Below are 57,203 nucleotides of genomic sequence, written 5' to 3'. Positions count from 1 at the left end.
CCATGAACGAAGCGCCCTTACCCTTTGATCCATTGCACCGGTTGATATTGGCCTATGCAAAACGGTCTGATCGTTCCCGTTACGCGCTGGTTATCGCGCTGGATAACAGGTTCGCAGAAGTTATCCGGTCAACTTCGGAAACATTGATTGGACAAATGCGGTTAACCTGGTGGCGGGATATTTTAACCAAGCCTGTCGCACAGCGCCCGACGGGGGAGCCGTTGGTGGCGCGCATCAATGACGTGCAGCAGCAGGGGGTTGATCTGGCACCTTTGTTCAATCTTTTGGATGGGTGGGAATATCTGCTCGACGATTTTCCATGGGATGATCGCCAGTTTGACCAATATGCTGTGAAACGCGGGGAGGGGGTCTTTGCATTTGCCCGTGCCGGTAAAGATGAGCCCCTGACAGAAAACCAAAAGATAGGGGCGCAAGCATGGGCGCTGTGGGATTTTGCGCGCCATTGTTCCGACGAGAATATGCGGGAGCAGGCTTTTGAGAAATGCTGCCAGCTTTTTCAGCCTGTTTCACCGGTCACTTTTGACAGAAGCGGACGAGTGCTCTCAATTTTATGTAAACTCGTGCAAAGCGATGTAACAAAGAGGTCGTTAACAGCCGACCTTTACCGGCCAGAGGTCGCGAGTAACATTATATGGCATGGCATAACCGGCTGTTAACACCACTAAAAACAGTGTGGGGGAAATAAGCGGCACATGAAACGATATATCGCCGGTGCCGGTAGTATGATGTTTCTGATGATCGCCGGTCTCTTCATATGGTTTGGCGCCAAGGGGCAGGAAGTCGTCATCCCCAACGCGCCGCCACCGCCGGAGCCTTTGATAGCAGAGGGATTGCCAGAGGCGGATGGTAACGCCCCGTCACTTGGACCAGCGCCGCCAACTCCTCCGAAAGCGCATAAGACATCCCGCGAAGAACGGCGTTTCAATCGATATGACCGTAACCGCGATGAAATCATCACCCGGCTTGAAATGATGAGCAGCCGGACGAAAGCGTTTAAGAAGCTCGATAAAGACGGCAACAACCTGCTGACATTTGAAGAATGGGCGGTGTCAACAAGCGACCGCTTTGCCAATGCGGATAGTGATGGCGATGGCAAATTGACCCGCGCCGAGTTCCGGACAACCCGCCCGAAACGCAGCCCGCAGCCGCGCTGTAAGTGCTAAGCTGCCTGGCTATTGTCCTCCGATAACTGCTGCCACTCGGCAAAATCCTTACGCGCGCGGGCGGTGTAAGCCTCTTTGCGTTCTTTCTTCTTCACCCGTTTTTCAAAGGGCGGGAACAGTCCGAAATTAACGTTCATTGGCTGATAATCTCGCGCGTCCGCGCCGCCGGTAATATGGGACAGTAACGCGCCGAAAGCCGTGGTTTCCGGTGGATAGGCAAAAGCCTCTCCCTTGATCTCAGCCGCCACCATTCGTCCCACCATCAGGCCGACCGCAGCACTTTCGACATAGCCTTCGCAGCCGGTAATCTGCCCGGCAAAGCGGATATGCGGCGCTTTTTTCAGGCGCATTTCCTTGTCGAGCAGCTTGGGCGAATTGATGAACGTGTTGCGGTGCAATCCGCCAAGACGAGCGAATTCGGCATTTTCCAGACCGGGGATCGAACGTAGCAAGTCCGTCTGGGCACCATATTTCAGTTTCGTCTGGAACCCGACCATATTCCATAACGTGCCCAGCGCATTGTCCTGACGAAGCTGCACCACGGCATAAGCGCTCTCGCCCGTATGGGCGTTGGTCAGGCCGACCGGCTTCATGGGGCCGAAACGCAGCGTTTCCGGGCCGCGCGATGCCATGACTTCGATTGGCATGCATCCTTCGAAATAGGGTGTGTCCTTTTCCCATTCCTTGAAATCGGTCTTTTCGCCGTCCAGCAAGCCTTGAATGAAGGCTTCATATTGCTCGCGGTCCATCGGGCAGTTGATATAGTCTTTGCCATCACCTTCGGGACCGACCTTGTCCCAGCGCGACTGCATCCACGCGATATCCATGTTGATGCTGTCTTTATAGACGATCGGCGCAATGGCGTCGAAAAAGGCCAGAGAATCCTCGCCCGTCGCCGCGCCGATGCTTTGCGCCAGTGTCATGGCAGTAAGCGGTCCGGTGGCGACTATGGTGAGGCCGCTTTCGGGAAGCTGGTCTATCCGTTCGCGGACAATCTCGATATTGGGATGCTCACTTAAGGCCTTGGTCACGGCAGCGGAAAAATGGTCGCGGTCCACGGCGAGCGCGGAGCCGGCGGGAAGGCGGTTCTTGTCCCCTTCACCAATGATTATGGAATCCAGATCGCGCATTTCGGCGTGGAGTAATCCCACAGCATTTTTCTCTGCATCGTCGGAGCGGAAACTGTTGGAACACACCAGCTCCGCCAGCCCGTCGGTCTGGTGCGCTGGCGTCATGTCACCGCTTCCGCGCATTTCGGAAAGGCGCACTTTGATGCCTGCCTGGGCCAGTTGCCATGCCGCTTCTGATCCGGCGAGTCCGCCGCCAATAATATGTACCTGTGTCTGTTTTTGTGTCATGTTTTGTGTCATGGGCGTCTGTGTGTTGCCGTAAGTGGTAAATGTCAATCTGGCAGAGGGGCAGCTTGCGTGATAGGCCGATGATATGAAACGTGCGTTTATCGATTCCCGGCCTTATTTGCTGCTTAGCCTGTTGTTCGGGATCAGCTATTTTTTCTTTTTCGTGCTTCGCGAACCGGAAGTTCCCGATCCTTTGAAAATGCTGTGGAAGGGCGCTGGCGTAGGATTCCTCGCGGTTTATGCGCTGCACCGGATACGCGGATTTGATGGCAGGTTGATTGCCACGGTGATGGCATTCGGGGCGCTTGGCGATATTCTTATCGAGCTGGACCTGATTTTAGGGGCATTCTCCTTCCTGATTGGTCATTGTTTTGCGATCTTGCTCTATCTGCGACACAGGCGACCCAAACCGGCATTGAGCCAAATGATGTTCGCCATCCTGCTTGTTCCTGTCTCGGTCTTCGTGGCCTGGTCGCTGCCCTTCGATCGCAGTGCTGCTTCCGGTTTTGCGATTTATACGACCTTTCTGGCCGTCATGGCGGCGACGGCATGGCTGAGCGACTTTCCCCGCTATCGCGTCGGGGTGGGGGCGTTGTTATTCATCATATCAGACCTCTTCATCTTTTCCAGTGTCGGCTTTTTGCAGGATTCTGCGATACCATATTGGACCATCTGGCCATTTTATTATTTCGGCCAGTTCCTGATTGCCACCGGGGTTGTGCGTGCTCTGCGGGACAGAATGGCCGCCGTGAACCCTTAAACGGCTGCAATAGTGGTGCGGTGGAGCAAGCGGTCATAGCCTTCATAGCCGCCGGTGGCACAGTGGAGGACAGAGCGGTTATCCCACATGACCAGCATATCCGGTTCCCACTTGTGCCGGTAAACAAACTCGTCGCGGCTTTGCCAGATATATAATTCCTGAAGCAAGGGCAGGGCGTCCTCCTGCGCCATGCCTTCAAACCCGATAATATAGCCCATGCAACTGAACAGACCCGGACGCCCGGTTTCCGGATGCTCGCGGACCAGGGGATGAAGCTGCGTTTCGCGCGCTGTCTCATCGGGGCGGATCGCCATGCTGCGTCCCTTGTCCTTGTCCCCATAAGCACCGTCGGGCGCATAAGCGAGCTTGGCACTGTGAATGGCTGTCAGCCCTTCATAACGGGCGCGCATCTCTGGCGGCATGGCGTCAAGTGCGGCATGTTGGTTGGCGAATAAGGTATCACCGCCGACCGGCGGAATGGTGATGCCAAGCAAGCATGTGCCAGCGGGAGGATGTTCCTGAAAGCTCCAGTCGCTGTGCCAGTTTTCGGCAAATAAAGGTGATGTTTCGTCGGCATCGCGGCGGATAGCGGCAATATGTTCGCGGCCCTCGATTGGCGCGAAAAAGGGATCATGCCCGAAGCCGCCAAAATATAACGTGAAGCGCTCCAGATCATCGTCCGACATATCCTGCCCGGGAAAGGACAGGACGTGATGCTTTAACCAGGCGGCACGGATTTCGGCCACCTGTTCATCGCCAAGCGGTCTGGACAGGTCAATGCCCGTAACAGCGGCTCCGCAGGACTGGCCGGATGGCGTGACGATCATTGGCATCATCTCCTCTATCTGTTTCGCGGGTGCTATTTTTTAGCATTCCCTATTTTCTAACTTCACAAACTTCACACCAAGGAAGCTTTATTTTCCGCCGATTCCTGTTTTCCAGGGGGATTTTCCAACATGATGTTCTGTCACCTGTTGGAAAGGAAAAAAATTCGCTCCCGCCCTGATTTCAAAGATAGGGCGAGGTAATTCGTGTCTCACTGAGAAAGGGCCGCACTTTGTGTATCATTAGTGCCGCTATGTAGGAAAGCGTTTTGTAATAGAGGGCGACCTATCACTGTCTCCACACACAGCTCGTCATTCCCGCGCAGGCGGGAATCCAGCTAATATTTGAACCTTGCAGAAGAAAGCTGGATTCCCGCCTATGCGGGAATGACGGTGTGGGTTACTCTTCGCTATCGTCTTCCGGTTCCGGACCCGTTTCCTGGTGCAGTTCTGCGGCCAGTTCTTCGGCGACCAGCTCTTCCGCTTCGTTTTCCGGTTCGTCCTCTTCGTCAATCTTGGCAGCGCCAACGACCGTTTCACCGGGGGACACATCGAACAGTTTAACACCGGAACTATTACGTCCAATCACCCGCATATCGGCAACTTTCATCCGGATCAGCTTGGCTTGGTCGGTGACCAGCATGATCTGTTCCTCGTTCGTCGCTTCAAAGCTGGCGACAACGGTGCCGTTGCGTTTGATATTGTCGATATTGAGAATGCCCTGACCACCACGGCCCGACTGGCGATATTCATAGGCGCTGGAACGCTTGCCATAGCCATTGGCGCAGACGGTGAGGATGAAATCCTCTGCCTCGGCAAATTCGGCCAGCCGTTCCGGTGACAATTCCGAAGTATTTTCATTGCCCTTCCAGGGTGCGGCCTTCAGATAAGTGTCGCGTTCTTCGGTGGAGGCTTCAAACCCGCGAAGGACCGAAAGCGAGATCACCTCGTCATTGCCTTTCAGCGTTATGCCGCGAACACCTGTTGATGTCCGGCTCTGGAACACGCGCACAGCATCGCCAGCGAAGCGGATGGCTTTGCCGTTTTTGGTGGCCAGCAACACGTCGTCATTGTCGCTGAGCAATTCCACACCGATCAGGCGGTCATCGCTGTCTTCCTCAAAACGCATGGCAAATTTGCCGTTGGAAGGCACGTTGGTGAAACTGTCCATGCTGTTACGCCGCACGCTGCCTTTTGCGGTGGCAAACATGACGTGTAGCTTGCCCCATTCGGCTTCATCTTCCGGCAGCGGCAAGACAGTCGAAATAGTTTCTCCCTCTGCCAAGGGCAACAGGTTGACCATAGGCCGTCCCTTGGTTTGCGGACCACCTTCCGGCAATTTCCACACTTTCAGGCGATATACTTTGCCATGGGTGGAGAAGAACAGGACCGGCGTATGGGTTGACGTGACGAACAGGGCGGTGATCGCATCCTCTTCCTTGGTCGCCATACCGGCCCGGCCTTTGCCGCCGCGCCTTTGTGCGCGGAAGGTATCGAGCGGAGTCCGTTTGATGTAGCCGCCATGTGTCACGGTCACGACCATTTCAGACCGCTCCATCAGGTCTTCGTCTTCCAGTCCGTCCCATGCAGCGGTGATTTCGCTGACCCGCGGCGTGGCGAATTCATCGCGCACAGCTTCCAGCTCTTCGCGCATCACGGCATAGAGTTTCACGCGGTCGGCGAGGATCGCCAGATATTCCTCGATAGCGGTGGCAAGCTCTTTCAACTCGTCGCCAATTTCCTCGCGGCCAAGGGCGGTCAGTTTCTGCAAACGCAGGTCCAATATCGCCTTCACCTGAATGGCGGAAAGCTTGTAAACGTCGCCTTCAACCTCGGTTTCGATGGCTTCGACAAGCCGGATATAGCCTGCGATTTCGGCAATCGGCCATTCACGGGCAAGAAGAGATTCGCGTGCTTGCGCCGGTGTCGACGACCCGCGGATGATACGCACCACTTCATCCATATTGGTGACAGCGACAACCAGGCCGAGCAAGATATGCGCCCGTTCCCGCGCCTTGTTCAGTTCAAATTTCGTGCGCCGGGTGATGACTTCTTCACGGAATTTGACAAAGGACTCGATAATATCGCGCAGATTCAGCACTTCGGGGCGACCGCCGCGAATAGCGAGCATATTGGCAGGGAAGCTCGATTGGGCAGGGGTGAAGCGCCAGATCTGGTTCAACACCACATCAGCGGTCGCGTCGCGTTTCAGGTCGATGACGACCCGGACACCGGCGCGGCTTGATTCGTCACGAATGTCGGAAACGCCTTCAATCCGTTTGTCCTTCGCCGCTTCGGCAATTTTCTCGACCAGCCCGGATTTGCCGACCTGGAAAGGAATGGAGGTCAAAACGATGGAGCGTTTATCCCCGCGTCCTTCCTCAATTTCGTGCCGGGCGCGCATCATGATGGAGCCGCGACCCTCTTTATAGGCGGATTTTGCGCCGGATTGTCCCAATATCAAGGGGGCGGTAGGGAAGTCGGGACCGGGAATAATCTCTATCAGCTCATCCACGGTAATCGCCGGATTTTCCATATAAGCGAGACAGGCATTGATAACTTCGCCAAGGTTATGGGGCGGAATATTGGTCGCCATGCCCACGGCAATGCCGCCAGCGCCATTGACCAGCAGGTTCGGAAAGCGCGCAGGCAGAACCGATGGTTCCGAGCGACTGCCATCATAGTTATCGACAAAATCGACCGTGTTCTTGTCGAGATCGTTGAGCAGGGCGTTCGCAACCTTGTTGAGCCGCGCTTCGGTATACCGCATGGATGCAGGCATATCGGGGTCCATGGACCCGAAGTTCCCTTGACCGTCGATCAACGGCACCCGCATCGACCAATCCTGCGTCATACGGGCCAGGGCCATATAGATCGCGCTGTCGCCATGGGGGTGATAATTGCCCATCACATCGCCGACGATCTTGGCACATTTGCGATAGGGCCGCCCGGCAACAAATCCGCCTTCCTGGGAAGCGAACAATATCCGCCGGTGAACAGGTTTCAAGCCATCGCGAACATCGGGTAATGCGCGGCTGACAATGACCGACATGGCATAATCCATGTAGCTCGATTTCATTTCATCGACGATATCAATCGGTTCAATACCAGACGGTTCGGGTGCAGTGGTTTGTTCGTTCACAAACTGGCCTTTTTCATGGGGTTTTTGATTGCGGTCCTTCTAGGACAGGCAGTAGGAAAAAGCCAGCTTTTCGGACCTGTTTTGCATTAATAATCCGGACCGGATTTCAACGTCCGGCTTTTATTTACGAGCGTATGAAGCGCAAGCTGTTATCCGTGCTGGATTGCGGGTCAAATTGATAGCCGTCACTGTCAAAACCTTTCAGCGATTCCACATCGTTCAGATGGTTTTCACATATATATCTCGCCATCATGCCGCGTGCGCGTTTGGCTTCAAAGCTGATGAACTTCGGTCCGTCCGGCCCGTCTTTGCGAAAATCGACCTCAATGATGCGGGCGTTCAACTTGTCGGCATGGGGCTTTACCGCTGCCCAATATTCGTTGCTGGCCAGATTGACCAAGATACGCTCGTCCTTGTCATCCAGATTTTCGTCCAGATCGCTGGCAAGTTCACTGGCGATTTTATCTTTCCAGAAATCGGTCAGTTTCTTGTATCGCGGCGCCCATTTCGTTCCCATTTCAAGGCGGTGGGGCCTGATCGGGTCAAAGGGCCTCAGCAATCCGTATAGACCGGACAGGATACGCAAATGACGCTGGGCAAAATCCAGCCCCTCTTGCGACAGGCTATGTGCCTCGAACCCGGTGTAAACATCGCCATTATATGCAAAGATCGCGGCGCGTTCCGGTTGATCGAAAAATTCGCTATACCGCCCGTGGTTAAGCTCAATCAGATTGTCTGACACAGGCATTATCGCCTTCAGCTTCTTTTTGGATAAATTAGAAATAGCCCCGGCCAATCGCGCGGTTTCTTCGGGAAACCGGTTGTCGGTCAATCCATGAGCGGGAAGGGCGCTTTCAAAATCAAGCGACTTTGCGGGGGAGATAACAACAATCACGAAAAACGAACCTCATATCCTTTAATATTAACAGTTTTGCTCAAATTTTCCATGCGGGGTTGAAACTTACGGGAAACTTCGTTCAAGGTCTATTCAGCGGATTACCGCTATAAAAGCGTATCAAACTTGGTATTAGGGCCAAGACGCTTTATGGTGCAACCATAATCGGGCCAGTGGAGTTAGTAACAATATTGAGCCTGTAATAGCATGACTAACCGGAGGATTTATATGCGTTTTTTATCTCATTTTTCTATGGCTATCGCACTTGCCGCAGCTGGAACATTAGCTGTTACAGTCGCACCGCAAGATGCACATGCCCAGAAAAAGGCCAAAGCCCCCAAGCTTGATATCAGTAAAGAGGTCGTACCCAAAGTTGCTGAAATTCAAAAAGCCATGGGCGGCGATACTCCGGCTTCGGCAAAGCCACTTATAGAAGCACTTCTTGCAGAGCCGTTGACAGGTGATGACCAGTTTGTCGCGGGCCAGTTGGCAATTCAACTTGGTTCAACCCTGAAAGACACCGGTCTTCAGGAAAAAGGAATTAATGCGTCTCTGGCCAGTGGCAAAACGCCTGAGGATCAGAAGCCCGCGTTTTTGTTCTATTCCGGTAACTTTGCTTATGGTGCTGGACGCTATGAGGAAGCCGCACAGAAACTACAGCAGGCATTTGATGCAGGCTATAGCGAAAATGGTGTTGGTGCCTTGGTTGCCGAAGCCAATTTCAAACTGAACAAGTTCCCCGAAGGGCTGGCTGCTCTGGAACGTGCTATTGAGCATGAAGAATCCAAGGGCACGAAAGCCGCTGAAAACTGGTATCGCCGCGGTGCAGGTGTTGCGATGCAACATAATGCCAATGGTGCGGCTGCAAAATGGACCTATAAACTGGTCGAGGCTTATCCATCCGGTGAAAACTGGCGCGCTGCCTTGTCGGTTTACCGTGATGCGGCGAATCCCAAGCTTTCCAATCAGGAAAATCTTGAGCTGATGCGCTTGATGCGCAAAGCCGATGCGATGGAGAGCGAGCGGGATTATTTCGAATATGCCGATGCTGCCGACCCTCGCAGATTGCCCGGTGAAGTCGTGTCTCTTTTGGAAGAAGGTCTTGCCAAGGGCGATGTGCAGTCATCCAGCACATATGTGAATGAAGCGCTGGCCGCTGCCCGTAGTGCGGTTCCCGCGGATAAAGCCAGCTTGCCTGGTTCCGAACGTGATGCCAAAAGCTCGGCCAATGGTAAAATCGCTCTTGCAACCGCTGATGCGCTGCTGAGCTATGGAGAAAATAGCAAGGCTGCGGATTTATACCAGACCGCGATCAGCAAGGGCAGCGTGGATGTGCCGCGGGCGCAAATGGGCCTTGGTATAGCCAATGCCGGGCTGTCAAACTGGGACGAGGCTAAGAAAGCCTTTGCCAGCGTAACCGGTAGCCGCAAGACAATTGCAGACTTCTGGACGTTGTGGATTAACCAGCAGGCTGCAGGCTCTACGGCTGCACAGGCCACAGAAGCTCCGGCGGAAACCACGCCCAGCAACTAATGATTGGCTATGAAATTATGGAAAAGGGCGCTTCCGGCGCCCTTTTTTTGTCCTGAGAATATAAAGCGTTGAGGGCAGGCGTTAAAGGATCGGCACACCTGGCAGCTTTTTGGCTGACCGTATCGTCAGCGATGTTTTAATACTGCCGACATTGGGGGCGGAGGTTAATTTCCGGGTCAAGAAGCTCTGAAATTCCTGAAGATCCTTCGATACGATTTTCAGCATGAAGTCAATTTCACCGTTCAGCATATAGCATTCGCGCACTTCGGAGAGTTGATCGACATATTCTTCAAATGCCTGCAAGTCTGTTTCGGCCTGGCTTTTCAGGCTAACCATCGCAAAGACCGTAATCGTATAGCCCATTTTAGCGGGGTCGATTTCGGCATGATAAGCGGTGATGACCCCGCTATCCTCCAGCGCGCGCATGCGCCGCAAACAGGGCGGAGCTGTCAGTCCGACGCTATTCGCCAGCTCTACATTGGTAACGCGGCCCTCATTCTGGAGCCGGTCCAGAATCTGTAGATCAATTTTATCCAAATTTATGTCAGCCATTACCTGCAATATCCGTTCGAGAATCAATGAACTGTTATAATATAATTAGCGTAGCAAGCAATAGCCGCATACTTGTCCCACATTGTGACGCAGAATAATCAGCGCTTACGATATCCGGTTTTCAGGGTTATCAACTTCTTAACAACCATTCCCAACCTTTTACACCGGTAATAGATTTTGCGCTACGATGACCGCCTGAAAACAGCACTTAACGGCCCCCTTCCAGAAGGAGGGGCAGCTGCATCGCAATGGCGCCAGGTGGTGGATCTTTTGGCGCAAGAGCCGGAATATATTACCGCAGGTGATGTGGAGGCAGGACTTGCGAGACTAAGCGACCTCCATGACAGGGTTCAAGAAGCGGATAGAGTGGCTGCGGTAGAGGCGTTGAATGGCCGATTGCGGTCCACGCGGCTCCTCGCTTATCTTTGCGCTGACAGTGACCCGATCTGCGATGCCGCGATCGACGCTGCCGACCTGACAGATGGGCAGTGGCGGGACATCATTCCGTATTTATCGCTTCAGGGGCGCAACCGTTTACAAGCGCGGGCCGATCTTGGGCCAAAAGCGCAAGATGCCTTGAACCGTCACGCTCCTGCACGGATTGATCTGCCGCTAATATTGGTATCGGCAAATGATGACGTTCCCGAAACAACGGATAACGCTTCCTATGAAGACCCGGAAACTGCTCCCGAAACTGTAACGGAAAACGACCGGCCCGAACCAGGGGTGCTGGAAATCTCCCAGATTAGTAGCCTGGTATCAAAAATCGAGGATTATAAACGCTACCGTGAAACGCAAATGTCCAAACCGGAAATTCGCGGTGATGCTTTTGAAACCGTAGATGCGATCAACTTTGAAACTGACGATAGCGGAACCGTTATCTGGGCGGAAGGTCCGCCACAGGGCGCGATAGTCGGCGTGACGATTGCGGAGCCGGCATTTGACGATGGCCCCGGTCCGGATGCTTATGGCGCGGCGGCATTCCGGCAAAGAATGCCATTTGAAAATGCACGCATGCGCTTGTGCGGAGCGCCGATCATTGTCGGCGACTGGCGCATGACGGCAGTTCCCTATTTTGGCGAGGAAACCGGCCGATTCAGGGGATATCGCGGCATTATGAAGCGGCCGAATGCTGCGGAAGATGCTGCTCATGACAGTCTCGATGTCGAACGGAGAGAGCAGTTACAGCAACTGATCCACGAACTGCGGACGCCGCTCAATGCCATAATCGGGTTTAGCGAAATCATCGAGCAACAGCTTTTCGGTCCCGCTTCCTCCGAATATCGCAAGCTTTCCGGCAATATCACGGAAGAGGCGCGCCGCTTGCTGACGGGGTTTGAGGATTTGGACATCGCAGCGAAAATTGATGCCGGCCAGATCGAAAGCCTGTCGGGCCTGACCGAACCGGAATGGCTTATAGCGCGTCTGGAACAGCGCCTGGAAAGCCTGACGGAAAGCAGGTCCGTTGATTTGCAAATCAATGTGAAGCAGCCTGTTATGCCCTTTGCCCATGAGACTGAATCGATTGAGCGGATTTTTGCCAGATTATTGTCGGCGGCGATCATCGGTTGTGAAACTGGCGAGCAATTGACGGCGGATTTGTACACACAGTTCGAGGCTTCACCCACCAACCATTTCCGTATGACGCGCCCTTCGCTTATCCGCGGGATTTCAGAAGAAAAACTGCTCGATCCTTCCTATGGCATCGACGGTGATGTGCAGGATGCGCCTCTTCTGGGACTAGGATTCTCTCTCAGGCTGGTGCGTAATCTGGCCAAGTCTGCGAATGGCTTGCTCAGCATATCGGATGATATGATAGTATTGACCATGCCAGCGGCCGCATATAGCGAGATGGCTGACAGGGAAACGGAATTCGAATAAACGAATGAAGTAAGATAATGGTATAAGGGGCCACCATGCTTTCAAAACAGAAACAAGCCCCTGACCATTACCTGAAATATCCAGCGGATTTTGGTCGCCGCTTTCTTATCTCTATCGACACCGAGGAAGAATTTGACTGGAACGCTCCGTTCAGCCGGACAGGCCACACCAATTTATCGGTTGGGAAACTGCAACGATTCCAGTCGTTCATCGAAGCATATGCCGTTAAACCGGTTTATTTCGTTGATTATTCCATTGTCGGGAATGAAGAAGCGGCTGACTTCCTGAAATCCGTAACCGCGGACGACAGCGCAACCGTTGGGGTCCACCTGCATCCCTGGATCAATCCCCCTTTTGAGGAAGAAACGACAACCCGCAACAGCTTTGCAGGCAATCTGCCAAAGGAACTGGAAGAAGCGAAATTAGTCTCCTTGCGCGACGCCATAGAGGCAAAGACCGGAAAACGGCCTACAATCTATAGGGCAGGGCGCTATGGCGTTGGGCCTAACACTATCGAGATTTTGGCCAAACATGGTTTTATCATCGATAGCAGTGTGCGATCGCGGTTTGATTACGGGCACGAAAATGGACCCGATTTTTCACATATTGGCCCCGAACCCTTCTGGCTAGACCGGCAAAAGGGCCTTTTGGAAGTGCCGCTGACGACTGTTTTTTCTGGCCCGTTCCGCAAACAGGGCGATCAGTTGGCATCTGTGTTCAACCGCTCAAAAGTCGCAAATGCATTATTGTCGAAATCCAGGATGCTTGAACGCATTCCCCTGACACCGGAAGGCGTGTCTGCCCGTGAAGCCAAGGAAGCGATAGATATTGCTTTGGATGATATGCTCAAGCTGCTTGTATTTTCTTTTCACTCACCGTCCCTTGCTGCCGGGCACACGCCTTATGTTCAGACAGACGCGGATCTGGACCGGTTCTATGATTGGTGGAGAGATATTATCGACCACCTGCTGGAGTGCGGAGTATCGCCCATAAGCGTTGACCAGTTAATCGTTGCGGCGGACTTGAAAGGCAAATAATTTCGCTTCCACCGGTCAATGTTTCCGGCCTTGGGATTTTTTTCGTTTAGTTGCTTGCCAACCGAGCCGCCTATCCGCTATCGGGTCGGTCCTTGAATATCCGAATTTCATTGAAATGCGGGTGTTTCGGGGCCTGTAGCTCAGTTGGTTAGAGCTGGCCGCTCATAACGGCTAGGTCGGGGGTTCGAGTCCCTCCGGGCCCACCATTCTTTCCTGAAACGGCGCGATTCACCGCTCTTTTTCGGTTAGACTAAAAAAGACGTAAAAACTCTTTGCTTTTCCCTCAGCCACGGCTTAGGGGAAGCGCGCGTCGGGGAGTGGCGCAGGCTGGTAGCGCACCTGGTTTGGGACCAGGGGGTCGCAGGTTCGAATCCTGTCTCCCCGACCATTTTCACAAAATGGCGGATATTGCGGTTTTCATAACTTGCGTAGTAATCCTGCACCAAAAATTTGTGAGTATGGCGCAACGTCTTGTGTGCCTGAACAGATTATCTGAAATGGCCCGCCATATTCCTATTGGATAAATAGGAAATAGGTATAGGAAATAATCCTAGACCGCGCGCGGCTCCTCCAGCGGAGAGGGTTGTTCGACAGGGGAATTACTCAGAGCATCGCCAATCGTCCTGGATTCAAGCACTTTGCGGCTTGCATCATAGGCGCGGCCAAATTCTCGGCGGATTTCACAACTGGCTTCGCTGTCGCAATCATCGCAGCGCTGGTAAAATTGCCGGGAAAGACAGGGCAGGGGAGCAAGAGCGCCCTGGAAAATTCGCAAAACCTCGCCAAAACTAACGGTATCAGCGGGTCTTAGCATTACATATCCGCCACTTTTGCCCCGTCGGCTGTCAAGGATTCCGGCTTTTTTCAAGTCGAGCAGGATCTGTTCAAGAAACTTGTGCGAGATATTATAACGGCGCGAGATTTCGGCACTGGTTATGGATTCGCCCTCGGGAGCGGAAGCAATCGCCAATAATGCCCTGAAAGCATATTTGGCTTTGTTGGAGATCATGGAAATTTCCCTATTAAAGGGGTTCGTATTTAGGAGCTGATTGTCTTTATTGCAACCGCAAACCGCAAGCGTCCGTCATGCGGGCATGAAATGCTGATGGCCATAGGATGTGGTTATGCGCGATTTCTCAAAACTCATGGATTAGGTGGTCGGCTCAGATTTTCGTTATCAAATGCAATTGACTTGATAACAGCATAAATTTCAGCGCCGGGCCGAAGTTTGAGCTTGTCTGCGGAAGCCCGTGTAAGGCGGGCCGTCAGCATTTCTCCTCCGCAATCAAGGCCTATGTCGATGCTCGGCCCCTTAATCTCACCAATCTCCCGGATCACTGCCGGTAGGACATTAAGTGCGCTCAATCCTTCGTGCGGTGAGAGCGCGAGCATGATATCGCCAGCGCGCACGCGAATACGCACCGGCATGCCTATGGCCATATCAAGCCGTGAAACCGTAAGTATGCCAGCGCCGCATTCTAGCTGCGTTAGCTGATAATCATCATCATGACCGATGACCTTTGCCTCGATCACGGCGCCGGCCTCTGCGCGGCCTGTCATCGGGAACAGGCTGGTCTGGCTTATCACTTCCTGCACGGACCCGGCCCCTGTGACCTTGCCATCGGCCATGACGACAACGGTCGTAGCGAGCCGCGTTACTTCTGGCACGGAATGACTGACATAGACGATCGGGATCTTCGTTTCGTCTCTCAGCCGTTCAATATATGGCAGGATTTCGGCTTTGCGCGTGTCATCAAGGGAAGCAAGCGGTTCATCCATGAGCAGCAGGCGTGGGCTGGCGAGCAGGGCGCGGCCAATGGCGACGCGCTGTTTCTCTCCGCCTGAAAGCCGTGCCGGCTTGCGGCCGAGCAAATGCGCGATCCCCAGAAGGTCAACGACATGATCCAGACTTTCATAGCGATCTGCCCGCGCCGTAAACCAGTGCCCGTAGAGAAGGTTTTGCCGGACAGTCAGGTGCGGGAACAGGCGGTCTTCCTGAAAAACATAGCCGATGCGGCGGCGGTGGCGGGGCACAAATATTTGCTGCGCGGTATCGAGCAGCACTTCCCCGTTCACGATAACCCGGCCACGATCGGGACGGACAAGCCCGCTGATAATATTCACCAGCGAGCTTTTGCCAGCACCGGATTGACCAAACAGGGCGGTTAGGCCGCCTTCGCTTGTGAAGGACGCATCCAGCCGAAAATCGCCCAGACAATGTTTTGCTTCCACGATCAGGCTCATGTCTGACCGATCCTCTTGCTCACCTGCCGGGCCATGACATTGGACAGCAACAATGCGCCCAACGACACGATGAGAGAAATCAAAGTCAGCCGCAGCGCCTGAAAATCGCCGCCCGGAACTTGGGTAAATGTATAGATCGCCGTGGGGAGCGTCTGTGTCTCGCCGGGTATATTAGACACAAAGGTGATGGTGGCGCCAAACTCGCCCATAGCGCGGGCGAAGGAAAGAATCATGCCTGACAGGATGCCGGGCAGGATCAAGGGCAGGGTGATGGTGAAAAAGACCCAGACCGGACTGGCACCCAGCGTTCCCGCTGCTTCTTCAATCCGGAAATCCACGGCCTCGATCGAAAGCCGGATGGCCCGGACCATGAGCGGAAAGCCCATAATCGCACAGGCAAGCGCCGCGCCTGTCCAACGGAAGGCAAGGACGATGCCGAAATTTTCTGCCAGAAAGCCACCAATCGGTCCTTGTCGTCCGAATAATATGAGCAGAAAATATCCCGTAACCACAGGCGGCAGGATCAGCGGCAGATGGACGAGCCCATCAAGCAAGGACTTGCCCCAGAAACGCCCGCGCGCCAAGGCGAGGGCGAGAATTATGCCGAATGGCAGGCTACAGGCCATGGCCCAAAAGGAAATCCGCAAGGAAAGACAGACTGCCGTCCATTCCTCCGCTGAGAGATTGAGCCAAGCCGGCATATCCGCCTCAATCCTTTTGGTTCAGCATGGTGAAACCCTGTTCTTCAAAATAGTGTGCGGCTGCTTTGGATGTCAGGAAACCGAGTAACTCTTGCGCGGCTTGATCCTTGGAAGCCGTCAGCAAGGCTATCGGATAAGCAATCGCTTCATGCGTATCGTCCGGGAATATATCAACGACCCTGACATCGGGATCAGCCGATGCATCGGTCTGGTAAACAATGCCAAGCGGAGCCTCTCCGCGCGATACCAGAGCCAGAGCTGCGCGCACGTCCTGCGCCTGTGCAATATGATCCTGCACCATGTTCCAGACATGGAGCGACCCAAGCGCTTCTTTGCCATAAATCCCGGCAGGCACAGCCTCGCTATTCGCCATGGCGAGCTTGCCGCCATCAAGCGCACCGGCCAGATCAAGGCCGGACTCGATCTTTACAGACACATCGCTGCCTTTCGGTGCGATGAGGACTAGACGGTTGCCTAGCAGGTTTGAGCGCGACGTTTCATCTATCAGGCTGCGTTCTGCAAGATAATCCATCCATTTTGCGTTGGCAGAGATGAACATATCAGCCGGTGCGCCCTGTTCAATCTGCTTCGCCAGTGTCGCGCTTCCGGCATAAGAGATTGTAACATTGTGGCCGCTCTCTTGCGCCCAGGCACCCGTAGCTGCATCGAGTGCGTTTTTCAGGCTGGCGGCTGCGAATATTGTGACTTTGTGATTATCTGGGGGAGCGGGCTTTCCACAACCGGAGAGGGTTACCGTCAGAGTCAGGAGCGAGCAGGAAGCGGCTGCAATGATCGTTCGTCTCGTCCAGAGCATGAAGCCTCCCTTTGTGCCGCCTGAAAATGCAATATATATCACCGTATAAAGCGAGGCATATCATACAGGGTGGCAGGGCGGGAAAGTCAATCCCGCATGACTTATCAGGCCATAGCTAGAACCCGCTTCCGGTCCAGGCGATCCATCACGCTTTTAATCACTGCGGGATGGAAAATATAGTCGATCTGACACCCGTATTCGTCCTTCTTCTTCCACAGAAGATTAGCGGTCATGGTGTTCATGCCTGGTATCATGAGAGACAGGGTGATTTCGGGATCAAGCTGGGCTGCACACTCAATTTTGATGATTGTGTCAGATATGGTTTCTACAACGCAAGGATAGGTGGAATTGCTCTGTTGGACCTGTGCGTCAATATGTAGTGAATCTCCATAGATCATATCTCGTTCTCCGGTCAGGGCAAGAGCCAGAAGGCTTGCCATTGGCAACGGCACATTGGCCGACGGTCAAGAAATATGGGATGCGGACTAAAGCAAACTATCGGAACAAAGTTAATCAAGTCCGGCGGATTTTAAGGATAATGATCTAGGGCTGGCCGTCCTGTTCCTGATCTTCCGTTGCCTGAGGAACTGTAGCAAGGGGCAAGATGCCCTCATTTTGCAACTCCTCCTCTTCTTTGGATTTCAGGACATTCACGGCTTCATCAGCCGCTGCCTCCAATGATTTGGCATCGCCTTCAATCTGCTTTTCGATGGCGACTGCCGACCCTTCCTCCTGGTTTTCGGGCGAGCCGTCAGAGCAAGCAGCAAGGGCTAACAAGCCAAGGAAAGGAATAAGCGCGCGCATGAGCTATTCCTTTGCAGGCATAGTGAAATCGACGTCGCTATTCGCGATGATGGACAGGACAGTGCTCCACGCCGCGACATTTTGCTGCACCTGCTTGGGGTCGATTTTGTCCAGAGTATCATCCGGCGTGTGGTGCAAGTCGAAATAGCGCGTGCCGTCCTGCTGAAGATCTATGATGGCAAGATTGTTGCTGTCGATAATGTCGCTGACATCGGCTCCGCCCGAAGCCTTGGGGCCATTTGCACCAATTCCCAATGGCATCAGGGCCTGTGCGATCTGCTCTTTCACGGCTTTGGCCTGTTCGGGCAAATGAAACTGCACGCGCCAGACTTTATCGGCGCCAAAATCGGATTCCATGGCAATGGCATGATTGCTGCCTGTATGGGCCTTTGCATAGGCTTTGCCGCCCCACAGGCCGACTTCTTCCGCGCCCGCCCATAATATGCGGATCGTGCGAAGTGGTTTGCCCTGATCCATGATCTGTTTGGCTGCGGCGGTCACGATACCGCACCCTGCCGCGTCGTCAAAGGCACCCGTTGCCAAGTCCCAGCTATCAAGGTGACAGGCGATCAGTATCATCCCCTTTGACGGGTCACTGCCCGTAACCTCTGCAATGACATTGCCCGATTCCTGCTCGCCGATATTCTGCGGTGTGAGGACCAGTTTCATTTTGACAGCTCTGCTGGTTTTTTGGGCGATTTTTATCATCCGCTCCAGATTATCGGCATCGGGCAGCGATAATGCACCTGATGGTATAGGCTTTACGCCTTCGGGAAAGTTGGTGTTACCCGTGTGCGGGTTGCGGTGATAATCGGTCCCGATGGATTTTATCACATAGGCCAAAGCACCCTTTTGCGAAGCGATGGCCGGGCCTGTCCAGCGTACGGGCCCATAAGTGCCATAGCCTGAACCGTCCTGTGCGCGGTGCATATTGTGGGTTACAAAAGCAATTTTCCCTGCAAGGCTACCATCCGGTACAGCCTGCATCGCGGCCAGAGAATCAAAATAAACAACCTCGGCTTCTATTCCCGCTTCGCCGGTACTTGGGCTGTTACCCAAAGCCGCTATATGGAGCTTTTGGGGGAAGGGGGCTGTCACTTCCGCTGTTTCCTCACCGCGAACCCATGTGGGCATCATGAAAGGTTCGTTGCGGACATTCTGGAACCCCAGGGATTTCAGCTTTTTCACTGACCAGTCCCGCGCTCGTGCTTCCGCCTCTGTTCCGGCTTGCCGGGGGCCAACCTCTGTTGTGAGCCCTTCGGTAATTTCATAGGCAAGCGTATCTTTAAGCGCGTTGGCCTGAATAATCGCCGGGTCATGCGATGCTGCGTAAGCTGTTGAGGAAAGGATCAGCGCGGATGCCGCGGTGCCCATAGCGGTGAACAGTGAAGATGCTTTTTTCATACCCACCTGATTAACCTGCCTTTTATAGTTTGCCAATGCTCTCTTGCGAGAGGAGGGCGGAATAGCTACATAGCCATCAAACAAGCCACATATCCCGTGAATGCTGAGATTGTCGGAGCACGCTTCCCGATAAGCGCCTTTCGACAGCCTTGGAACTAGCGGATTGTAATATAAGAAAGTAGCAAAATGGCCGTCCAATATAGTTATGTCATGAAAGGTTTGACCAAAACCTTCCCCGGCGCTGCAAAGCCGGTGCTCGATAATATCCATTTGCAATTTTTACCCGGCACCAAAATTGCCATCATTGGTAAAAACGGCGCGGGTAAGTCCACGTTGATGAAAATCATGGCAGGGCAGGATGACGAGTTTCAGGGTGAAGCCTGGGCAGGTGAAGGGATTCGCGTAGGCTATCTCGCACAGGAACCCGAATTGGATGAGACAAAGACGGTCAAGGAAAACGTCATGGACGGCGTGCGTCCAGTGGCGGATCTGGTTGACCGGTTTAACGAAATTTCGACCATCATGGGCGACCCGCCAGAAGATGTCGACTTTGATGCCCTGATGGAAGAAATGGGCACATTGCAGGAAAAAATTGACGCGGTTGATGGCTGGACGCTGGATAACCAGCTGGAAATCGCAATGGAAGCACTCCGTTGCCCTCCCGGTGACAGCGCTGTGACGGATTTGTCCGGCGGTGAAAAACGCCGCGTGGCCCTGTGCCGCTTGCTACTCGACAAGCCGGAAATCCTGATGCTTGACGAACCGACCAACCACCTTGATGCGGAAAGCGTCGCGTGGCTTGAAAAACATCTGATTGATTATGCCGGTAACGTCATTCTCGTCACCCATGACCGTTACTTCCTCGACAATGTCGTGAACTGGGTGCTGGAAATCGATCGTGGCCGCGGTATCCCGTTTGAAGGAAATTATTCCAACTGGCTCGACGCCAAGGCCAAGCGGATGGCGCAGGAAGAGCGCGAAGATAAGAGCCGCCAGAAAGCGATCGAGAACGAACTGCAATGGATGCGGCAATCGCCAAAGGCGCGCCAGACCAAGTCCAAGGCCCGTATCAAATCCTTTGACGACCTGGTGGCCGCTCAGGAGACACGGCAAATGGGCAAGGCTCAGATCCTGATCCAGACACCCGAACGGCTCGGCTCCAAAGTCATCGAGGCCAAGGGACTGACCAAGGCTTATGGCGACAAGCTATTGTTCGAAAATCTTGATTTCTCGCTCCCGCCCGGCGGTATCGTCGGCATTATCGGCCCCAACGGCGCGGGTAAAACCACGCTTTTCAGGATCATCACTGGTCAGGAAACACCGGACAGCGGTTCGCTTGAACTGGGTGAGACTGTGCAGCTGGGCTATGTCGATCAAAGCCGTGACACGCTGGACGCTTCCAAAAATATCTGGGAAGAAATTTCCGGTGGCCACGACTTCTTCACCTTCGGGAAAAATGAAGTGCAGACACGGGCCTATGTCGGTGCGTTTAACTTCAAGGGCACGGACCAGCAAAAGAAAGTGGGTCAGCTATCCGGCGGTGAACGCAACCGTGTCCACATGGCGAAGATGCTCAAAGAAGGCGGCAACGTATTGCTGCTTGACGAACCAACCAACGACCTTGACGTTGAAACGCTACGTGCGCTGGAAGACGCCCTCGAAAGTTTTGCGGGTTGCGCCGTGGTTATCTCGCATGACCGCTTCTTCCTCGATCGGCTTGCAACGCATATTCTCGCGTTTGAAGGCGATAGCCATGTCGAATGGTTTGAAGGTAACTTTGAAGCCTATGAAGAAGACAAGCGCCGCAGGCTGGGTGATGCGGCGGATCGGCCAACACGCGTTGCTTATAAGAAGCTGACGCGCTGATTTTATAGAGTAGGTGCGGTTGCCCTTTATTCCTGTATGACTTTTCCGTTAGTCCTGAGCCCTTCGCCGGGCTCAGAGCTAACGGAATTTTCTTTGTCTAAGGGGATAGTTCTGCATTGTGAGCAGTAATGGCCTAAAAAATCACCGTAACCGCTTCACATATAATTGGCCTTTATCATCACGTTTCGTCTGAAAGTTCGGAACCACTTCGAACATATCGGACAGGCGCGAAAAGCCATAGTTACGGACATCAAAGCTGGAGCGGTTACCTGCGATCTTGCCGACTTCCGACAGGCTGGCGTAGCCTTCTGTGTCGCGCTTGCTGGCTTGATAGGCATCTATTAATAGCTTGAGAAGTTCTTCCTCGACCGGTCCGGTGCCGTTTTTATCAGTGCTAGAAGCGCTGCGATCACTGGAGCCCGCGCCTGTTTGGACACCGGGTTTACTACTACCCCGATCCCGTCTGTCGGATTTGATGAGCGCGTCCACGTCGATAAACCGGCTGCAGGCCTGTCTGAATCCTTCCGGGGTTTTGGTGCTACCGAAACCATAGACCGGAATACCCTCTTGCCGGATTCGCATCGCCAATGGCATGAAATCGCTATCGCTCGACATGATGCCAAATCCGGTAATATTGCCACGAAACAGCAAGTCCATACCGTCAATGGTCATCTTCATATCGGTGGCATTTTTGCCTTTGGTAATGTCAAATTGCTGCTGTGGCTCGATGCCATATTTGTGCAGAATATCGACCCATCCTTTAAGCGATTGCTTGCGCCAGTTGCCGTAAGCGCGGCGGATATTGACTGTTCCAAGCTCGGCCAGCGCCGTTAAAACCGGGTCAATCCCGACATGGCTGGCATTGTCGGCATCAATCAAAAGGGCGATATTGTCATTATGTGTCTTGGTCATGTCCCGGTGATGTACCCAGGGACTGACGGGTTCAAGCAGAAAATCTGTTTCGTCAGGCGGTTTCGTCTATCACGCGGAAACTGTCGGTTTCATCATCCAGCACATGCAGTTGTCCCTCTGCAATGGCGAACCACGCTCCGATCAGTTTGAGCGATTTATTGGCCTCTTTCTCTTGAATACAGGGGAAGGTCCGCAAATTGGCCAGACTGGTTCTGACCCCTTCATGTTCCATTTCCAGCTGCGCGGCAGGGCTGGTCAAATCGCTGTGATGGGCGGCGACCTTTGCCCGTGCATCATCAAGCATGGTGATCCACTCTGCGATAAACCCGCCTTTTCCGGGCGGCATGCCTTTCATGCCTTCGGAAAGAGCCGCAGCGCAGCCACCACAGCTACCATGTCCCATGACGACAATTTCATCGACATGCAGCACCTGAACCGCAAATTCCAGTGCAGAAGATACACCGTGCTGACCGGGAGTCGTTTCAAACGGGGGCACCAATGCGGCGACATTGCGAACCACAAATGTCTCGCCGGGATTGGTGTCAAAAATTCGAGTCGGATCAACGCGGCTGTCGCTACAGGCAATTATCATTACCCTAGGGTTCTGGCCTTCTTTTAACTCTTTCCAACGCTCTTTCTCAATTTCCCAATGTTCGGAGCGGAAACGGCGATAGCCTTTGAGTAGGTCTGAAAAATTTGTCATATTTTCCCAATAGCACCGACTTAAAGGGTGGCAAGAGTCGATTTCATATCCTATCTGGTAGCAATGAACGAAATAACCAAAATTCCTTCGCCTTCCGGAAAACCCGTCCGTCAACGTAAACCAGACTGGATTCGCGTCAAAGCTCCTATGGGTAAGGGCTTTGAAGAAACCCGCAAATTGATGCGGGAACATAAGCTGAATACAGTGTGCGAAGAAGCAGCCTGTCCGAATATTGGCGAATGCTGGACCAAAAAGCATGCGACCGTCATGATTTTGGGCGATGTGTGCACACGGGCCTGTGCTTTTTGTAACGTAAAAACGGGTATGCCCATGCCGGTTGACCCGCTGGAGCCGCAACATACCGCCGATGCCGCTGCCAAATTGGGTCTGGAACATATCGTAATTACGTCGGTGGACCGTGACGATTTGCCTGATGGCGGGGCCAGTCAGTTTGTAAAAGTTATCGAGGCTTTGCGCCGGACAACGCCAAATACCACGATTGAAATCCTCACCCCCGATTTCCGTAACAAGGCGGATGCGGCGGTAGAGGCAATCGTCGCCGCGCGGCCCGATGTTTATAACCATAATCTGGAAACCGTTCCGCGGCTCTATCCCAATATACGGCCCGGTGCGCGTTACTATGCTTCGCTGCGTTTGCTGGAACAGGTGAAGCGGCTAGACCCGTCGATATTCACAAAGTCCGGCATCATGCTGGGCCTTGGTGAACAGCGGCTTGAGGTGCATCAGGTGATGGACGATATGCGTTCCGCCGATATCGACTTCCTGACCATGGGCCAATATCTGCAGCCGACACCCAAGCATGTGAAAGTGGACGAATTTGTTAAGCCCCAGGCTTTTGATGCATATGCGTCCATTGCACGGGCCAAAGGCTTTTTGCTGGTTGCGTCCAGCCCGCTGACACGGTCCAGCTATCATGCAGGGGATGACTTCGCCAAAATGCGCCGCGCCCGGGAAGAAAAGCTAGCACGTGCCGGCGCATAGGGAGACCCGCGAACTATCTCATAGCGCGGATCAAATGTATGCGCTTGTGGCTGATGTTGGACGTTATGAGGAGTTTCTACCGTGGGTGGTGGGAACGCGAATCCGCTCCAATAGTGATGTCGAGATGGTGGCCGATATGATTGTCGGGTTTAAGGGGCTGCGTGAACAATTCACTTCGCGCGTCATTAAAGATCCGGCAAACAAGACGATACAAGTCGATTATCTGGATGGTCCGTTGAAACAGCTTCATAACGAATGGGTGTTTCGGGATCGGGAGAGCGGCGGCAGCTATGTTGATTTCTATGTCGAGTTTACGTTCAAGAACCGTGTGTTCGAAAAGCTGGCGGGGCAGATGTTCGCCAAAGCTCTGCATAAAATGACGAGCGCCTTTATCGATCGCGCCCATGATATTTATGGCAATAATTATTCCGATGTATCGGGAAGCAATAGCTCTAGCGCGACTAGCGCCGCCTGAAGCCTGATCTCTGCCCGGCTTTTGTCGGCACCGAAACTATAGCTGTCGGCCACAACATCATCCGTGCTTTTTCCCTTTTCGGCTTTCGCAAAAACGACCGTTCCCACAGGTTTTTGCTCAGTGCCGCCTCCGGGACCAGCTACGCCGGTAATCGCAACAGCAACGTCACAGCCCGATTTTTCCAACGCCCCTTGTGCCATGCTCCATGCCACAGCAATGGAAACTGCGCCGAATGTTTCCAGCATATCCTCGCTGACATCGAGCACTTTATGTTTTGCGACATTGGAATAGGTGCTGAATCCACATTCGAAAACGTCGCTGCTGCCCGGAATTTCAGTCAATGCACCTGCAACCAGACCGCCAGTGCAGCTTTCTGCAACGGCTAATCTGCGACCGGCTTTGCGATTTTCATCAATGACTTTTTTCGCCAATTCGACGAGTTCATCTGGCAATAAATTGTACATGTCGCCTAGCTACCCGATTCCGTCGGAGCTTTGCAAATGTTGAAAGGATCTTTCTCGTTTTCTTTTGTCTCGTTGCTGCCCAGTTGTGCCAGCATTACGGTCAACGTAGCCAAATTTGCCGCAGGCACGGGTTCCAGCAAGCTATAGACTTTGTTGATCGTAGGGCAGTCTTCGGTCTTTAGCTCTTGAACCAGCATGGCCGGGACCATTGCGTCAATTAACGGCCTAAACGCATCCAGTTCTATGTCAGCCGGAAAATTCTGACCAGCCAGTATCCGGATAGCGGGCGCCGCCTTTGGCCATGCTGCGGCTGAAGCAGCCTCATATTTTTGAACCTGCGGCGAATCAGTCTGTAGCAGGGGCGCATTCGCCGGCAGGCTTGACGTGCATTTCGTTCTGAGTGCCCCCAAAGCGCCGGGCAGTACATAGGTAAGGAGCGATTCTGCCGTTTCGGGCGGAATACATTGCTGCGTTTCTGCAGCCTGTAGGGATGTTGCACTCAATAGACCGATCATGGCGGCAGCGGCCGATATTTTTTTCAACAAGATAGTTACTCCATCGAAATTGTTGCAATTGCCTGGGCGGCAATGCCTTCGCCCCGGCCAGTAAAACCCAAACGCTCCGTAGTCGTGGCCTTGATATTGACCCGATCCACAGAAACGTCCAGCATTTTGCCAATATTCTGCCTTATGGCTTCACGATGCGGTTTGATTTTCGGAGCCTCGCAGATCACGGTCATATCGACATTATGAATGTGACCACCTTTCTGTTTGATGATCGAAGCCGCAAATTCCACGAATTTTTCGGATGACGCCCCCCGCCATTGCGGGTCCGATGGCGGGAAATGATCGCCAATATCGCCCGCACCAGCCGCACCGAGCAAGGCATCGGTCAAGGCATGGAGCAGAACATCGGCATCACTATGCCCGGCAAGTCCTTTATCATGGTCTATTTTCAGCCCGCCGAGCCAAAGCTCTTCGCCATCAGCAAACTGATGCACATCAAAACCCATACCGGTGCGAATCTGTTTCATTTCTTTTCCCGATGGTTCAGCAAAATCCGCTGCTAAAGTGTATTTTTTCAAGGATTCATCACCTGTGACAACCGCAATCCGGTGCCCGGCAGCCTTGAAAACCTGGGCATCATCGCTCGCGTCTTTATCAGAAGGCCACTGCTTATGGGCGAGGATCAGCTTTTTAAAATCAAAGACTTGCGGAGTTTGCACACGCCAAAGAGTGCTGCGATCCACTGTGCTATCCGCATATCCATCCGCGACAGTGATTGTCGTATCAATTGTCGGCAGCACCGGGATTGCCGCGGCGTCCTTCGCGAGGGTTGCGACGAGCTTGTCAATCATATCATGCGATAAAAATGGCCGGGCAGCATCATGGATCAGGACATTTTTTGCACCGCCTGCGGCCGAGATGGCGGCTAAACCGTTTCTGACACTATCGCGCCGCGTCGATCCGCCTATCACGACTTCATAGCCGGTTAAGCCAGCGAGAGCCTGATCCAGTTGCTGTTCCTGGCCGTGGCCGATCACAATCCATGTTTTCGCGATATCCGGATGGCTAAGGAAACTGGCGGCACTATGGCGCACCATAGGTTGCCCCTTGACCAAGGCATATTGCTTTGGCTGCACCTGTCCTGACCTTTCGCCCTGACCAGCGGCGACAATCAGGGCATGATTTACCGGATTAGGTGGATCAGAATCATTCATTGCCGATGATCTAGCCCAGTCCATGCTTGCCTGCCAGTCGCTTTGACGATAAAGGCTGCTTAAATTTTAGGCATATAGAATGACATTGAAACCCATCTCGATTGACAAGATCACGATCAACAGCCCGGTGTTGCTGGCGCCGATGACGGGTGTCACCGACTTGCCTTTTCGCAAGCTGGTGCGTCGTTTTGGTTCAGGCTTGAACGTGACGGAGATGATTGCCAGCCAGGCAATGATCCGCGAAACCCGTCAATCGCTGCAAAAATGTGCGTGGGATCCGATTGAGGAACCGGTTTCGATGCAGCTCGCAGGATGCTGTCCGGACGCCATGTCCGAAGCGGCAAGGCTCAATGAAGATCGCGGCGCACAGATTATTGATATCAACATGGGCTGCCCGGTTAAAAAAGTCGTGAACGGTGATGCAGGCTCTGCCCTGATGCGTGATTTGCCGCTTGCTGCGGCGCTTATCAAAGCGACAGTGGAAGCCGTGAATGTTCCGGTGACCGTGAAAATGCGTATGGGCTGGGATCATAATAGCCTCAATGCACCGGAACTGGCGCATATTGCAGAAGATCTTGGCGCGAAAATGATTACGGTTCATGGCCGGACGCGGTGCCAGATGTATAAGGGCAGTGCCGATTGGACCTTCGTGAAAAAGGTCAAGGATGCCGTTTCGGTTCCGGTTATCGTCAATGGCGATATTTGCACCATCGACGACTGTGAGCGGGCTTTGGAAGAAAGCGGCGCCGATGGCCTGATGATTGGGCGCGGTGCTTATGGTAAACCATGGCTGCTGGGGCAAGTCATGCACTGGTTCGAACATGGCACTTTGCTGCCCGACCCTGATTTGCAGACCCAATATGCGGTTCTGGAAGAACATTATCGCGCCATGCTGGACCTATATGGTGAAGATATTGGCGTAAAGGTCGCCCGCAAGCATATTGGCTGGTACACAAAGGGCCTGCCCGGATCAGCCGATTTCCGTAATCAGGCTAACAAGGAAATGGATGCGTCGAAAGTCCTTGCGATGTTGCAGGATTTTTATGCGCCCTGGCTTGATAAAGCGGCGGCTTGATGAACGGATTACCGTCAGCAGAGCAGATATTTACGGGCCTGCCGGATGTCTTGTTGATTATAGATGAAAATCACGAAATCATAAAAGTGAACCCGGTTGCCGAGAATTTTCTAGGGCAAAGCGCAAAGCATCTCATCGGAACTCATATTACCAGTCAAATCCAGTTTGCTGATGATCGTCTGGAAAAAGCTCTTACCGATACAGAGGCCAATGTTGCAGCGCGCTGGACACCGGTTTTCTTGAGGGACGGACCAGCGGGGCTGGTCAATTTCGATATTCATCCCTTACCGGCTGATCCGCGCTGGCGGATCGTCTCGATTGCGCCGTTACCATCGGATGGATCTGTTATTGATCAAGGGCAGGGGGATCAGGACCAGTTTTCGATCCGCGCACCGGACATATTGGGTCATGAAATAAAAAACCCGCTCGCGGCCATAAAAGGCGCGGCACAGCTTCTTGAGCGCTCTCTGGACGAGGATCAAAAGCCGTTGACCCAGATGATAAAGGGAGAGGTTGAGCGGATCGCCAAATTGCTCGACCAGATGCAAAGCCTTTCAACTACGCAGCCGGCCAAGGTTGAGCCGGTGAATGTCCATTCGTTAATTGACCGCGCAAGACGATCAATAGAGGCGGCGCATCATGGCGCGCTGAAAATCCGGGACCAGTTTGATCCTTCGCTTCCCGACGTTCTGGTTGACCCTGATGCGATGATGCAGGTTTTGACCAATCTGCTGTCCAACGCTGTTGATGCTACCAAAAATCTGGAGCACCCCGATATTCAGGTTATCACGCGATACAGTTTCGGCGCATCCCTATCGGTTAATGGCTCCAATCAGATGGTACGCTTGCCGGTCGAAATCATTATCAAGGATAATGGGCCGGGCGTTCCTCCGGAACTGGAAAGGGAGATATTCTCTCCCTTTGTCTCGACAAAAGCGGATGGGCAGGGGCTTGGCCTGGCGCTGGTCCGCAAATTGATCGGCGATATGAACGGGCGCATCAGATATGAACGCCCCGTTCGTGAACAGCATACGCAATTCGTTCTGTATCTACCGATAGCGGCACAAGGATAATCCATGGCTAAGCATACCGTTTTACTTGTGGAAGACGATCCGTCTGTCAGCCATATTATTCAAACGGCCCTTAAAGCAGAGGGCATAACCGTCGATAGTTGCAAGACCGTCCCCGCCCGGGATGCGCTGCTTGCGAGCGGTAAATATGACCTATTGATTACCGATGTAGGTTTGGGCGAAGAAGATGGCCTTGCGACTCTGGATGCCGTCAAGGCGCGTGATCCTGAATTGCCCATCATTGTGATATCGGCGCAAAATACTCTTAATACTGCGGTCCGGGCAACAGAAACCGGCGCATTCGAATATTTCCCCAAGCCATTTGATCTTGATGATCTTGTAGAGGCCGTTCAGCAGGCGATGAAGCCGCGTAGCGGGGGGCTATCAAGCGAGAACGCGAACGAAGATAATCTTCCTCTGGTCGGCCGCAGTCCGGCGATGCAGGAAGTTTACCGGATGATAGCGCGGTTGCTGAATAATGACCTGTCCGTGCTTATCCTTGGCGAGTCAGGGACGGGGAAAGAGCTGGTTGCGGAGGCTATTCACAATCTTGGCCATCGCAAATCAGGGCCGTTTATTGCAGTGAATATGGCGGCAATTCCTACCGAGCTGATCGAGGCGGAGCTTTTCGGGCATGAAAAAGGCGCCTTTACCGGAGCGGTGAGCAGTGCTGTCGGCAAATTTGAGCAGGCACAGGGCGGCACATTGTTTCTGGATGAAATCGGGGACATGCCCATGCATGCCCAGACCCGCTTGCTGCGTGCTTTACAATCCGGTGAAATTAACCGTGTCGGGGGCAAGGGGCTAATCAAGCTGGATGTGCGCATTGTTGCTGCGACCAATCAGGATATTGCAAGCCTGATCGAGGCAGGCAAGTTTCGTGAAGACCTTTATTACCGGATTAACGTGGTTCCTATCGAACTGCCTGCTCTGCGTGAGCGGGCCAGCGATGTTCCGGCATTGGCGAACCACTTCCTCAATCTGGCGGCATCGGAAGGACTACCAAAAAAAGTCCTGACGAAAGAGGGTATGGATATACTTTCCCGCCATGGGTGGCGCGGGAATGTCAGAGAACTTAAAAACCTGATCTATCGCCTTGTCGTGACTTCACGAGAAGAAGTGATCTCGGAAACGCTGATCGGCCAGATATTGCAATCACCGCATGAAGGTGAGGCTGGCCAAAGCACGGAAATGGACTTTTCAACGCGTGTGAAGGCGATTGTTGGCGGTCTATTGGGTGATAAGGAAAATGGCAGTTCCCTTTATGCGCGGGCGCTTGAGAAGTTTGAACGTCCAATGCTGGAAGAAATATTGCATAAGGCAGGTGGCAACCAGATAAAGGCTGCCAATATGCTGGGTATAAACCGCAATACGCTTCGCAAGAAACTGACAGAATATGATATAGATCCGACCCAATCACGATAAGCCGATTGGGGGCTGCGTCAAAGCGTGACATATTTGTATCATAAGTGCTTTCTCTACAACGAATCTGTTGTATGAAGAACACAATGAACGCCGTGCAGCCCTCTTCTGATAAACGAACACCTGCATGGCTGCGGCGGCTCTCTTTATACGCGGAAAATGACAAGGCCATGAAAATGGTGGAATGGGCCGCCATTTTGCTGTTTTTGGCTACTGCAAGCGGTAGCTATTTTCTCCTTAGCTCCCAATCCGGTCGAACCGACTTTATATCCCCGCCACTAACTGCTGCGTTGCTGGTGGTGAACCTTATCCCTGCGATTACATTGCTGGTATTGCTGGGTCGCCGTGTCGCAAAGGGCAGGGCGGCGCAATCTGCCATTGCAACCAGTGGCCGGCTCCATGTGCGGCTTGTGGCACTATTTTCATTGATTGCGAGTATCCCGATGTTGCTCGTCGTCATTTTTGCCTCGCTGCTTTTCCAATATGGTGTCGAATTCTGGTTCTCTGACCAGGCGAGAGGCATGCTGGAGAATGCTAATAATCTGGCACGCGGATATTATGACCAGAACCGCCGGGACGTGGGTGAGGAAACCATCACCATGGCGAGCGACCTCAGAAGCTTCCTCAACGAAAGGGGGATAGACCATCCGGAGTTTGCAGAAAACTATTCATTCCAGGTACTTACAAGGAAACTGAACGAATCCGCCATCATTCAATTTGGTGAGGACGGCGTTCCGCGCACTGCCGCTGCGGTTAATCCGGCGGATATCAACGAAGGCCCGAAAATCACAAAAGAGGTGCTGGATCAACTCATGGGCGGGCAAGGCTATGTGGTGATTGCAAAGCCCAACAAGATTGAAGCTGTGACCGCTCTCGACCTGGAATCCCAGGTTTTCCTCTATGCCGCACGCGATTCGGATATGCTGGCGCTTAGCCAGTGGGAACGGGCCCAGTCGGTTCTGGCGGACTATGATATGCTGTTCAGCCGCTCCCGCAGCCTGCAATTGCAATTCAACATTGCTCTGTTTTTCGTATCTTTGTTCATGGTGGGGATCGCGCTGTGGGTAGCGCTGGCGGTAGCGGACCGTTTGGTTAGGCCGGTTAACGAACTGGTCGATGCGGCAAAGCGGATTACGGAAGGGGATCTTGCCACGCGTGTGCCGACATCGCTTGATAAAGACGAGATCGGCACTTTGGGCAGAGCGTTTAACCGCATGACCGAGCGTCTGGAAACCCAGACATCTGCCTTGCTGACTGCGAACGAGCAATTGGGCAACCGGCGCGCCTTCATTGAAACGGTGCTGGAATCGGTTACCGCGGGTATCCTCAGCCTTGATCAGGATGGAAATGTCAGCCTGATCAACTCGCATGCCCAGGCTTTGCTTGCCAAGGAAAGCGAGTTTCTGCTCGATAAAAAAATATCGGATATTGCCCCGGAATTTGCCAAGTTGATCGACGAGGGCACAGAAAATGCCATCATCCAGTTTAATTCCGTCAATGAAATCCGGACGCTTGAGGTGCAAATCGTTAAGGGAAAACAGGGGTATGTCATCACTTTTGAAGACATTACCCAACAGCTTTTGGACCAGCGCCGCGCCGCCTGGTCCGATGTGGCGCGCCGGATAGCGCATGAAATCAAGAACCCGCTCACACCCATTCAACTCGCGGCAGAGCGTTTACAGCGCCGCTTTGGCAAGAATATCGAGGAAGGCGCATCGATATTCGCCCAATTAACCGGCACGATTATCCGTCAGGTCGGAGATTTGCGTAATATTGTTGACGAATTTTCATCCTTTGCGCGGATGCCGAAACCGGTATTCCGCGAGGAAAACCTTATCGATATAGCGAAACAGGCGGTTTTTCTTCAGGAAGTGGCCCATCCGGAAATAAGCTTTCGATTTGACGCGGAGGGTCCGGAAATCTCCCTTGTTTGTGACCGCCGCCAATTGGGACAGGCGCTGACCAATATTGTCAAAAATGCGGTTGAAGCCATCGAGCAGAAGGCTGCGGCTAATGACGCGTTCTCGATGAATGACGGCAAAATCAGCATGCGCGTTTGCCGGATTGGTGACGAAGTGGAAATCCGGTTGGAGGACAACGGCATCGGCCTGCCCGCAGAGCGCGAACGGATAGTCGAACCTTATATGACAACCCGGGACAAGGGCACCGGCCTAGGCCTTGCGATCGTTAAGAAAATTGTTGAAGAACATTTCGGTGACATCGCGTTTAGCGATGCATATCCCGCAGATAATGGCGGAGGAACATGCGTCACGATACGCCTGAACCCGGCCAAACTTAACCGCTTGGGCGAAAGTTTTTCCAGTCAGAATGCAGAAACCGGCACAAGTGAAACCGTTATCGGCGGTTTCCGCAGCGCGGATGACAAAGACCGCCCGCAAACAGAGAAATTCCCCCCGAACTAGAGGTTGAAAAATGGCGTTAGATATCCTGATTGTTGATGATGAGCCGGATATTCGGGAACTGATCTCCGGTGTCCTTGAAGATGATGGCTATGAAACCAGAATGGCGGGTGATAGCGACGCTGCGCTGGCCGCGATAAAAGAGCGCAAGCCTTCTCTCGTTTTGCTGGATGTATGGCTCCGTGGTTCGCGTCTTGACGGTCTGGAGCTGCTGACCGAGATCAAGAAGATTGATCCCAATTTGCCGGTCATCGTTATTTCCGGCCACGGGAATATTGATACAGCCGTTGCCGCTATTTCCCAAGGTGCGGTCGATTTTATCGAAAAACCGTTTGAAGCCGAGCATCTGATGCATCTTGTCGCACGGGCGACAGAGACGGAAAGTTTGCGCCGGGAAAACGAGATATTGAAAGCGCGGGTCGGTTTCGCGGATGAGCTTACCGGCAATAGCGCATCGATCAATGCGGTCCGCGCGACATTGAAGCGTGTTTCCGGCACTGGCAGCCGCTTGTTGATTTCCGGCCCGGCAGGGGTTGGCAAAGAAGTGGCCGCCCGGATGATGCATAATTGGAGCACGCGGTCAAAAGCGCCATTTGTGACAATCAGTGCGGCGCGGCTCTCCCCGGAAAGCGTGGAGGAAGAGCTTTTCGGAACAGAAAGAAGCGGCGTTATCGAAAAAATCGGTCTGATGGAAGAAGCGCACGGCGGGACGCTGTTTATTGATGAGGTGGCAGATATGCCGCTTGATACGCAGGGAAAGATATTACGCGTTCTGACCGAGCAAAGCTTTGTACGATTGGGTGGTAGCCAGCGGGTTAAAGTAGATGTTCGGGTCGTATCCGCGACATCGCGTAATCTTGAGGAAGAAATTCAGGACAAGCGTTTTCGGGAGGACCTTTTCTACCGGCTTAATGTTGTTCCTGTTGAACTACCGCCGCTTAACCAGCGCCGCGACGATATTCCCATTCTGGTCGAACATTATTCCGCTCGTTTTGCGGCCGACCAGCGTTTGCAGGCTCCGGAAATTTCCACGGAAGCCATGGCTGCATTACAGGCCTATGACTGGCCAGGTAATGTTCGCCAATTACGCAATGTAATCGAACGGACGATCATATTGGCACCAAAGGATAATTTCTCCAAAATTGAAATGACGATGCTGCCACCCGAAATATTGGGCAATGATGATGATCTGGATCAGGGTGTTACGTCTTTGATGGGCTCACCCTTGCGCGAAGCACGCGAAAGTTTTGAACGGGAATATCTCAGGGTGCAGATACGCAGATTTTCCGGCAATATTTCCAAAACGGCCAATTTCATTGGTATGGAACGCTCTGCCTTGCACCGGAAACTTAAAATACTGGGCCTTGCCGTCAAGAAGAAGCAGGATGTTGAGTAGAGCTATTCCTGGGACCCATATTTAAGACAATTCCTGTTTGTTGTTGTAGCTTTGGCGTCAAATCCATATATGTCAAAAGCGTGGCTCTCCCCAATATATAAAGGCCACCCACTTGAACCCAGGCTGCGGCTTTGTGCCGCCAAAAACCGGAAGTCAAATATGACCGATAAATCAAACAACTTACAAGACCTCTTCTTAAACTCTCTCCGCAAATCCAAAACCCCCGTGACCGTATTTCTGGTCAAAGGCGTCAAGTTGCAGGGCATCGTGACGTGGTTCGATAATTTCTCGATATTATTGCGCCGTGATGGCCAGTCACAGCTTGTTTACAAGCATGGCATTTCCACCATCATGCCGTCACAAAGCCTTGATTTAGAACCATTTAACGAGCTTATGGATCGGACCAAGCTCAAAAAAGGCGTTCTTCAGGAAGTGTTCCTGATGGCCGTGCGGGACAGCAATGATCCTGTGACCATGTTTTTGGTCAATGGTGTGATGCTGCAGGGTGAAGTGGCGGCTTATGACCTGTTTTGCATCCTGCTGGAGCGGGAAGGACTGACACAGCTTGTTTACAAGCATGCAATCTCTACCGTCCAGCCCAGCGAGGCAATTAATCTTGCCGATTACACCGATAGTGACGAAGATTCGCATTGATCCCATTTGAAAAAAAAGAACTCGACGGCACCGACGATAAAGCCCTCATTGTTCACCCCGATTTAGGGGCTCTCAATCAGAACGCCTTGGAATACCGCCTTGAAGAAGCGGTAGGCCTTGCCTTGGCAATTGGATTGAAAACGACATCTGCACGCTATTTTACTGTCCGGTCACCAAAGGCGGGAACATTGTTCGGTTCCGGACAGGTGCAGCAGATCAAGACGATATTGGCGCAAGAAGGTGCCAGTATATTGATTGTCGATGGAACATTGAGCGCGATTCAACAGCGCAATCTTGAGGAAGAGCTGGAAGTTAAGGTCATTGACCGGACCGGACTGATCCTCGAGATTTTTGGTGCCAGGGCTGCGACTGCCGAAGGGCGGTTGCAGGTGGAGCTGGCACATCTTGATTATCAGGCGGGTCGTCTGGTTCGTAGCTGGACCCACCTGGAGCGGCAGCGCGGCGGTTTCGGCTTTCTGGGCGGTCCGGGCGAAACGCAGATTGAATCCGACCGCCGGATGATCCGCGACCGTATGGCAAAATTGCGCAAGGATCTTTCCCACCTTCGCAAGACCCGGACGCTCCACCGCTCCCGGCGTCAGAAGGCTCCGTGGCCGGTCATTGCGCTTGTCGGTTATACCAATGCCGGAAAATCCACACTTTTCAATCGCTTGACGGGCGCGGATGTCTTTGCCGAAGACCTGCTATTCGCGACGCTTGATCCCACAATGCGCCAATTTTCTTTACCCGGATATGATAAAGCCATTATTTCCGATACGGTTGGATTTGTGTCCGATCTGCCGACCCAGTTGGTCGCTGCGTTTCGCGCAACGCTTGAAGAAGTAACAGCCGCCGATGTCATCATCCATGTCCGGGATATTTCACACCCGTCCAGCGAAGGGCAGGCTCATGATGTCGAACAAATATTGATGGAACTGGGCGTTGAATTGGAAGGCGGGGAGGGCGCGCCGATCATCGAGGCATGGAACAAGGTCGACCTGATTGATCCTGATGATCCGGACAGCGTTCAGCTACCGCAGCATATTCCTGATAATGTATGCCTGATATCGGCAGCAACCGGGCAGGGTGTCGATCAGCTTCTCGAGATGATCACTGAAACCCTATCGCGCAACCATAAAACCGAAACGGTTACTTTGCCGGCATCGGATGGCAAGCGGTTGGCGTGGTTGCATGAAAATGGCCGTGTTCTGGAATCAGAGCAAGGCAACGGTAACCTGATACTGTCCGTGCAGATGTCCCATCGCAACTGGGGCCGGTATCACGCTCTTTAGAACTTGTCTTAGAGTGTTACCTTGGCCTTTTGCCACTCTTCTTCCAACTCGTCGAGTGTCATTTCTTGCATGTCGCGCGTAACATTGCGCTCCACCTCATTGAATCGATTAGAGAATTTTCGCGTAGCATCAACTAATGCCTGCTCCGCATCCACGCCATAATGGCGGGAAAGGTTCACGGCTGAAAACAGCAGATCGCCAATCTCTTCGTGAATATGCTCACTGGTTTCGGCACGTTCGACTTCTTCCAGCTCCTCAAGCAGTTTCTCTTTGACGGGTGCCTTGTCGGGCCAGTCAAAGCCGACGCGGGCCGCGCGTTTCTGGATCTTTTGAGCCCGTAACAGCGCGGGCAGGGCCAATGCCACTCCGTCCAGGGCGCTGGATTTACCTGTCTCGGCCCGCTCATTCGCTTTTATCTGTTCCCAGCCCGGAGAATGTTTTTCCTCACCAAAGATGTGCGGATGTCGCCTGATCATTTTATCACAGATCGAGTTCACCACATCACTGAATGAAAAATGCCCAAGATCAGCCGCAATCTGGCTGTGGAACACGACCTGTAGCAATAGGTCACCAAGCTCATCCTTTAGCGCGTCTATATCCTCACGCTGGATGGCATCGGCGACTTCATAGGATTCCTCGATTGTGTAGGGTGCAATAGTTTCGAATGTCTGGTCCTTGTCCCATTCGCATCCCGTCTTTGGATCACGCAGTTGACGCATGATTGAGAGAAGGGGATCAATTCGGGATTTGTTCACCGGCTCATTCACTGGACATCCATCCTGATATAAAAGATTGATAATATATATTATGTTAAATTATTGCACATCAGAAGGCGAACTTGGTGGTTCGAGGATCATCTCCATTCTCTCCACCCGCCAACTGTCCATAGCCGACAGAAAATTCATTCCCAAGACATTGGAACCGCCAAAAGCCTCTGCCACCACCACGGGAAACTCCACAGCCATCATAGGTCCCACTCGCAAAGATTGTATAGTCCCGCGCTGTGCTTCGACCATTCCGTTGGCGGTGTTCAGGTAAACCGGAAAGCCGCTTTCATCAATATCAACATTTGCGGCCCGTGCTGTTTCCAGCGTCATCGCCGTTGTCGTTGCCCCGCTATCGATCAAGAACCGGACCGGCGTACCGTTCACTTGTGCATTCACCCAAAAATGTCCGTCGGCGGATTGGCGCAATCTTAATGTCTGACCAATGATCTTCTGCTCGTTAGCGCCGGTTAATTCACCCGTGACTCTGTTCCAGACGCCCAGCAATTCTGTTTTATAAGAGAAAATGAGTATGAAGACGGCAAATATGGCAATCCAGCTTAGTATCGCGCGGACTACATATCCAAAACCGATACGACGTGAAAACAGCGCACTTGCGACCAAAACTAAAGCGCCAATCGCAAATACAAGATTTATGGACTGGTCTTCGGTCATATCTAAACCTCTATTACAAGCCCGTCATAAGCAGGCCTTATAGTGTCCGGCAATATCGAACAGAGCTGCTGATAGTCCATCGATTTGTCCATATGGGTCAGCAGGCTATAATGCGGGTTTACATCCTTTATCAAATCTAGCGTCATATTAAGATGCGCATGCGTAGGATGTGGTTCCTCCCGCAAAGCATCAACCACGAATATATCGCAATCCTTGAAATTACGCCGCATGTCTTCCGTCACATCACCAAAGTCCGTCGCATAGCATATTGATTTTGATCCATGCTCGAACCGCAATCCTGCGGAAGTGATACTGCCGTGGGGCTGGTCAACGGTTTTAACAACGATATCGCCAATCAGCATTTCGTTCTCAAGCGTCCGGGCTTCGCATATTGACGGGTAATATCTGTTCCCATCAAAAGCATAGGAAAACCGCCGCATCAAACTTTCCAAAGCAAAGGACCGCGCATAGGCATTTATGGGTTCACGTGTCTTGTGAAAAACCTGCCGCAAATCGTCAATACCATGACAATGATCGGCATGGTCATGCGTCCAGATTACGCTATCAATCGTGTCGATATCGCAGGCCAGAAATTGCGATCTTAAATCGGGTGATGTGTCGATCAATATACGAGTTGTCTGGCTTTCCACGATGATGGAAACCCTGCTCCGTCGGTTCTTGGGTTCGTTCGGGTCGCAATTACCCCAGTCATTACCGATCCGCGGCACTCCAGCAGATGTCCCACAGCCAAGAATTGTTAGCTTCAAAGCCAAGGTCAGACACGCGCTTTGCTGAACAAGTTATAGAAATTCTGCGAAGTTTTTTCGCAAATCTCCGTATAATCCTCACCGCGCAGTTCAGCGAGGAAGCGCGCTGTGTCCGCTACAAACGCCGGCTCTCCGGTCTTGCCGCGATGCGGCACAGGTGCCAGGAACGGGGCATCGGTTTCGACTAACAGGCGGTCCAATGGTAATTTCGCAGCCGTCGCCTGTAAATCCTTGGCATTTTTGAATGTCACGATGCCTGAAATTGAGATATAAAGACCTAAATCCAATGCCTTATATGCGAAATCTTCGCTGGCAGTGAAGCAATGGATAACGCCGCTATAACCCCCCTGCTCCATTTCATCCTTCATGATAGAGGCGGTGTCCTCTTCCGCATCGCGTGTATGAACTATGATTGGTAGACCAGTTTCTCGCGCTGCATGGATATGGGTGCGAAAACTCGATTTCTGGCGGTCGCGGTCACTATGATCATAATAGTAATCAAGGCCGGTTTCCCCGATACCAACCACGCGTTCATGCTCCGCTTCGCGTACCAGTTTCGCCAGATCAATATCGGGATGCGCGTCTGCTTCATGGGGATGGATGCCGATACTCGCCCAGACATCGCTTTCGCGTTCCGCTGTAGCAACAATATCGCGCCATTCGCTCTCTCTGGTAGAAATGTTGAGCATGGCGGTTACACCGCTTTTGCGCGCACGGTCCAGTACAGCGCCCTGCTCTTCGATCAGGCCCTTATAATTGAGGTGGCAATGACTATCGACCAACATGTTTATGCATCCGTATCCAGATCTGCGGGCATCTCAAGACGCGGGAATATACCGCTCGGAGTTGGTAGGGCCAGGCCAGTTTCAATCGTTTCGTTCAAATGGCTGAAATCCCGCTTGTCATCGTCTTGCGCTAATAGATCGAGCATTTTATCACAGCTTTCCGGAATGACCCAGCGCAGCATGATCGCTAACCGGCGAATGGATTCTGCGGTATAATAAAGCACTGTATCGGCGCGTGCAGGATCGGTTTTCCGTAATGCCCAAGGTGCCTGATCTGCGAAATATTGATTGGTTGCACTCAGCCGTTCGCGCAGCAAGTCTATTGCCGCATGGATTGGAAATTCACCACTTTCCATGATGGACGTCATCCGTTCGAAACAGTCTTCCAATTCGCTGATAAGCTGTTCTTCTGCGTCACTTTTCATTCCCGCTTCCGGGACTTTACCATCGCAATTTTTGGCTATCATGGACAAGCTGCGCTGGGCCAGATTGCCGAAATTATTGGCCAGATCCGCGTTGGTTTTGGTTACGATCATCTCCGCTGAATAGCTGCCATCCTTGCCGAAAATGACTTCGGACAACAGAAAATAGCGCAGCTGATCCACGCCAAAGGCGTCGGCCAGGGCGATGGGATCGACGACATTGCCGACCGATTTTGACATTTTTTGGCCGCGGTTAAGCAGGAAGCCATGTCCAAAGACTTGCTTGGGTAGCGGCAAATTCGCGCTCATCAGAAATGCAGGCCAATAGATTGAATGGAACCGCACAATATCCTTTCCGATAATATGCGTTATGTCTCCACCTTCGCTCCAATATTTGGGATAATAGTCTGTTTTTTCAGGATAACCCAGTCCGGTGAGATAGTTGGTCAGTGCATCGATCCAAACATACATCACATGGTTTTCGCTGCCCGGAACTTTAACGCCCCAGTCAAAGCTAGTGCGGGATATCGACAGGTCGTTCAATCCGCCTTCGAGAAACTTGATCATTTCGTTCCGGCGGCTGTCCGGTTTCAGGAAGCCCGGATTTTCCTTGAAGAGTTTCAGCAAAGGTTCCTGATATTTCGATAGTCGAAAGAACCAGCTTTCCTCAATGGTCCACTCAACAGGTGTTCCCTGTGGTGACAGCTTTTCCTTGGAGCCACCCTCCCCCTCGGCCTCGATCAGTTCGCTTTCATCATAATAGGCTTCGTCCCGGATGGAATACCAGCCTTCATATTTGTCGAGATAAAGGTCGCCATTGGCGTCCATCGCCTGCCAGATTGCCTGGCTGGCTTTGTGGTGGACTGCCTCTGTAGTACGTATGAATCTGTCATAGGAAATATTAAGTTTTTCACACATCCCGCTGAATAGATTCGACATTTCATCAGCAAGTTCACGGGGTAAAACACCCTTGGCAGCAGCTGTCTGAGCCATTTTCAGGCCATGTTCGTCTGTCCCCGTCTGGAAGCGAACATCCCGGCCAGACAAGCGATGAAACCGCGCAATCGCATCGGTTGCAATTGCTTCATAGGCATGGCCGATATGGGGCGGCCCGTTGGGATAGCTGATCGCTGTAGTAATATAAAATGGACTGGACATGAATTTCTTTCTCGATTCCTCGTCAAACCGATGTTTGGGGCTTCTCTTTATGCGGGCTCATCCTGTTGGGCAAGCGATCCCATCAGGCTTCCGAGGCGAAATATTACGGCCTGGCTGTCAAGCGCCTTGGGAGAGGCCATGGCCGCAAGCTCACTGGCCTCACGCCAATCTTCTATGGCACGGAGATTGGGTTTTCCACCGGATGATTTGATATGCTGAGCCATAAGGCTGGGCGCCCGCGCCAGAAAGGCCTGATAACGCGGAGTTGCGGCCTTCAGGGACAATTTACGGGCCAGATCGCTTTTAATCTGATTATTGCGGTCACCGGTGCGCATAATATCGCGGGCAAGGCTTTCCAACTCAGCCAACTCTGCGTCAACATATTGCAACGACCGCCCCGGCGACCCCTCCCCCGCCGCAATCAGTGCCTGCAGATTGGCTTCATCCAGACCGGGCGCAGCGCGGGACAGAATTTCGCGCATCTGCTCGTCACTTAACGGGTCGAAGCGCAATATCTGACAGCGTGACCGGATTGTCGGCAACAATCGTTCGGGTGCATGGCTGACCAATAGGAATATTGTATCTTTAGGTGGTTCCTCAAGATTTTTAAGTAACGCATTGGCAGCATTGCGTTCCAGGTCGTCAATCGCATCAATCACAACAACGCGGTAAGTCGAAATTGAAGCCTGAGTGGCGAAAAGCGATTGCAGGCTGCGGATCTGCGCGATTGATATGTTGCGCTTCAGTTCATGCTCCTCAAGCACCTCCGGGCCCTGTTCCAGCGCCTTTCTCTCTTCCTTGTCGGTCTTTCCGCCGCGTTGGACGAGCCGGAAATCGGGATGGGAGCGGGCTGCCAGTAATTTCGCACCTTGGCTTTGATCGTCCAGTCCAAACCCTGCCGACTTTGCAATGTGCGAGCTACTACCATGTTCCAGCAGGAACTGGGCCGCTTGTTTGGCGAAACCAGCTTTGCCTATGCCTTTAGGGCCAGCCAATATCCAGGCATGGTGCAGCGTCCCTTTGTCAAAGGATTGCCGGAATATGCGCTGTGCTTTTTCATGGCCCAAATATGACATCATAGAGTTCAACCTATCAGGTCGGTCAGATTTTGCATCAAATTTGCTGTTATGTCCGCTGGAGACCGGGAAGCATCGATTAGCTTTACCCGGTTCGGTTCTTGCTGTGCAAACTGCCGGAACATAGCCATGACAGCACGGTGATAATCACTATCCCGGCCCCCTATCCTGTCGCTGTCCCCCCGATCCCTGGCTTCGGCACGGCGAGCGGCAATCTCTTCGGGAAGATCCAGAACGAATGTGCGGTGAGGCATTAGCGCGTTGCTGCCCACTTTGTGCAGCGTCATTATATCATCATCAGTTAAAATGCCGCTGACGCTTTGATAGGCACGGCTGCTATCGATGAACCGGTCGCTGATGATCCATTCACCGCGCTCCAAAGCGGGCTTGATAAGCGTTTCGCAATGTTCCGAACGTGCCGCGGCAAACAATAATGCCTCTGTCCGCATATTCCATTTTTCGTCATGCCCGCGCAGCAAAAGATCACGGATAGTCTCTGCCCCCGGAGTGCCGCCCGGTTCACGGGTAAGGCACACTTTAAAGCCCTTGGCCGCCAAAGCCGCTGCAAGAGCTTTGGCCTGCGTTGACTTTCCGGTCCCTTCCCCGCCTTCGAGACTAATGAATTGCCCGGTCACGCCTTGGTCACGCAAGACCGAACAAGGATTTCAGGCCCGCCCAGACACGGCCGAAGAAACCGGCCTCTTCGACGGCTTCCCCGGCGATCAGTGGCATGCTCTGCGTCCCTGCATCACTGGTGGTAACAATCAAAGTTGCTATCTGTTGGCCTTGCTTGATAGGTGCTTTTATAGGCCCGTTGTAACGGACCTTCATTGTTATATTGCTGTCAGAACCCTTTGGAATGCTAGCAAATAAGTCCCTCGGTGCAACAAGGTTGACAGAGGACGTATCACCCAATTGTACTTCGGCAGTCTGGACCTTAACCCCCTTTTTGAAGAGTGGCTTGGCTTCCCAGGCATTGAAGCCCCAGTTCATGAATTTCACTGATTCAGTGCCGCGACCACCATAGCTGTCCAGACCGGCGAGCACAGAAATAATCCTGCGCCCATTTTGCTCCGCCGAACCGGTAAAGCCATAGCCGGCCTCTTCGGTATGGCCGGTTTTCAAACCATCCGCGCCCTGAATCTTTCCGAAAAGCGGGTTGCGGTTGGGCTGTGTAATCGGGTCACCAGCCATGGTTTTACCCCATGTAAATTCAGCTAACCCGAAATATTCTTTATATAATTTGGGAAAATCGTTTGCCAGTCTGGCACCCAGGATACCAAGATCGCGGGCTGTAACCATGGTCTTGCCTTCATCTGGCCAGCCTGTACTGTTACCAAATCGGCTGTTTTTCATGCCAATCCGCTTGGCGGTTTTGGTCATTATGGCTGCAAAATTCTCTTCCGTGCCGCCAATCGCTTCGGCCAAAACCACACTGGCATCATTGCCGGACAGTGTGATGACACCGTGAAGCAGGTCACTAACCGTCGGTTCATCATCGACGGCAAGGAACATGGTCGAGCCTTGGCTATACCATTTTTGCCATGTCGATCTTTGGACTTTGACTTTCTGGTCGAGGGACAATTTGCCCTGTGTGATCTGATCAAAGGCGACATAGGCCGTCATCATCTTTGCCATGGAGGCAGGCGGTATTTGCTTGTCGGCATTTTTTTCAAACAATACGGCGCCGGAGGACATATCCGTCATATAAGCAATTGGCGCTTCGGTTTCATAAACAGGGGCGGCTAGAACCGCAGAAGAAATGGCGAAAAGCGGCAACGAAGCTAAAATAATCTTGTTCATCAAATTCCCGGTTCCAAATCAGATATGAGTATATATTATTTTGCGCCGGTTTTATTTTCCGGCGCGCAGGATTCTCGCATCACTATAGCCATGCTTTCCCGCCCGTGCCAGTGAGCTTTAACATCATTTTCATAATAGCGGCCAGAGCGGACACACCAGGGCTTGCACGTCATTTTTCCGGTACTGTTTCAATCGGCAAGGGCAGCAGTCTGCACTGCATAGTCACCACTCACACTGGCCATTTCGTTTAAGCTTTTACGAAGTGCCGAAAGAACGGAATCGGGTGTCCGGGGCCTTTCTATGGCCGCGCCGCCATTACGTAATATGGCGCGTTCCTGCTCACTGGGATTGACTTTACGCACCCGCACCGCCGCAACACCCTGCTTCACAACGTCCAGCTGTTTTGCTGCACCATATGACAAGTCTATCAAGCGATTTTCTGTGAACGGACCGCGGTCATTGACCCTGACCAATATCGTCCGCCCGGTATCCAATGCGGTAACCTCAACATAGCTTGGCAAGGGTAATGTTTTATGGGCGGCGCTAATCCCATTTGGATTAAAACGCTCCCCGTTCGCCGTACTATTGCCAGCATACTCCTTGCCATACCATGCCGTATAACCAAGCTCGTCATACCGGGCGACGTTTTTGGGCGTATAGGTTTTGCCTCTAACCTTATAGGGCTTACCGATTTTTACCGGATAATCGGACACAGCGCCATAAGCCGCGGGCGGGATGCGCGTGGCAGCATTATCATTAACGCCGTCAATTGTTCCGCAACTGGCAAGCAAGGCGGCAAGTGTACTTACACCCAGTAATTTGGCTCCGGAATCAGCTGCGAATTTCATCTGCTAATAGCCCCACGGATAGTCCGTAAAAATTGGAACAGTTATAATCCAAAATCACGCGGTAATTGCCAGTCAGCAAATAGGCCGTTTGTCCCGGACCATCGGGCTCCAGCAATGTTGCGAATGTGTCATCATTCAATCGTTGCCCGGTGGCCGGGACCACGCCCAGCGATCGCCATTCAGCCATGGTTTTCCACTGACTATGGCGTTCGTGCACCCTGGGGCAACGTACAGCCACGGTCTTGTTATCTATAGCTTCACGGTTGAGGGACACCGGAACCCGGACAGCGATACCCCACGGATCTCCGCGGCGCCATCCGGCATTCACGAAATAATTGGCGATCGAGGCAACTGCATCCGCTTCGCTATTCCAGATATCGGCATAGCCATCCCCCGTACCATCCTTGGCCAGCCGGAGGTAAACCGAAGGCAGGAATTGCGGCTTACCCATCGCCCCTGCCCAACTGCCCTTCATGGCGGACTGGGGCACGCCTTTGTCGATCATTTTCAGCACGGCGATAAATTCGGATTCGAATAAAGCCCGGCGGCGGCCTTCATAGGCCAATGTCGCCAGGGATCTGGGAATATCGAAATTGCCCGTATAGCTGCCATAATTGGTTTCGTGGCCATAGATAGCCATGATGATTGGGCCTGGAACACCAGTTTGGCGTTCTACATCCGCCAACGTTGAAATTAGCTGACGATATTTTGCCTGCCCGCCTTGTATCCGAGCAGCATCGACATGCCGCTGTTTGTAGGGCGCAAACGGAGGGATTGGACTGTCCATGCTGCCACCGGGTTGGGACCGGTCGAGTTCAATGACGCGGGGATTATAGGTCAGGCTTGGTAAGACACGGTCCAATGTGCGCTGGCTGACCCCCTGTTGCACAGCCTTGCGGCCAACTTCCTGAAGGTAATTGTCAAAACCGCTTGGTGACTGTGCATTCGCAACATTGTCATCAAGCGAATGAGGCAGAGTAAAAAATGCAAGGGCGCTAAAGGCAATTGCGGTAATGGCACGCATGGAAAACTTCCCTTCTTCAATATGTTGTCGCATAAACAGACCCATAGGGGAATCCCTAAATATCGCAGATGAACACCATCTTGCCGGATAAACCCGCATAACATGATATTTCACGAAAATTTAGAGCGACTGATGTAAAAGCTATAAAAATCTTTGCGCTTTCAAATTAAGAGCGCTAGGAGGCCTCGGCTAGAGCGGACAGGTGGCAGAGTGGTCGAATGCACCGGTCTTGAAAACCGGCGAGGGTGCAAGCTCTCCGTGGGTTCGAATCCCACCCTGTCCGCCAGCGCCCTGTTCCCATACATCCCGACATAACCCGTGAGACCCGCAGTTAACTTCGGGTTAGCGGGTGATTCGGATCCTCTTGAATGGCAGCTTCGCGCCCTCGATGTCGTCTTTCAGAAGGGGCTTCGCTCATTCATGAAAGGCTGATGATCCAAGTTAGTCCCTATATCGACCGCACCGCCGTTTTGCGCGACTATGGATCGTCCTCAAGATCGTGCATTATCCGCATAGCGATTGCGAACGCCTGGCTGACACTTGCTCCTCGTGCTGCTGACTGGAACCCGTTCATCCAATCAATCTCAGGTACACTGCGGGTCGGCGAGAGGCTCATTGTTTCTATCAAGCCACCCGGTAGCCGCGTCATGACGTTCAGGCCAGTCCTGTTGATAGTTGACCCCTGTCGCGAATTGCGCTGGCAAGGTCGACTTTTCATGCCGCGAATTTTTGACGGGCAGCATTTCTTCAGGCTCAGCAAAGTGGGTGGCGGCACTCTATTCGAGCATGGTGAGCAGTTCGAAGGGTTGCTGGTCGGGGCTATGGGTTCGACCTGGCTCGAGTAGATCGAGCATGGTTTCATGCTAATGAACGAGGCGCTGAAGGTGCGTGCTGAAACAGTCGACTCAGTGGCCAGCTGACGCCGCGTCAGCTCCTTCCAAGTGACTTCAGTCGGCTAGGCATACCCAGCCGCAAGTTGTAGCTTGCGAACCCGATGTCGATCGTAGCGCCGCTATTGCAACACTTGCGAAAAGATATTGCGTTGCACCGGATTACCTTGCGCGCATGGGGGCAGGCGAAGCCGTTGAATGTTGCGGGATAGTGATCGCGCGAACCGGATCACGCACTGCCCGACGATAGTCGGTTGGACTCATGTTTCGGTGCTTCAGGAACACCCGCGCGAGCACCTGACTGGACGAATAGCCAACCTCCAGCGCGATTTGCGTGACCGATTGGTCGGTCAACTCGAGAAGTTCGCAAGCTTTCTCCAGTCTCAACCGGGTCAGGTATACGCGCGGCGGTACGCCAACACTCTGCTTGAACATGCGGGCGAAATGATATGGCGAAAGCTGCGCCTCGGCGGCCAATTCGTCGAGGCTGACGTCTTCCGAAAGCCGAGCGCGCATCATTTCAAGGCAACGCCGCTCGGCCCACGGCGCGAGGCCGCCCCTGGCCGGTGCCAAGGGCGCTCCGCCGACCCGGCACAATTCGGCCAGGATTTCGCAGCCCGCCGCTTGTGCCAGCAGCCGCGATGGTGCCCCTTCTACGTCACTCAGAGCCCACAGATTGCGGAGCGCTGACCGGATAACGGACGAGTCGAGCATTCGGCCATAAATCGGGGCAAGGTAGCTGGAGAAATCGCCATTGGCAGCGGCATCAAGCATCCCTTGCCACTGTGCCAGAGGGAATACCAGCGTGCGAAGATGACGGTTGGATTCCGTGATGGCAGCGCTGGCAAAATTCGGAGCGGCAACAGTCAAATCCCCCTTTCGGCTTGTCACATCGAAACGCCCCCCTCCAAGGTCTCCGCTGACGCGGCTTCCGCCGATCAAATCTTCATACAAGACAATGTAAGGTAGTGCTGGACGCACTATTTCCCCGGGTGGGCATGCCGTCTCGAGAAGATCGAGGATGTCGCTCGGCGACTTGCGTCGGTGGACAAAGGACGGCTTTCTACTCGGGCCGTACCATTGGGTTGCTAATGAGAATGCAGGCACGTTCATCGCGGCGCGTCCTATTGATTGAGCCATTCCCGCCGCGATTGGCGCACAGCGCAAAGGGCACTTGCACGCTACGGCACGTTCAAACCTATGATAGCTTAACAAGACCTGTTAGACAACCAGATGGGTGTTGTTTGGTACCCCGTCGACACGATCTGCGGCGCTCCACGTCGTAAGTTTCGGTTTATAAAGGAATCGATCGTCGCCTGCGGAGCAGTCGCGCCGTTACACTTACTGCAAGATTGGCACTACCGCGGTAGTATCTGCTCCGCTGATCGCAAATACATTCAATAAGAATACATTTAATAAGAACGTCCAATCGATGCTCGGTTTTGGCGGAGACGGCATTTTTGCGCCTTTCGATCTGCAGTGAGTGTCGAATCGTCGGCATTTTTGAATGAATCGACCACGGTCCGGTTAGAAACCAGTTCACTGCACGACAACCGGCATTTCATCGCCTTCCCTGCCCCGTAAGCGCCGTGAAACTTCGATGGGCAATTCTCGGTCACACGGCGTTCGGCGAAACGAACCTGCATCTGCGAAAGCCGACATTGCAGCAATATCGGCAACAATAAGGCAGTTTTCACAACGCAAGACCCAATCGATCTCACTACCTACAGCTACGAGACATGGGCTCATCCACAAATTGCACAGGATTAAATCATGACCTTCCGAAACGGCCTAAATTCGCTTCTTCGTCCCGAAGATTCGGTCCTCGTTCTGATCGATCACCAGCCATACCAGCTCGCGAACCTGAACAGCCACGATCCGCAGGCGGTAGTGAACAATACGACCGCGCTTGCCAAGGTGGCCAAAGTGTTTGGCGTGCCCACTATTCTGACAAGCGTCGTCGCCGATCGTGGCGGTGATATCTTCCCGCATGTCACCGAAGTATTGCCCGATCAGGAGGTGATCGACCGGACGTTTATCAATACGTGGGAAGACCAAAAAGTGGTCGACGCGGTGAAGGCTACAGGTCGCAAGCAGTTGATCATGGCTGGTCTGTGGACCGAGATATGCGTCGCCATGCCAGCGATCCAGGCTGCTGGTGAGGGTTGGGACGTAACCGTGATCACCGATGCGTCGGGTGGCACGTCGGTAGAAGCCCACGAAGTTGCGATCCAACGCATGATTGCCGCTGGCATCAACATGATGACATGGCTGGCGCTGGCTTCTGAATGGCAGCGCGACTGGGCGCGGGCCGAGACGGCGACCGCCCTGAACGATGCCCTCAAGTACCATATCGGCGGCAGCGCCATCGCGTACCTTTGGGAGCAACAACTCCTTAATACGCCTGTTCCCACTGCTAGCGCCTAGCACTCCGTGGAGCTGATCATGACTTGCGATTGGTTGGTAAGCGGTGCCGGCACTTTCCAGACGATCAGCCCCTTCACCCACTCCGCCACGTTAGCAGATCAGGAGGAGACTGATGGAAAAGGATAGTGATTTTCACCTTCCTCTTACCCGCCGGGACGCCATTGCTTCGGCCACGGCGCTGACGGGGTATCTCTTGCTTCCCACAGGTGCGGCATATGCTGCCACTCCGGAAATCACCGACTCATCACAAGGACAATCAGAAATGAACTTCATTACGACCAAAGACGGTGTCGAGATCTTCTACAAGGACTGGGGTCCCAAGGACGCGCAGCCGATCATGTTCCACCATGGCTGGCCGCTCAGCGCCGATGACTGGGACGCGCAGATGCTGTTCTTCCTGTCGAAAGGCTTTCGGGTCGTCGCACATGACCGCCGTGGGCATGGCCGATCCCAGCAGGTTGATTTCGGGCACGACATTGATCATTACGCCGCAGACGCCGCTGCGGTCGCCGATGCGCTCGACCTACACGGCGCGGTCCACATCGGCCATTCTACCGGAGGCGGTGAGGTGGCACGCTACGTCGCCCAGCACGGAGAACCTGCAGGCCGCGTGGCCAAGGCGGTACTCGTCGCGGCAATCCCGCCGCTGATGCTGCAGACTCCTGACAATCCCGAAGGCACCCCTATGGAGGTCTTCGATGGCTTCCGCTCAGCTCTCGCCTCCAATCGTGCACAATTCTTCCGTGATGTTCCGGCCGGCCCGTTCTTCGGTTTCAACCGAGAAGGTTCGCAGGTTCACGAAGGGATGATCCAGAACTGGTGGCGGCAAGGCATGATGGGCAGCGCGAAGGCGCACTACGACGGAGTCAAAGCCTTCTCAGAAACAGACCAGACGGACGATCTCAAGGCCATTAGCGTCCCCACACTTGTCATGCACGGCGAAGATGACCAGGTCGTGCCGATCGCCGCCTCGGCGCACAAGGCGGTAAGGTTGCTGAAGAACGGCACTCTCAAGACTTACCCAGGATATTCTCACGGAATGCTGACCGTGAACGCAGCAGTCCTCAACACTGACATTCTTGCGTTCATCAAAGGATAGGCGAGACGCCTCACTTAAATATTAAGGATGCCCCCATAATGCCCAACATACTAATTCTGTATTATTCGTCATATGGTCACATCGAAGCGATGAGCCAGGCGGTTGCCGAAGGCGCCGCCGAGGTCGCGGACGTGGACGTAGCCGTAAAACGCGTGCCTGAGATCATGACACCTGAGGCCGCTGCGACCGCCGGGTTCAAGGTCAACCAGATTGCCGAGATCGCAACGCCCGGTGAACTGGCCGACTACGACGCGATCATCTTCGGCACGCCGACACGGTTCGGAAACATGGCATCCCAGATGCGCAGCTTTCTCGACCAGACCGGCGCGCTTTGGATGGAAGGGGCGCTGATCGGCAAGATCGGATCGGTTTTCACATCGACCGGTACCGGCGGCGGCTCGGAGACCACGATCACCTCGTTCTGGCACACGCTTGCCCATCACGGAATGATCATCACCGGCCTGCCCTATTCCAGCGCCGAATTGACCGATCTCAACGAAGTGCGCGGCGGCTCGCCATACGGCGCTGCCACCCTCGCCGGGCCTGATGGCTCGCGCATGCCCAGCACGAAGGAACTCAAGCTGGCCGCCGACCAGGGCCGCCATGTCGGCCGTCTGTCAAACAGTCTTTGTGCGAATTTCTAACACCTAGGAGAAACCCCATGAACAAGCTTGAACTACTTACACGAGACAATTGCCAGCTCATTTTCATCGATCATCAGCCGCAAATGGCGTTCGGAGTGCAGTCAATTGATCGGCAGGTGCTGAAGAACAACACCGTAGCACTCGCCAAGGCAGCACGGACGTTCGATATTCCGACCACGATCACCACCGTCGAGACGGAGAGCTTTTCCGGCCACACCTATCCTGAACTGCTCGCAGTCTTTCCCGACCATCCGCTGCTCGAGCGTACGTCGATGAATTCGTGGGACGACCAGAAGGTGCGCGACGCGCTGGCTGACAACCGGCGTAAGAAGGTCATCGTCTCGGGCCTATGGACCGAGGTGTGCAACAACAGCTTTGCTTTCAGCGCAATGGCTGACGGCGGCTACGAAATCTATATGGTAGCCGACGCCTCGGGCGGCACTTCGAAAGAGGCGCATGATTATTCGATGCAGCGCATGATCCAAGCCGGCGTGGTGCCGGTGACATGGCAGCAGGTCATGCTCGAATGGCAGCGCGACTGGGCGAGCCGCGATACCTACGATGCAGTTATGGAGATCGTGAGGGAGCACTCCGGAGCTTACGGCATGGGCGTCGATTACGCCTACACCATGGTCCACAAGGCACCCGAGCGCGTCGAGCATGGCGAACTCATCGCCCCCGTGGCGACTAGACCAGACGCCATAGCGGCCGCGTAACTCTTAACCGTCGCCGGGACCCGCTACCCTGTCCCGGCGCAACTCGGCGGACCCGCCCACTGCCCCCGAGGGCGGGTCCGTAATTTCCCTCAAGGGCGGCAGATTAGTGGAGCGAGCCATGCCAGAAGATCGACGCAACCAGTGGAACGGTGACGCAAGCGTCAGCAGGCGACAGATCATGTCTTCGGCCGCCGCGGCCAGTCTGTTCGCGGTCATCGGCCCGAATTCCGTCTTCGCACGCAACTCAAAGGAACCCGGCGTGGATACAATCATCACCAATGCTCGCGTGACGACGCTCGACCCCTCAAACCCTGAAGGACAGGCGATTGCGACCCGTAACGGCCTGATCGCAGCCGTCGGAACACAGGATGATGTCATGCGGCTGGCCGATCGCCAGACCCGCGTGATCAATGCCTCGGGCCGGCGGGTGATCCCAGGGCTCAACGACAGCCACACCCACCTCATCCGCGGTGGACTCAATTTCAATATGGAATTGCGGTGGGAAGGCGTGCCCTCAGTCGCTGACGCTCTGCGAATGCTGAAGCAGCAGGCTGCACGCACACCGGCACCGCAATGGGTGCGAGTTGTCGGCGGCTGGTCTGAGTTCCAGTTCGCCGAACGGCGTATGCCGACGCTGGACGAGATCAACGTCGCGGCGCCCGACACGCCGGTCTTCATTCTGCACCTTTACGCGCGCGCGCTCCTCAACCGGGCAGCGCTCGTCGCGCTCGGGATCAATAAGGACACGCCCAATCCACCCGGCGGTGTGATCGAGAGGAACGCTCGCGGCGAGCCGACCGGCATGCTGATCGCCAAGCCCTCCGCGCTGATACTGTATTCGACGCTGGCACAGGGCCCGAAGCTGCCACTAGACGAACAGATCAACTCCACCCGCCACTTCATGCGCGAACTCAATCGCCTCGGCATCACCAGCGTGATCGACGCGGGTGGCGGCGGACAGAACTACCCGGAGGACTACCAGGTCATCCAGCGCCTTCACGATGCGGACGAACTGACCGTGCGCATCGCCTACAACCTCTTTGCGCAGAACGCCGGCGAGGAACTATCGGACTATGAGCGCTGGGTGACTATGACCGAGCCCGGCGCGGGCTCGGCCTTTTTCCGTATGAACGGCGCCGGCGAGAATCTCGCTTGGTCGGCGGCGGATTTCGAGAATTTCCTTGAACCGCGCCCTGACCTCGCGCCAACGATGGAGCGCGACCTCGAGAAGATCGTCGAGTTGCTCGCGACCAACGAGTGGCCGTTCCGCATACATGCAACCTATGACGAGTCGATCGATCGTTTCCTGACCGTATTCGAGCGCGTCAACCAGAAGCAACCTTTCGAGACCCGCTTCATCATCGACCACGCCGAGACGATCTCGGAACGGAATATAGAGCGGGTGAAGGCCCTCGGCGGTGGAATTGCCACCCAGCACCGCATGGCCTTTCAGGGCGAATACTTCGTCGACCGCTATGGTGCCGAGGCGGCGCGGCTTACACCGCCGATTGCAAAAATGCTGGAGATGGACGTGCCGGTCGGCGCCGGAACCGATGCAACGCGCGTCGCCTCCTATGACCCATGGGTCAGCCTCTACTGGCTCACGACCGGCAAGACGCTCGGCGGCATGCCCCTCTACGGCGAGGAGAATGTTCTTGAGCGGGAGACGGCGCTGCGGCTGTGGACGCAAGGCTCGGCCTGGTTCTCCGGCGAGCAGAACGTGAAGGGCACGCTTGCGCCCGGCCAGTATGCCGATCTCGCAATCCTTTCGGCGGATCTGATGTCGGTCCCGCCCGAGGAGATCCGGCGGATAAATGCCGTCATGACCATGGTTGGCGGCAAGGTGGTGCATGGAGAGGAGGACTTCGCCGACCTCGCACCGCCGCTGCCGCCGGCCAGCCCGTCCTGGACTCCGGTCGGGGCATTCGCCAGCCCGGCCATGCGGCCCGCATCCGTGGAGTCTCCCCTCCAGCACGCGCGCAGCTGCCATGACGGCTGTGCCAGCGCGTGCGGCATGCACGGCCACGACCACGGGATTGCCTGGACCAATCCGATCCCCGTGCGCGATCTCAAATCCTTCTGGGGAGCGCTCGGCTGCTCCTGCTTCGCGGGGTGAGGCAGTCATGACAGCCACCTCTCCCAGCTCCGCCGACCACCCGTCCCCATCAACCGCGAGATCGGCCTGGTCACCGTTTCGCCACCGCGCCTTCGCCCTGCTGTGGACGGCAACTCTGATCTCCAGCATCGGCACGTGGATGCACGATGTCGGCGCGGGCTGGCTGATGACGACGCTGAACCCGTCGCCAGCGATCGTCTCGCTGGTGCAGGCGGCGACGACCGCGCCAATCTTCCTCTTCGCGCTCTTTGCAGGCGCGCTTGCCGACCGGGTCAACAAGCGGCGGCTTCTTCTGACAGTCAGTCTGGTTCTGACCGGCATCACCAGTGCGATGGCGATACTTACTGCAGCCGGAGCGATGACTCCGGCACTGCTCCTCGCCTTGACCTTCGCGATCGGAACCGGTGCGGCGCTGATGGCCCCCGCCTGGCAATCGGTTGTGCCCAGCCTCGTGCCACGCGAGAGCCTGCAACCCGCGATCGCGATCAACTCGATGGGCGTCAACATTTCTCGCGCCATCGGCCCCGCGATTGCCGGATTCCTGATCTCGGCTGTGGCGCTGTCCGCGCCCTTCGTAATCAATGCAGTAAGCTATCTCGCAATTATCGCCGCGCTGCTGCTGTGGAAGCCCGAGACCGGCCCGGCGAGGACCCTTCCGCCCGAGCCACTATTCGGCGCGATGGCGACCGGTCTTCGGCATGCCAGCCGTAATAGCGCGCTCAAGGCGACCCTGCTCCGCTCGTTCGGCTTCTTCACCTTCGCCAGCGCCTATTGGGCGCTCTTGCCCCTCGTCGCGCGCGGGATCGAAGGCGGCGGCGCCGAAATCTACGGCGTGCTGCTCACCGCGATCGGCGGCGGGGCGGTGGCAGGCGCATTGGCGCTGCCTTCGATTCGGCAACGGTTCGACGCCAATCGCCTGGTTGCCGCCGGAACGCTCATCACTGCCGCCGCGATGGCGCTCCTTGGTCTCGCGACGAGTGTCGCCATGGCGTTGCCTGCCTCGGTGCTCGGCGGTGTTGGCTGGATTATGGTGCTGACCAGCCTCAACGTCTCGGCGCAGACCGCATTGCCTAACTGGGTGCGGGCGCGCGGGCTCGCTATCACGCTGATGGTGTTTTTCGGCTGCATGTCGGCGGGCTCCGCAATCTGGGGGCAAGTGGCGACGGCGACGTCGATCCCGACCGCCCTCCTGATCGCCGCTGCGGGTGCCGTTATCGCCATCCCGCTCACCTGGCGAGCGAAACTCGGTCAGGGTGAGGCGCTCGATCTCACGCCGGCGATGAGCTGGCCGGAACCGGTGGTTAGCCAAGCTATGGATGCCGCTCACGACCGCGGGCCAGTGCTGGTGACGATCCGCTACCGGATCGACGCAGGCGACGCGGAAGCTTTCCTTTCCGCCATGAATGAGCTCGCGGGTGAGCGCTACCGCGACGGCGCGCACGATTGGGGCGTCTATCAGGACGCGGCCGAACCCGACGCATGGATCGAATGGTTCTTCCTGCCAAGCTGGGCAGAACATTTACGGCAGCACGAGCGGGCGACGAAGCACGATCACGACATCCACGCACGGGCGGTCGAATTCCACCGCGGTGCCGAAACGCCTGAGGTGAGCCACTTCCTGGCTCCGCTCCGGTCTGCACGGACCATCTCGAAGACGCCGGGAAGTGCTGCATGAAAGCCGCGTCTGGCCTCGTGCTCGCGCTCACCATCGGCATCGCCTGCCGGCTCGCGGGCATCCCCCTGCCGGCCCCGCCGGCGCTCATCGGCGCGCTTCTCGTTCTGGCGATGACCCTCGGCTACGTCGTGACCGACCGGTTCGCCGCGCACCGGGAGGCGAAGTCGAAGCCTCTCTGCGGCGGACCGTCAGGACAGGCTGACGAGGTGCGGTCATGATCGCCGCGCTAGTCGGCCTTGTACTCGGTATTCTCATCGGCGTCGGTTGCCGCTGGTTCGACCTGCCGCTCCCGGCGCCGCCCCGGGTCGTCGGCGCACTGCTCGTAGTGTTCATGACCCTCGGCTTCATTGGTACTGACCTTGTCCTCGCACAAATGGGGAGCGGCAGATGACACGCCCGCTACCGATCGACAGCGACCAGCGGGCTAACGGCACTTCCGCCACCTCGCTCTTGGCTGCTCGCGCCTGCCTCGCAGCCGTATTCCTCTACAGCGGCGCGACAAAGATCCTTTTCTGGTCGGCCGGGATCGCGGAGTTCGCAGCACTAGGCCTCCCCATGCCGACGCTCGCGCTAACCGCGACGATCGCCATTCAGATCGGAGCTGGCATGGCGCTGTTGATTGGTTGGCGCAGCAAGCCGGCTGCTCTGGCTTTAGCGGCCTTCACGGTCGTGGCAACGCTCATCGGCCATCCTTTCTGGGTCTTCGAAGGCGGGGGCTTCCAGCGGCAGCTTACGACCGCGCTGGAGCATCTCGCCATCGTCGGCGGTCTCGTCGCCATCGCGGCCGCTGGGCCAGGCCCATTCAGTCTTCAACCTCGGGAGCATTCGTCATGATCATCGTTCGCGATTGCCATACGCGCGGCCACACTGATCTGGGCTGGCTCGACAGCCGCCACACCTTTTCTTTCGGAAATTACCGCGATCCGGAGCATATGGGCTTCGGGGTCCTACGAGTTATCAATGACGATCGCGTCGCGCCCGGCGCGGGTTTCGGTGCGCACAGCCATTCCGACATGGAGATCATCTCCTACGTCCTCAAGGGTGCGCTCGAACACAAGGACAGCCTTGGCAATGGATCGGTCATCGTACCGGGCGATGTGCAACGCATGTCGGCCGGGACCGGGGTGACACACAGTGAGTACAATGCGTCCAAGACTGAGCCGGTCCACTTCCTGCAAATCTGGATCATCCCCGAAGCACAAGGCATCGCTCCGGGATACGAGCAGAAGCGCTTTCCGCGTGAGAGGATGGAAGGTCGCCTGCGCCTCATCGCCGACCGGTGGGGCAGCGAGGGCGCGGTCACCGTCCACCAGGACGTTGCCATCTTTGCCGGCATGCTCTCAGATGGAAAGAAGCTCACTCATGAGTTTACGGAGGGTCGGCGCGGCTGGCTGCACGTGGCAAGAGGTCTCGTGCGCCTGAACGGGGACGAGCTGCGCGAGGGTGACAGTGCCAAGATTGAGGGCGAGCGTGTGATCGAGCTCGAGACCGATCACCGAGCGGAGATCCTGCTCTTCGACCTCACATAGCCGATGCGCGCGCCAGCGCGACGAATACACCCACGACCTTCGCTTCGGCGCTAATCTCCACAAGGCGCCCGGCGTCTAGCTTCAACGGTAACTGTGTCATAGGAAAGGACAAGCTGCGGAGTCGATGGCTGGTTTCGACCATGACCGTGTTGGCGAAGTTCGGTGCACCAAGAAAGAAGCCACCTTTCTCGCTCGTTACATCGAAGCGTCAAAGAGATGGGTGATCGTTCAAGTAACAGCGGCCGCGTCTCTTTCCGCAAGATCGGCAGCTGGACCGCAGCTTCTGCGCCGCACCCTGTTCGAACGCTTGCTAGGGTTCGGAAACCGTCGCGACAAACGCTGCGATGAGCACAACAACCGGAGAAATTTCATGGCCAATCGTATCCCTCACGGCATCATAGCCTATCCGATCACTCCCTTCGAAGAGAGCGGTACTGGTATTGACGAACCGGCTTTTACAAAGGTGATCGACGCATTGCTGGATACAGACCCGGCAGCCGTCGCTATCCTAGGGAGTACCGGAGAGAGTGCTTACCTGACCGACGAGGAATGGGAGCAGGCAGTAGAGATCGGGGTGCGAGCAGTAGCTGGCTAGGTTCCGCTGATCGTAGGTATCGGCGCGCTGACCACGAAGGCTGCTGTCGACAAAGCGAAGTTCGCTGAGCAGACCGGCGCAGACCGCTTGATGGTCATCCCGGTATCCTATTGGAAACTGACGGATGCTGAGGTGTTCGCTCACTTCTCTGCGGTTGCGAAAGCGACAAATCTACCCATCATGGCGTACAACAATCCCGCCACCAGCGGTGTTGATATGACACCCGAGCTGCTCGTCCGGATGGTCCGGGAGATCGACAATGTCGACCTTGTTAAGGAAAGCAGTGGCGATCTTAATCGGATGCACGCTCTTCATGAGCTTTCGCACGGGAAGGTGCCCTTCTACAACGGCGCGAACCATCTGGCCCTCGAAGCGCTCGCGGCAGGCGCGACCGGCTGGTGCACCGCGGCGCCCAACCTCCTCGGCCGGAAGCCGGCGCAAGTTCTCGAACATGTGGCGGAACGAAGAATCGTCGAAGCCCGGGCCTTGTTCTACGAGATACTGCCGGTTCTGCGGTTCATCGTCCATGGAGGACTGCCGACGACCATTAAGGCCGGCCTGAGATTGCAGGGCCTCGAGGCGGGCG

Annotated in this window: 55 protein-coding genes, 3 tRNA genes and 1 pseudogene; 31 read left to right on the top strand and 28 right to left on the bottom strand. The window is 54.4% G+C overall.

From position 1 onward, the window contains the following. Positions 1–2: 2 nt before the first annotated feature. Positions 3–677: a hypothetical protein gene (locus VIN76_RS13740; RefSeq protein ID WP_332042432.1), complete on the top strand. Its 675-nt coding sequence runs from the start codon at positions 3–5 to the stop codon at positions 675–677. Between the two features lie 36 nt (positions 678–713). Beyond that, on the top strand, positions 714–1,184 hold the full coding sequence (locus VIN76_RS13735) for a hypothetical protein (RefSeq protein WP_332042431.1): 471 nt from the start codon (positions 714–716) through the stop codon (positions 1,182–1,184). Here VIN76_RS13735 and trmFO read toward each other — a convergent pair. Then, positions 1,181–2,542, bottom strand: coding sequence for a methylenetetrahydrofolate--tRNA-(uracil(54)-C(5))-methyltransferase (FADH(2)-oxidizing) TrmFO (trmFO, locus tag VIN76_RS13730; RefSeq protein WP_332042430.1), 1,362 nt, complete (start codon positions 2,540–2,542; stop codon positions 1,181–1,183). The genes VIN76_RS13735 and trmFO overlap by 4 nt on opposite strands. A gap of 85 nt (positions 2,543–2,627) precedes the next feature. On the opposite strand from trmFO, the gene VIN76_RS13725 reads away from it, so the two are divergent. After that, a complete protein-coding gene (locus tag VIN76_RS13725; protein WP_332042429.1) occupies positions 2,628–3,302 on the top strand; it encodes a lysoplasmalogenase in 675 nt (224 codons plus the stop codon). On the opposite strand, the gene VIN76_RS13720 is transcribed toward VIN76_RS13725, so the two are convergent. The 3 genes from VIN76_RS13720 to VIN76_RS13710 form a co-directional block, all read right to left on the bottom strand. Next, entirely contained in the window at positions 3,299–4,129 is an 831-nt protein-coding gene (locus VIN76_RS13720; RefSeq protein WP_332042428.1) for a TauD/TfdA family dioxygenase, read from the bottom strand. The two genes, VIN76_RS13725 and VIN76_RS13720, sit on opposite strands and share 4 nt — an antisense overlap. A gap of 397 nt (positions 4,130–4,526) precedes the next feature. Then, a complete protein-coding gene (gyrA, locus tag VIN76_RS13715; RefSeq protein WP_332042427.1) occupies positions 4,527–7,268 on the bottom strand; it encodes a DNA gyrase subunit A in 2,742 nt (913 codons plus the stop codon). A 124-nt stretch (positions 7,269–7,392) separates the two neighbouring features. After that, positions 7,393–8,163 (bottom strand): YaaA family protein, encoded by a 771-nt coding sequence (locus VIN76_RS13710; RefSeq protein WP_332042426.1) that lies wholly within the window; start codon positions 8,161–8,163, stop codon positions 7,393–7,395. 228 nt (positions 8,164–8,391) lie between these two features. On the opposite strand from VIN76_RS13710, the gene VIN76_RS13705 reads away from it, so the two are divergent. Further along, positions 8,392–9,696 carry a hypothetical protein gene (locus VIN76_RS13705; RefSeq protein WP_332042425.1) on the top strand — a complete coding sequence of 435 codons (1,305 nt, stop codon included), beginning with the start codon at positions 8,392–8,394 and terminating at the stop codon, positions 9,694–9,696. Positions 9,697–9,777: 81 nt separating this feature from the next. Here VIN76_RS13705 and VIN76_RS13700 read toward each other — a convergent pair whose 3' ends face one another. Beyond that, complete coding sequence (locus VIN76_RS13700) at positions 9,778–10,248, bottom strand: Lrp/AsnC family transcriptional regulator (protein ID WP_332042424.1); 471 nt, start codon at positions 10,246–10,248, stop codon at positions 9,778–9,780. Positions 10,249–10,425: 177 nt separating this feature from the next. On the opposite strand from VIN76_RS13700, the gene VIN76_RS13695 reads away from it, so the two are divergent. From VIN76_RS13695 to VIN76_RS13680, 4 genes are all read left to right on the top strand, one after another. After that, positions 10,426–12,129, top strand: a complete 1,704-nt coding sequence (locus tag VIN76_RS13695; RefSeq protein WP_332042423.1) for a HAMP domain-containing sensor histidine kinase — start codon at positions 10,426–10,428, stop codon at positions 12,127–12,129. 35 nt (positions 12,130–12,164) lie between these two features. Further along, the gene (locus VIN76_RS13690; RefSeq protein WP_332042422.1) at positions 12,165–13,166 is read left to right on the top strand and encodes a polysaccharide deacetylase family protein; all 1,002 of its coding nucleotides are present in this window, start codon (positions 12,165–12,167) and stop codon (positions 13,164–13,166) included. Positions 13,167–13,295: 129 nt separating this feature from the next. After that, a tRNA-Ile gene (locus VIN76_RS13685) sits at positions 13,296–13,372 on the top strand. A gap of 105 nt (positions 13,373–13,477) precedes the next feature. After that, a tRNA-Pro gene (locus VIN76_RS13680) sits at positions 13,478–13,554 on the top strand. Between the two features lie 162 nt (positions 13,555–13,716). Here the strand turns inward: VIN76_RS13680 and VIN76_RS13675 are convergent. From VIN76_RS13675 to VIN76_RS13645, 7 genes are all read right to left on the bottom strand, one after another. After that, entirely contained in the window at positions 13,717–14,175 is a 459-nt protein-coding gene (locus VIN76_RS13675; protein ID WP_332042421.1) for an Rrf2 family transcriptional regulator, read from the bottom strand. 134 nt (positions 14,176–14,309) lie between these two features. Then, positions 14,310–15,410, bottom strand: a complete 1,101-nt coding sequence (modC, locus tag VIN76_RS13670) for a molybdenum ABC transporter ATP-binding protein (RefSeq protein ID WP_332042420.1) — start codon at positions 15,408–15,410, stop codon at positions 14,310–14,312. After that, positions 15,407–16,111, bottom strand: coding sequence for a molybdate ABC transporter permease subunit (gene modB / locus VIN76_RS13665; RefSeq protein ID WP_332042419.1), 705 nt, complete (start codon positions 16,109–16,111; stop codon positions 15,407–15,409). The genes modC and modB overlap by 4 nt, the downstream gene beginning before the upstream one ends. A gap of 7 nt (positions 16,112–16,118) precedes the next feature. Continuing rightward, a complete protein-coding gene (gene modA / locus VIN76_RS13660; RefSeq protein WP_332042418.1) occupies positions 16,119–16,925 on the bottom strand; it encodes a molybdate ABC transporter substrate-binding protein in 807 nt (268 codons plus the stop codon). Between the two features lie 104 nt (positions 16,926–17,029). Next, positions 17,030–17,365, bottom strand: a complete 336-nt coding sequence (locus VIN76_RS13655; protein ID WP_332042417.1) for a hypothetical protein — start codon at positions 17,363–17,365, stop codon at positions 17,030–17,032. Between the two features lie 103 nt (positions 17,366–17,468). Beyond that, entirely contained in the window at positions 17,469–17,729 is a 261-nt protein-coding gene (locus tag VIN76_RS13650; RefSeq protein WP_332042416.1) for a hypothetical protein, read from the bottom strand. A gap of 3 nt (positions 17,730–17,732) precedes the next feature. Beyond that, positions 17,733–19,133: a M28 family peptidase gene (locus tag VIN76_RS13645; protein WP_332042470.1), complete on the bottom strand. Its 1,401-nt coding sequence runs from the start codon at positions 19,131–19,133 to the stop codon at positions 17,733–17,735. Positions 19,134–19,319: 186 nt separating this feature from the next. Between VIN76_RS13645 and ettA the strand changes: the two genes are divergently transcribed. Next, complete coding sequence (ettA, locus tag VIN76_RS13640) at positions 19,320–20,999, top strand: energy-dependent translational throttle protein EttA (RefSeq protein WP_332042415.1); 1,680 nt, start codon at positions 19,320–19,322, stop codon at positions 20,997–20,999. 141 nt (positions 21,000–21,140) lie between these two features. On the opposite strand, the gene VIN76_RS13635 is transcribed toward ettA, so the two are convergent. Both VIN76_RS13635 and VIN76_RS13630 read right to left on the bottom strand, forming a co-directional pair. Then, positions 21,141–21,911 carry an NYN domain-containing protein gene (locus VIN76_RS13635; RefSeq protein WP_332042414.1) on the bottom strand — a complete coding sequence of 257 codons (771 nt, stop codon included), beginning with the start codon at positions 21,909–21,911 and terminating at the stop codon, positions 21,141–21,143. Positions 21,912–21,963: 52 nt separating this feature from the next. Further along, the gene (locus VIN76_RS13630; RefSeq protein ID WP_332042413.1) at positions 21,964–22,614 is read right to left on the bottom strand and encodes a carbonic anhydrase; all 651 of its coding nucleotides are present in this window, start codon (positions 22,612–22,614) and stop codon (positions 21,964–21,966) included. Positions 22,615–22,677: 63 nt separating this feature from the next. Between VIN76_RS13630 and lipA the strand changes: the two genes are divergently transcribed. Next, on the top strand, positions 22,678–23,616 hold the full coding sequence (gene lipA, locus VIN76_RS13625) for a lipoyl synthase (protein WP_332042412.1): 939 nt from the start codon (positions 22,678–22,680) through the stop codon (positions 23,614–23,616). After that, positions 23,603–24,091 carry a type II toxin-antitoxin system RatA family toxin gene (locus tag VIN76_RS13620; RefSeq protein WP_332042411.1) on the top strand — a complete coding sequence of 163 codons (489 nt, stop codon included), beginning with the start codon at positions 23,603–23,605 and terminating at the stop codon, positions 24,089–24,091. The genes lipA and VIN76_RS13620 overlap by 14 nt, the downstream gene beginning before the upstream one ends. Here VIN76_RS13620 and VIN76_RS13615 read toward each other — a convergent pair. The 3 genes from VIN76_RS13615 to VIN76_RS13605 are packed head-to-tail and all read right to left on the bottom strand — an operon-like array spanning position 24,040 to position 26,275. Then, positions 24,040–24,555 (bottom strand): CinA family protein, encoded by a 516-nt coding sequence (locus VIN76_RS13615; RefSeq protein WP_332042410.1) that lies wholly within the window; start codon positions 24,553–24,555, stop codon positions 24,040–24,042. The genes VIN76_RS13620 and VIN76_RS13615 overlap by 52 nt on opposite strands. A gap of 5 nt (positions 24,556–24,560) precedes the next feature. Further along, positions 24,561–25,097, bottom strand: a complete 537-nt coding sequence (locus VIN76_RS13610) for a hypothetical protein (RefSeq protein WP_332042409.1) — start codon at positions 25,095–25,097, stop codon at positions 24,561–24,563. 8 nt (positions 25,098–25,105) lie between these two features. Beyond that, a complete protein-coding gene (locus VIN76_RS13605) occupies positions 25,106–26,275 on the bottom strand; it encodes a bifunctional 2-C-methyl-D-erythritol 4-phosphate cytidylyltransferase/2-C-methyl-D-erythritol 2,4-cyclodiphosphate synthase (protein ID WP_332042408.1) in 1,170 nt (389 codons plus the stop codon). Between the two features lie 79 nt (positions 26,276–26,354). On the opposite strand from VIN76_RS13605, the gene dusB reads away from it, so the two are divergent. The 7 genes from dusB (at position 26,355) to hflX (ending at position 35,604) form a co-directional block, all read left to right on the top strand. Beyond that, the gene (gene dusB / locus VIN76_RS13600; RefSeq protein ID WP_332042407.1) at positions 26,355–27,350 is read left to right on the top strand and encodes a tRNA dihydrouridine synthase DusB; all 996 of its coding nucleotides are present in this window, start codon (positions 26,355–26,357) and stop codon (positions 27,348–27,350) included. Then, on the top strand, positions 27,350–28,423 hold the full coding sequence (locus VIN76_RS13595; RefSeq protein WP_332042406.1) for a two-component system sensor histidine kinase NtrB: 1,074 nt from the start codon (positions 27,350–27,352) through the stop codon (positions 28,421–28,423). Before dusB ends, VIN76_RS13595 begins: the two co-directional genes overlap by 1 nt. 3 nt (positions 28,424–28,426) lie before the next feature. Then, positions 28,427–29,845: a nitrogen regulation protein NR(I) gene (gene ntrC, locus VIN76_RS13590; protein WP_332042405.1), complete on the top strand. Its 1,419-nt coding sequence runs from the start codon at positions 28,427–28,429 to the stop codon at positions 29,843–29,845. 71 nt (positions 29,846–29,916) lie between these two features. Then, complete coding sequence (locus VIN76_RS13585; RefSeq protein WP_414696369.1) at positions 29,917–32,265, top strand: sensor histidine kinase; 2,349 nt, start codon at positions 29,917–29,919, stop codon at positions 32,263–32,265. 10 nt (positions 32,266–32,275) lie between these two features. Then, positions 32,276–33,658, top strand: a complete 1,383-nt coding sequence (locus VIN76_RS13580) for a sigma-54 dependent transcriptional regulator (protein WP_332042404.1) — start codon at positions 32,276–32,278, stop codon at positions 33,656–33,658. Positions 33,659–33,727: 69 nt separating this feature from the next. Continuing rightward, positions 33,728–34,312: an RNA chaperone Hfq gene (hfq, locus tag VIN76_RS13575; protein ID WP_332042403.1), complete on the top strand. Its 585-nt coding sequence runs from the start codon at positions 33,728–33,730 to the stop codon at positions 34,310–34,312. Next, positions 34,309–35,604, top strand: a complete 1,296-nt coding sequence (gene hflX / locus VIN76_RS13570) for a GTPase HflX (protein ID WP_332042402.1) — start codon at positions 34,309–34,311, stop codon at positions 35,602–35,604. Before hfq ends, hflX begins: the two co-directional genes overlap by 4 nt. Before the next feature lie 8 nt (positions 35,605–35,612). Here the strand turns inward: hflX and mazG are convergent, their stop codons facing one another. From mazG to VIN76_RS13520, 10 genes are all read right to left on the bottom strand, one after another. Then, the gene (gene mazG, locus VIN76_RS13565; RefSeq protein ID WP_332042401.1) at positions 35,613–36,371 is read right to left on the bottom strand and encodes a nucleoside triphosphate pyrophosphohydrolase; all 759 of its coding nucleotides are present in this window, start codon (positions 36,369–36,371) and stop codon (positions 35,613–35,615) included. A gap of 48 nt (positions 36,372–36,419) precedes the next feature. Then, positions 36,420–37,043: a retropepsin-like aspartic protease family protein gene (locus VIN76_RS13560; protein ID WP_332042400.1), complete on the bottom strand. Its 624-nt coding sequence runs from the start codon at positions 37,041–37,043 to the stop codon at positions 36,420–36,422. Between the two features lie 2 nt (positions 37,044–37,045). Further along, a complete protein-coding gene (locus VIN76_RS13555; protein ID WP_332042399.1) occupies positions 37,046–37,816 on the bottom strand; it encodes an MBL fold metallo-hydrolase in 771 nt (256 codons plus the stop codon). A 2-nt stretch (positions 37,817–37,818) separates the two neighbouring features. Beyond that, positions 37,819–38,595, bottom strand: coding sequence for a TatD family hydrolase (locus VIN76_RS13550; RefSeq protein ID WP_332042398.1), 777 nt, complete (start codon positions 38,593–38,595; stop codon positions 37,819–37,821). Between the two features lie 2 nt (positions 38,596–38,597). After that, positions 38,598–40,175 carry a methionine--tRNA ligase gene (gene metG, locus VIN76_RS13545; RefSeq protein ID WP_414696368.1) on the bottom strand — a complete coding sequence of 526 codons (1,578 nt, stop codon included), beginning with the start codon at positions 40,173–40,175 and terminating at the stop codon, positions 38,598–38,600. Between the two features lie 47 nt (positions 40,176–40,222). Beyond that, complete coding sequence (locus VIN76_RS13540) at positions 40,223–41,254, bottom strand: AAA family ATPase (RefSeq protein WP_332042397.1); 1,032 nt, start codon at positions 41,252–41,254, stop codon at positions 40,223–40,225. Between the two features lie 5 nt (positions 41,255–41,259). Beyond that, positions 41,260–41,886, bottom strand: coding sequence for a dTMP kinase (gene tmk / locus VIN76_RS13535; protein WP_332042396.1), 627 nt, complete (start codon positions 41,884–41,886; stop codon positions 41,260–41,262). 7 nt (positions 41,887–41,893) lie between these two features. Next, complete coding sequence (locus VIN76_RS13530; RefSeq protein ID WP_332042395.1) at positions 41,894–43,054, bottom strand: D-alanyl-D-alanine carboxypeptidase family protein; 1,161 nt, start codon at positions 43,052–43,054, stop codon at positions 41,894–41,896. A gap of 188 nt (positions 43,055–43,242) precedes the next feature. Beyond that, positions 43,243–43,902, bottom strand: a complete 660-nt coding sequence (locus VIN76_RS13525; RefSeq protein WP_332042394.1) for a septal ring lytic transglycosylase RlpA family protein — start codon at positions 43,900–43,902, stop codon at positions 43,243–43,245. Continuing rightward, positions 43,886–44,959, bottom strand: coding sequence for a lytic murein transglycosylase (locus VIN76_RS13520; RefSeq protein WP_332042393.1), 1,074 nt, complete (start codon positions 44,957–44,959; stop codon positions 43,886–43,888). Before VIN76_RS13520 ends, VIN76_RS13525 begins: the two co-directional genes overlap by 17 nt. A 163-nt stretch (positions 44,960–45,122) precedes the next feature. On the opposite strand from VIN76_RS13520, the gene VIN76_RS13515 reads away from it, so the two are divergent. Continuing rightward, positions 45,123–45,212 (top strand) — tRNA-Ser (locus VIN76_RS13515). Between the two features lie 145 nt (positions 45,213–45,357). Beyond that, complete coding sequence (locus tag VIN76_RS13510; protein WP_332042392.1) at positions 45,358–45,771, top strand: SRPBCC domain-containing protein; 414 nt, start codon at positions 45,358–45,360, stop codon at positions 45,769–45,771. Between the two features lie 207 nt (positions 45,772–45,978). On the opposite strand, the gene VIN76_RS13505 is transcribed toward VIN76_RS13510, so the two are convergent. Further along, on the bottom strand, positions 45,979–46,707 hold the full coding sequence (locus VIN76_RS13505; protein ID WP_332042391.1) for an AraC family transcriptional regulator: 729 nt from the start codon (positions 46,705–46,707) through the stop codon (positions 45,979–45,981). An 882-nt stretch (positions 46,708–47,589) separates the two neighbouring features. On the opposite strand from VIN76_RS13505, the gene VIN76_RS13500 reads away from it, so the two are divergent. From VIN76_RS13500 to VIN76_RS13455, 11 genes and pseudogenes are all read left to right on the top strand, one after another. Further along, on the top strand, positions 47,590–48,243 hold the full coding sequence (locus VIN76_RS13500; protein WP_332042390.1) for a hydrolase: 654 nt from the start codon (positions 47,590–47,592) through the stop codon (positions 48,241–48,243). 262 nt (positions 48,244–48,505) lie between these two features. Then, positions 48,506–49,342 (top strand): alpha/beta hydrolase, encoded by an 837-nt coding sequence (locus VIN76_RS13495; RefSeq protein ID WP_332042467.1) that lies wholly within the window; start codon positions 48,506–48,508, stop codon positions 49,340–49,342. Positions 49,343–49,380: 38 nt separating this feature from the next. Then, positions 49,381–49,986 (top strand): NAD(P)H:quinone oxidoreductase, encoded by a 606-nt coding sequence (gene wrbA, locus VIN76_RS13490; RefSeq protein WP_332042389.1) that lies wholly within the window; start codon positions 49,381–49,383, stop codon positions 49,984–49,986. Between the two features lie 17 nt (positions 49,987–50,003). Next, entirely contained in the window at positions 50,004–50,702 is a 699-nt protein-coding gene (locus VIN76_RS13485) for a hydrolase (protein WP_332042388.1), read from the top strand. Between the two features lie 118 nt (positions 50,703–50,820). Continuing rightward, positions 50,821–52,818 carry an amidohydrolase gene (locus tag VIN76_RS13480; protein WP_332042387.1) on the top strand — a complete coding sequence of 666 codons (1,998 nt, stop codon included), beginning with the start codon at positions 50,821–50,823 and terminating at the stop codon, positions 52,816–52,818. A gap of 7 nt (positions 52,819–52,825) precedes the next feature. After that, a complete protein-coding gene (locus tag VIN76_RS13475; RefSeq protein ID WP_332042386.1) occupies positions 52,826–54,493 on the top strand; it encodes an MFS transporter in 1,668 nt (555 codons plus the stop codon). Next, a complete protein-coding gene (locus VIN76_RS13470; RefSeq protein WP_332042385.1) occupies positions 54,490–54,711 on the top strand; it encodes a DUF1427 family protein in 222 nt (73 codons plus the stop codon). The genes VIN76_RS13475 and VIN76_RS13470 overlap by 4 nt, the downstream gene beginning before the upstream one ends. Further along, the gene (locus VIN76_RS16280; protein ID WP_414696367.1) at positions 54,708–54,884 is read left to right on the top strand and encodes a DUF1427 family protein; all 177 of its coding nucleotides are present in this window, start codon (positions 54,708–54,710) and stop codon (positions 54,882–54,884) included. The genes VIN76_RS13470 and VIN76_RS16280 overlap by 4 nt, the downstream gene beginning before the upstream one ends. Beyond that, complete coding sequence (locus VIN76_RS13465; RefSeq protein ID WP_332042384.1) at positions 54,881–55,327, top strand: DoxX family protein; 447 nt, start codon at positions 54,881–54,883, stop codon at positions 55,325–55,327. The genes VIN76_RS16280 and VIN76_RS13465 overlap by 4 nt, the downstream gene beginning before the upstream one ends. Further along, positions 55,324–56,022, top strand: a complete 699-nt coding sequence (locus VIN76_RS13460) for a pirin family protein (protein WP_332042383.1) — start codon at positions 55,324–55,326, stop codon at positions 56,020–56,022. Before VIN76_RS13465 ends, VIN76_RS13460 begins: the two co-directional genes overlap by 4 nt. 124 nt (positions 56,023–56,146) lie before the next feature. Then, a pseudogene (locus VIN76_RS13455) lies at positions 56,147–57,203 on the top strand (dihydrodipicolinate synthase family protein); the annotation flags it as partial.

The organism is Parasphingorhabdus sp. (genome assembly GCF_036568145.1).
Taxonomy (GTDB): Bacteria; Pseudomonadota; Alphaproteobacteria; order Sphingomonadales; family Sphingomonadaceae; genus Parasphingorhabdus.
The sequence above is the reverse complement of the archived record's forward strand: the minus strand, read 5'-3'. Positions and strand labels throughout refer to the sequence as shown.

Excerpts from the sequence above, each read along its gene's own strand:
- VIN76_RS13740 (WP_332042432.1), top strand. The coding sequence starts at position 3 with ATGAACGAAGCGCCCTTACCCTTTGATCCATTGCACCGGTTGATATTG.
- VIN76_RS13735 (WP_332042431.1), top strand. The coding sequence starts at position 714 with ATGAAACGATATATCGCCGGTGCCGGTAGTATGATGTTTCTGATGATC.
- trmFO (WP_332042430.1), bottom strand. The coding sequence starts at position 2,542 with ATGACACAAAAACAGACACAGGTACATATTATTGGCGGCGGACTCGCC.
- VIN76_RS13725 (WP_332042429.1), top strand. The coding sequence starts at position 2,628 with ATGAAACGTGCGTTTATCGATTCCCGGCCTTATTTGCTGCTTAGCCTG.
- VIN76_RS13720 (WP_332042428.1), bottom strand. The coding sequence starts at position 4,129 with ATGATCGTCACGCCATCCGGCCAGTCCTGCGGAGCCGCTGTTACGGGC.
- VIN76_RS13705 (WP_332042425.1), top strand. The coding sequence starts at position 8,392 with ATGCGTTTTTTATCTCATTTTTCTATGGCTATCGCACTTGCCGCAGCT.
- VIN76_RS13700 (WP_332042424.1), bottom strand. The coding sequence starts at position 10,248 with ATGGCTGACATAAATTTGGATAAAATTGATCTACAGATTCTGGACCGG.
- VIN76_RS13690 (WP_332042422.1), top strand. The coding sequence starts at position 12,165 with ATGCTTTCAAAACAGAAACAAGCCCCTGACCATTACCTGAAATATCCA.
- VIN76_RS13675 (WP_332042421.1), bottom strand. The coding sequence starts at position 14,175 with ATGATCTCCAACAAAGCCAAATATGCTTTCAGGGCATTATTGGCGATT.
- modC (WP_332042420.1), bottom strand. The coding sequence starts at position 15,410 with ATGAGCCTGATCGTGGAAGCAAAACATTGTCTGGGCGATTTTCGGCTG.
- modB (WP_332042419.1), bottom strand. The coding sequence starts at position 16,111 with ATGCCGGCTTGGCTCAATCTCTCAGCGGAGGAATGGACGGCAGTCTGT.
- modA (WP_332042418.1), bottom strand. The coding sequence starts at position 16,925 with ATGCTCTGGACGAGACGAACGATCATTGCAGCCGCTTCCTGCTCGCTC.
- VIN76_RS13655 (WP_332042417.1), bottom strand. The coding sequence starts at position 17,365 with ATGGCAAGCCTTCTGGCTCTTGCCCTGACCGGAGAACGAGATATGATC.
- VIN76_RS13650 (WP_332042416.1), bottom strand. The coding sequence starts at position 17,729 with ATGCGCGCGCTTATTCCTTTCCTTGGCTTGTTAGCCCTTGCTGCTTGC.
- VIN76_RS13645 (WP_332042470.1), bottom strand. The coding sequence starts at position 19,133 with ATGAAAAAAGCATCTTCACTGTTCACCGCTATGGGCACCGCGGCATCC.
- ettA (WP_332042415.1), top strand. The coding sequence starts at position 19,320 with ATGGCCGTCCAATATAGTTATGTCATGAAAGGTTTGACCAAAACCTTC.
- VIN76_RS13635 (WP_332042414.1), bottom strand. The coding sequence starts at position 21,911 with ATGACCAAGACACATAATGACAATATCGCCCTTTTGATTGATGCCGAC.
- VIN76_RS13630 (WP_332042413.1), bottom strand. The coding sequence starts at position 22,614 with ATGACAAATTTTTCAGACCTACTCAAAGGCTATCGCCGTTTCCGCTCC.
- lipA (WP_332042412.1), top strand. The coding sequence starts at position 22,678 with ATGAACGAAATAACCAAAATTCCTTCGCCTTCCGGAAAACCCGTCCGT.
- VIN76_RS13615 (WP_332042410.1), bottom strand. The coding sequence starts at position 24,555 with ATGTACAATTTATTGCCAGATGAACTCGTCGAATTGGCGAAAAAAGTC.
- VIN76_RS13605 (WP_332042408.1), bottom strand. The coding sequence starts at position 26,275 with ATGAATGATTCTGATCCACCTAATCCGGTAAATCATGCCCTGATTGTC.
- dusB (WP_332042407.1), top strand. The coding sequence starts at position 26,355 with ATGACATTGAAACCCATCTCGATTGACAAGATCACGATCAACAGCCCG.
- VIN76_RS13595 (WP_332042406.1), top strand. The coding sequence starts at position 27,350 with ATGAACGGATTACCGTCAGCAGAGCAGATATTTACGGGCCTGCCGGAT.
- ntrC (WP_332042405.1), top strand. The coding sequence starts at position 28,427 with ATGGCTAAGCATACCGTTTTACTTGTGGAAGACGATCCGTCTGTCAGC.
- VIN76_RS13585 (WP_414696369.1), top strand. The coding sequence starts at position 29,917 with ATGAAGAACACAATGAACGCCGTGCAGCCCTCTTCTGATAAACGAACA.
- VIN76_RS13580 (WP_332042404.1), top strand. The coding sequence starts at position 32,276 with ATGGCGTTAGATATCCTGATTGTTGATGATGAGCCGGATATTCGGGAA.
- hfq (WP_332042403.1), top strand. The coding sequence starts at position 33,728 with ATGTCAAAAGCGTGGCTCTCCCCAATATATAAAGGCCACCCACTTGAA.
- VIN76_RS13560 (WP_332042400.1), bottom strand. The coding sequence starts at position 37,043 with ATGACCGAAGACCAGTCCATAAATCTTGTATTTGCGATTGGCGCTTTA.
- VIN76_RS13550 (WP_332042398.1), bottom strand. The coding sequence starts at position 38,595 with ATGTTGGTCGATAGTCATTGCCACCTCAATTATAAGGGCCTGATCGAA.
- metG (WP_414696368.1), bottom strand. The coding sequence starts at position 40,175 with ATGTCCAGTCCATTTTATATTACTACAGCGATCAGCTATCCCAACGGG.
- VIN76_RS13540 (WP_332042397.1), bottom strand. The coding sequence starts at position 41,254 with ATGATGTCATATTTGGGCCATGAAAAAGCACAGCGCATATTCCGGCAA.
- VIN76_RS13530 (WP_332042395.1), bottom strand. The coding sequence starts at position 43,054 with ATGAACAAGATTATTTTAGCTTCGTTGCCGCTTTTCGCCATTTCTTCT.
- VIN76_RS13525 (WP_332042394.1), bottom strand. The coding sequence starts at position 43,902 with ATGAAATTCGCAGCTGATTCCGGAGCCAAATTACTGGGTGTAAGTACA.
- VIN76_RS13520 (WP_332042393.1), bottom strand. The coding sequence starts at position 44,959 with ATGCGACAACATATTGAAGAAGGGAAGTTTTCCATGCGTGCCATTACC.
- VIN76_RS13510 (WP_332042392.1), top strand. The coding sequence starts at position 45,358 with ATGATCCAAGTTAGTCCCTATATCGACCGCACCGCCGTTTTGCGCGAC.
- VIN76_RS13500 (WP_332042390.1), top strand. The coding sequence starts at position 47,590 with ATGACCTTCCGAAACGGCCTAAATTCGCTTCTTCGTCCCGAAGATTCG.
- VIN76_RS13495 (WP_332042467.1), top strand. The coding sequence starts at position 48,506 with ATGAACTTCATTACGACCAAAGACGGTGTCGAGATCTTCTACAAGGAC.
- wrbA (WP_332042389.1), top strand. The coding sequence starts at position 49,381 with ATGCCCAACATACTAATTCTGTATTATTCGTCATATGGTCACATCGAA.
- VIN76_RS13485 (WP_332042388.1), top strand. The coding sequence starts at position 50,004 with ATGAACAAGCTTGAACTACTTACACGAGACAATTGCCAGCTCATTTTC.
- VIN76_RS13480 (WP_332042387.1), top strand. The coding sequence starts at position 50,821 with ATGCCAGAAGATCGACGCAACCAGTGGAACGGTGACGCAAGCGTCAGC.
- VIN76_RS13475 (WP_332042386.1), top strand. The coding sequence starts at position 52,826 with ATGACAGCCACCTCTCCCAGCTCCGCCGACCACCCGTCCCCATCAACC.
- VIN76_RS13470 (WP_332042385.1), top strand. The coding sequence starts at position 54,490 with ATGAAAGCCGCGTCTGGCCTCGTGCTCGCGCTCACCATCGGCATCGCC.
- VIN76_RS16280 (WP_414696367.1), top strand. The coding sequence starts at position 54,708 with ATGATCGCCGCGCTAGTCGGCCTTGTACTCGGTATTCTCATCGGCGTC.
- VIN76_RS13465 (WP_332042384.1), top strand. The coding sequence starts at position 54,881 with ATGACACGCCCGCTACCGATCGACAGCGACCAGCGGGCTAACGGCACT.
- VIN76_RS13460 (WP_332042383.1), top strand. The coding sequence starts at position 55,324 with ATGATCATCGTTCGCGATTGCCATACGCGCGGCCACACTGATCTGGGC.